The sequence below is a fragment of the Burkholderia sp. IDO3 genome, assembly GCF_003366075.1.
GTDB lineage: Bacteria > Pseudomonadota > Gammaproteobacteria > Burkholderiales > Burkholderiaceae > Burkholderia > Burkholderia anthina.
The window spans coordinates 2,632,524-2,689,372 of the sequence record NZ_CP028962.1; the positions used below are offsets into that span (position 1 = coordinate 2,632,524).

Here is a 56,849-nt window from a genome sequence, read left to right on the forward strand (position 1 = left end):
GAAGCCCCGGATCACGATTTTCCTGTTCAAGACCTGTTGCGCCGCTTGATGGCGGACACGCGCTCGTCCAGCGAAATCGCGCGGCTCTCCGGCGTCAGCCAGCCGACCGTGTCGCGTTTGCGGTTGTCGAACGGGCATCGGCTGCGGCGCAGCGCGCCATTCAACAAGCTATGCAGTTTCTATGGCGTCGATACCGGGCCGACGCGCCGCCGCTACAACGACCTGCTGCGCGACGCGATCGTCGACGCGTGGGACGGCTCGGACGAGCACGGCCGCGCGCTGCTGGTCGTGATTCAGGGATTGAAGGATCTGCAGGCGAAGGCGGACGACGGGTGACGGTGCAGCGGGAACGAAGCGCCGCCCGCGCCGTCCGGCAACGCGCGCACCTGTGACTGCACGAAATGACCGTGCCGATACCCGTCGCCGGGACTATGATGGTTCGGTCAGCAGCCTCGGGGCGAACCGTGGATCGAGACGAAGACTTCATCGTGCGCACCATGTCGGCCGACGACGTCGCCATGTCGGTCGAATGGGCGGCAGCCGAAGGGTGGAATCCCGGCCGGCATGACCCGCCCTGTTTCAGGGAAGCGGATCCGGCCGGCTTCTTCGTCGGCGTGTGGCGCGGCGAGCCGGTCGCATGCATCGCCACCGTCGCGTACGACGAACACTTCGGCTTCCTCGGTCTTTACATCGTCAAACCCGGGTATCGCGGCCAAGGCTTTGGCATGCGCATCTGGCAACACGGCATGCGCTACCTGGGCGATCGCAACATCGGGCTCGACGGCGTCGTGGCCCAGCAGGCGAACTACCGGAAGTCAGGCTTCCGGCTCGCGTACCGCAACATTCGCTATCAGGGGCACGTAAGCGGCATCGGATGTGCGCAGGTGGCGGCAGCGGCCGACGTGCCGTTCGAGCAGTTGCTTGCGTACGATCGCCAGTGTTTCCCCGCCGCGCGCGAGCGCTTCGTCTCCGCGTGGATCGCCCAGCCCGACGCCGTCGCGCTCGCGGCGGTCGATGCAGGCCGCGTCGCCGGATACGGTGTCGTGCGCCGCTGCAACGCGGGCTGCAAGATCGGCCCGCTCTTCGCCGACGATGCAGACGTCGCGACGGGGCTGTTTCGTGCGCTGGCGGCACGCATGCCCGGTGAGGTCGTCGTGCTCGACGTGCCGGAAACGAACCCCGCGGCCGTCGCGCTGGCGGAACGGCACGGCATGACGAGCGTGTTCGAAACCGCGCGGATGTACACGCAACACGCACCCGCGATTGCGATCGAGCGCGTGTTCGGCGTGACGTCGTTCGAGTTGGGATGACGGCGCGGACGGGCCGGCCCGACCGATCGTCCGCAAACGACATCGGCGAACACGCGCGACCGAGCCGCAACATCTCGGTCACGCGGCGGCAACCGTCACGGCGCGCACTCCGCCTACTGCTCCAACCCCACCCCCAGCGGCCGCTGATCGCTGCGCCCGTGATCGTCGACCACCCGCACCGTATAGCTGCCGACCGTGCGCGGCTGCCCGGCATCCACTTCCTGACGCCGTCCGCGTATTTCGTCAGCACGCTGCCGTCGACACTCGCTACGGCCGACGTAATCGCGATCGCCGCGGCCGCATTCCTGATGTCGTGCGTCGCGACGCTGTACCCGAGTCGGTGCGCCGCACGCGTGCGGCCGGCCGAAACGCTGCGCGACGAATAAGCGCAATCGGCACAGGCAGCGCAAGCAGCGCGCCGTTACGCGGTCTCGTGGAAACCGATGCTGTTGCTACCATCAGGCGTGTAATCGGCAAGCACGTCGAAATTGAGGCCGACGAGTTCCACACGCATGCCGTACGTCTTATGGCCGGATTTGTCGACGACGATCGCCGCGCCCGACGACAATTGACGCACGGTATTCAGCAGCGAGAGCGTGCCGCTCGCGGTGCCGGCCGACGCTTCGACCTTCAGCGGCGTGCCATCCTGCGCGACGACGCGTTGGCCGGAGAACAGCGGTTGATTGCGTGCGACGGACGTGTTGAGCATGCTCATGAACTGATAGCGCGCATCGGCGCCGCGGCTGACCGCCGCGCGATCGTCGTCCGTGAACGTCTCGCCGCGCACGGCCGCGCCCTGCGCGGCGAGATCGACCGCCTGCTTGTGAAAATCGCGTGTCGCGCGCACGAGGCCCGCGTTCGCATTCAGCGTCGACTCGACCCACGCGCGATCGCTGTCCTTCATGGTCTTCGACACGACCTTGATCTGGCCGTTGTCGGTCATGAAGTCGAATTGCGCGTCCGCCAGATCCGGGCGCTTCGCGATGATTTCCTGCATGCTCGTCGCAAGCGAGTCGGCCACGCCACGCAGCTTCATCGTCAGATCGCCGACCATCGAGAACTGCTTCATCAACGCCGCCTGCATCGCCACGGGATCCAGCTCCCGGACCGTCAGCGGCGCGTCCTGCGGTGCCCCGGACGCCGCCGCGTCCGTTTCCCGGCGCCCGTCGAGCGCCGCCTGCGCCATCTGCGCGAGCGACAGGCTGCCTGCCGCCGTGACCGACATCGTCATTGCCCTCTCTCCTTTCAGATTATTTTTATTTGTTTACGGATCGATTCCGGGAAAGTTGAGCGTGCATGTTGGCGTCTAATGGAAACATTGTTTGATCGAGACTAAAAAAGTTTGACACGAACATTTCACTGAGATAACTTTTGCGCAAGCTTCCGGAAAGCAATCCGGCCAGCCATGCCGACTCGCGTCGCGCTTTCCTGCCGTTGCAGCACCGCCGTTCGCAACATCCCCGCCTCATCGCATCGTGCCGTTCCGTTTCATCCGAAACCTGAAGGTCGCCCGGGCATGCTCGTATTTGATTCGTACTCCTTTTCTCTGATCGCACCACCGACGCGGTAACGAGTGCCGCCCGACAGCAACGCGATTGCCGTGACACGCGGGCATCTCGCCCGCCGCCTTTGATGGTGCAGTTCCGCTTCACCCGATGCAGCACCCGGCCGGGCCGCAGGGGGCATATCGCGGCCGGCCGGTTCCGGACAATCACAAGAAACGAGGTCGACATTGAACTTTCATCGAATCGGCGCGCGCCGCGCATGGCTACCCGCGCTCGTTGCAGCCGCAACGCTCGCCGCATGCGGCGGTGACGACGGCGGCAGCGTCGCGGGCGTATCCGCGCTCGCACAAGGCCAGCAGGACGACGCGGCCGCTGCGGCAGCCAGTGCCCCATCGCTCGCGTCTCGTATTTCCCCTTCCGGCGTCCCGTATGCGAACCCGGCCAGCGGCGGACGTTATCGGCCCGTGATCGACAACGGTCAGGTACAACCGTCGCTGTCGGGCGGCACGATCGAGGAAAACGCGTGGGTCGACACGCCGGTCGACTCCGACGGCGACGGCAAACGCGATCGCATTCACGTGCGCATCGTGCGTCCGGCCGAAACCGCCAACGGCGCGCGCACGCCCGTGATCGTGCTCGCAAGCCCCTACTACGCGGGGCTCGCCGACAGTCCGGACCATGACGTCGACGTCGAACTCGACGGCACGCCGCATGCCGCGGCAGCCGCCGAGGGCGCTGCGTCCGCGCACATCATGGCCGCCGCGCCGCAGGTACGCATTCAGCAGCAGCTCGAAGCGGCCGCCGCCGGCCGTTCCTGGATCGAAACCTACTTCGTGCCGCGCGGCTTCACGATCGTCTATGCGGATTCGCTCGGCACCGCCGGATCCGACGGTTGCCCGACCATCCTCACGCGCGACGAATCGGTCGCGATGGCGTCGGTGATCCGCTGGCTCGGCCGCGATGCGACGGCGAAGGACGCAAACGGCAAGAACGTCGTCGCGAGCTGGTCGACGGGCCACGTCGGCATGTACGGCGTGTCGTACGACGGCACGCTGCCGAAGATGGTCGCGAGCCTGCGCACGCGCGGGCTCGATGCGATCGTGCCGGTCGCCGGGCTGTCGAACATGTACGGCTATTACCGCTCGGGCGGCCTCGTTCGCGCGCCGGAGGGCTATCAGGGCGAGGACGTCGACGTCTACATCAAGGCGCTGCTCACGAACGCGCATCCGGAGCGCTGCACGCACCTGATCGACGAGGCATTGCAAAAGGAAGATCGCACGACGGGCGACTATTCGCCGTTCTGGGCCGCACGCGACATCCCGACCGCGCGCGCGGTCGCGCCGGCACTCGTTGCGCAGGGGCTGACCGACGACAACGTGCGCGTCGACCAGTCGACGTCATGGCATCTCGCGATGCGGCGCCAGGGCGTGCCGACGCAGCTGTGGCTGCATCGCCTGAAGCACACCGACCCGACCCGCGTGCCGGCGATGGCCGATGCGTGGACCGCCGAGGTGAACCGCTGGTTCACGCGCTATCTGGTCGGCTATGACAACGGCGTCGAACGCGATCCGCGCGCGGTGATCGAGCAGGCGGACGGCACGTTGCTGAAGGAAGCGGACTGGGCCGCGCGGCACGCGACGCCGGTCGCCTACTTCGCGGGCGGCGACGGCGCGGGAACCGGCACGCTGCTGCGGATGCCGAGCGGCGGCCCGCTCGCGCGCTTCACCGACGATGCACGGATCCCCGCGCTCACGCTGGCCAACACGGCGACCGGCGAGCATCGCAGCCGCTTCGAAACCGCCCCGCTCACGGCCACGACACGCCTCTCGGGCAGCGCGACCGCGCGCGTGCGCCTGACCTTCACCGGCGCCGCGAACGTGACCGCGCTGCTGGTCGATCGCGCGCCGGACGGCACGGCGACGATCGTCACGCGCGCCTGGACCGATCCGCGCAACCGCGTGTCCGACTGGCTGTCGCAGCCGGTGCTGCCGGGCATGCCGTACGACCTGAAGCTGACGTTCATGCCACGCGACTACACGCTCGAAGCCGGCCACCGGCTGGGCCTCGTCGTGCTGTCGAGCGACAACGAGGCGACGCTGCGGCCGACGCCGGGCACGGGGCTCGCACTCGATCCGGCCGGCACGTCAGTCACGGTGCCGCTGGTGTCGTCCTGATCGAAACCGCGCACGCGGTGCACGTTTCCGGATGATGCGCGTGCGGTCGAAAACGACCGCACGCGCACGTACACGACACCGCGCCGCGCCGCGCACCACCGTGCATCAACCGGCGTGTGTCGCCTGCAGCGGTATCGCGTCATCCGCCGCAGCCGCCGGCCGCTCCGTCGCGTATTCGCGCAGATACGTCGTGCGCCTGTGCCGCCCGCTGGCGACACCCCAGCGATAGAACGCGAGCGCAACGATCACCACCGCGACCGGATCCCATCCGTCGGCGATGAACCCGTACCCGCCGAACTCGCGCCCGCCGCATCGCGACAGCAACGCCATGACCGGCAGGTACGCCGCCAGCCACCACGCGCCGGGCGCAGTGCCGCGCGGAAGCCGGCCCAACCGTTCTTCGACTGGTAATACGGGGAATCGGCAGCGCGACGCCGATCAGCAGGATGATCTGCCCCGTCAACGGCCAGCACGCCCGGTACAGCACCAGCGACGCGCAGACGAACGCGAACGGCGCGACGACCGGCATGCACGCGACGCGCAGCGGTCGCGGCAGATCGGCCGCATGCGTGCGCAGCGCCATCACGCTCACCGGCCCGGTCAGGAACGAGATGACCGTCGCGACCGAAATCACGGCGGCCAGCGTGCCCCAGCCGCGAAAGAAGAACATGAACACGAACGCGATGCCGGAAAGAGGAATGCCGTCGCCGGACTCATGCGCCCGGCGACGAACGGGCGACGGGCGACGGGCGACGGTCAGCGGGCCGCGCTGGCGCGCCACGCGGACTGCCGCGCCAGCACCGACTCGGCCGTTTCGCCGACGAGCTCGCGGTAGGTCGCCGGCGCGGTCGCGCCTTCGGTATTGATCAGCAGCACGCGGGACGTGCCGTCGATCCCGACCCGCCGGGCGAGATCGGGATGTTGCAGCAGCACCGCGAGACCGGCCAGCCCGGCCACGCCCGATTCGCCGGCGACGATCGGCTGGTCGCCTTCGCTGCCCGATGCGAGCACCCGCATCGCCTGTACCGCATCGTCATCCGAAATGGTCATGAAATCGTCGATGACGGGTTCGAGGATCTTCCACGCGAGCGGAGACGTTTCGCCGCATGCGAGCCCGGCCATCACGGAATCGACCGAGCCCGTCGCGCGCGCGGGCCGGCCGGCCAGCGCGCTCTGGTACAGGCAGTCGGCCTGTTGCGGCTCCACGACGACGAAGCGCGGGCGATGCGCGCCGTGGAATTCCCACAGATAACTGGCAAGGCCGGCCGCCATCCCGCCCACGCCGCCCTGCAGGAAGACGTGCGTGAACGCGCACCGGTCGGGCCGGCTATCGCGCTGCTCGACCACTTCGGCCGCGATCGTGCCGTAGCCTTGCATCACGTCGCGCGGAATGTCCTCGTAACCGTCGTACGACGTATCCGACACGACATGCCAGCCGTTGGCGGCCGCGCGCCGCGCGGCCTCCTCGACCGACTCGTCGTAGTTGCCGGCGATCCGGACGATCTCCGCGCCATACGCCGCGATCGCCTGCTCGCGTTCGACGCTGACGTTGGCATGCAGCACGATCACGCAGCGGCAGCCGAGCGTCTGCGCGGCAGCGGCCAGCCCCTTCCCGTGGTTGCCGTCGGTCGCGCTGATCACGGTGAAATGCGCGAGCAGATCGCGATAGCGGCCCTGGAACAGCGCAGCCGGATCGAGATCGTGGCCGGGCCACATCCGCAGGATCAGCCGCACCAGCGCAATCGGGGCGCCGAGCGCCTTGAAACTTCCGAGCACGGAACGTTTCGACTCGTCCTTGACGTAAAGATCTGCAATGCCAATTTTCCTGGCTACGCCGGGAAGATCGAGCAGCGGCGTAGCCTGCGGCTCGATCTTGTCCCAGCAGGACAGCCACTTGCGGCTTTCCTCGGCGGCATCGATGCTCAGGATGCGTTTCAGTTCGACAGGATAGGACGTGCGCGTCGCGCGCGGATTGGCAGTCAGCATGACCAGGGTGCTCCAGGGCAGAGATAAGCGGGAAAACGGAATCGATCGAACGGACGCTCAGTCCGCGGCGAGACGCCTGAGCACGACGTCCAGCAGGACCTTCGCGCCGTCGACGAGCTGGTCGTCGTCGGTATGTTCGCGCGGGTTGTGGCTGATCCCGCCGCGGCTCGGCACGAAGATCATCGCGGCCGGCGCGATGCGCGCGATCATCTGCGCGTCGTGGCCGGCGCCCGACGTCATGCGGCGGTTCGAGAAGCCCATCCGCGTGGCCGACGCCTCGATTTCGGCAGCCAGGCCCGCATCGAATACAACCGGCTCGAAACGGACGAGGCGCTCGGTCGTGATCCGCACGCCCTCTTGCCCGGCCACCTTGTCGAGAAATGCGGCGAGGCGCTTCTCCGCGTCCTGCAGGCGCAGTTCGTCCGGATCGCGCAGATCGACCGTGAACACGGCCTTGCGCGGAATCACGTTGATCACGTTCGGCTCGATGCGCAGCATGCCGATCGTCGCCAGCGTCGTGCCGCTCGTCACGGTCAGCTCGCGCAGGAAAGTCGCGATCGCGGCGGCGGCCCAGCCGGCGTCGTGCCGCAGATGCGTCGGCGTCGTGCCGGCATGGTTCGCATTGCCCTGCACGGTGACCTGTTGCCACGAAATGCCCTGCAGGTTCTCGACCACGCCGATGCGGATGCGCTCGGCCTCGAGAATCGGCCCCTGTTCGATGTGCAGTTCGAGATATTCATGCGGCACGATCGCGCCGGGTTCGAGTGCGCCGGCATAGCCGATCCGGGCAAGTTCGTCACCCAGGCGCGTGCCGTCGATGCCGACCGTATCCAGTGCCGCGTCGACCGACATGCCGCCGGCATGGACCAGCGAGCCCATCATGTCCGGCTGGTATCGGATGCCCTCTTCGTTGGTGAATGCCCCGACCGTGATCGAGCGGCGCGGCTTGATCCCTGCATCGCGAAAGGCCCGCGCGACGGCGAGGCCCGCGAGCACGCCGTAGCACCCGTCGAGCGCGCCGGCGTTTTTCACGGTGTCGATATGCGAGCCCATCATCAGCGGGCGTTCGCTGCCGTCGTCGGCTGCCGAGCGCAGCGTGCCGAAAATATTGCCGATGCGGTCGACCTGGATGTCGAGATCCAGCTCGCGCATCCATTCGACGACGAGATCGCGCCCGGCCCGCTCGTCATCCGTCAGCGCGATCCGCGTGCGGCCACCCGCGTCGGCGTCGACGCCGATGTCGCCAAGTCGTCGCAGTTGGTCGAGAAGAAGCGCGCCATCCAGCGCGAGCGCCGGCTGCTGTCCTGCGGGGGGTTTCATCGATCGTCTCCATGCGCGGCACGCGCCCGGCCGATTGCCGGGCTTGATGGAGTGAAATGTTATTTCAGGCCGATCGATATTTCGGCTCTCAATTGACCGCTTCGATGCAATTTTTTCTCATCTTCGCGGGCCGGCCGCGACACATGCGTATCAGATCGCGTTCGTCGCCGGCCCACCCCGCGACGACGCGCACGGCCTCTGCTTACACTGGCGTCAGCACCGGCTCCCCGGCGAAGTGCCGCGCGGCGTTGTCGAGAAACTGCCGCACCGAGCGATCGAGCGCCTCCGGCGACCAGCCGCCCATGTGCGGGGTCAGCACGATGTTGTCGAGCTCGATCAGCGCGCGCGGCGGCTCCGGTTCGCCTTCGTACACGTCGAGCCCGGCGCCCGCGATGCGCCGCTCGCGCAGCGCATCCGCCAAAGCAGCGGTATCGACAACGCTGCCGCGCGACACGTTGACGAGAAACCCGCCGGGCCCCAGCGCATCGAGCACCGCGCGGTCGATCAGATGGCGCGTGCCCGCGCCGCCGGGCGTCGCCACGATCAGGAAATCGGCCCACTGCGCGAGCGCGTCGAGCCGGTCGAAGAAGCGGTAAGGCACGGGCTTTGCGGAGCGGTTGTGATAGCCGATCTCGATGTCGAAGCCGGCCGCGCGACGCGCGCATTTCTCGCCGATCTTGCCGAGGCCGACGATCCCGAGCTTCTTGCCCGACACGTTCGGCGGCATCTGCAGCGCATCGCGCCACACGCCGTCGCGCGTCGCCGCATCGAGCCGCACCACCCCGCGCACGGCGGCGAGCAGCAACGCAAACGCGTGGTCGGCGACGCAATCGTCGTTGGTGCCCGCGCCCGTGACCACGGTGATGCCGCGCGCCTTCGCGTGCGCGACGTCGATGTGCTCGTAGCCCGCGCCGAGCGCGCTGACGAACGTGAGTTGCGGCAGGCGATCGATGTCGGCGGCGGCCAGACCCGTGCTGCCGTTGGTCAGCACCGCGCGAACGGTGCCGCCGTGTGCGGCGATCGCGCGCTCGCGTTCGTCGGCGGTCGGCGCGTAGTGCACGTCGTATGACGCGGCGATCAGGCGATGCGCGTCGCCGCGCAATGCGATGAGGACCAGCAACTCGGGTTTCATGTCGGGAAATGTCCGCAGGCGGGAATGCGTGCCAGTGTAACAACGGCGCGTGACGCACGCGGGTTACCCCCACACCCACTGTGGACGCGCCGCCTCACGCGGTTTGCCAAAGCCGACTCAGTCAAGTAACTTTCGGCGTACGTCCCCGTTCTGGAGATTGGCCCCGATGAAGCTCGCCCTGCCCGCCCGGATCCTGGGCCTCGCGTTCGCCGCCGCTGTCGTGGCACCCGGCGCGCACGCCGACACGCCCGTCGTGGTGTCGTCGAAGATCGACACCGAAGGCAACCTGCTCGGCAACGTCATCGCACAGGTGCTGAAGGCCCACGGCATCCCCATTACCGAAAAGATCGCGCTCGGCACGACGCCGATCATGCGCAAGGCGCTCACGAGCGGCGAGATCGACATCTACCCCGAATACACCGGCAACGCCGCGTTCTTCTTCAACAAGGCCGACGATCCCGTGTGGAAGAACGCGGCCCAGGGCTACGACACCGCGAAGAAGCTCGACTACGCGGCGAACCATCTCGTGTGGCTCGCACCGGCGCCCGCGAACAACACGTGGGGCGTCGCCGTGCTCGCGCCGGTTGCGCAGTCGCAGCATCTGAAGACCTTCTCCGACTTCGGCAAGTGGGTGGCGGGCGGCGGCAAGGTGAAGCTCGCGGCATCGGCCGAATTCGTGAACAGCGCGTCCGCGCTGCCGTCGTTCGAGAAGGCCTACGGCTTCAAGCTGAAGCCCGACCAGCTCGTCGTGCTGTCGGGCGGCGACACGGCCGCGACGATCAAGGCCGCCGCGAACCAGACCGACGGCGTGAACGCGGCGATGGTGTACGGCACCGACGGCGGCATCGCATCGAGCGGCCTCGTCGTGCTCGACGACGACAAGCACGTGCAGCCCGTCTATGCGCCGACGCCGGTGATTCGCGAAGCCGTGCTGAAGGCGCATCCGCAAATCGCCGACTATCTGAAGCCGGTGTTCGCCAGCCTCGACCTGAAGACGCTGCAGACGTTGAACGCGCGCATCCAGATCAACGGCGAGCCCGCGGCCGGCGTGGCCAAGAGCTACCTGAAGTCGAAGGGCTTCATTCGATGACGGATCGCGCGGCGGTGTCCGCGCGGCGCGTGACGCTCGACAAGGTCGGCATCCTGATCGGCGTGCTGACGATCGTCGCGGTGTTCGGCCTGCCGTTCATGGTGCTGCGCCCGAACCGCATCGCGGCCGGCACCGGGCTGTCGGTGTTCGCCGCGCTGCCCGCGGTGCACGGCGCCGCGCTCGCCGCGCTGTGGATCGCCGGCGCGCTGTGGGCGATGACGGCGAGCCGCCCCGCATGGCGGCTCGCGGCCGGCTGCGCATGGCTCGCGACGCTTGCGTATGCCGTCGGCGCGGCGGCGGCGCACGTCGTCGCGCCCGACGACATGCTCGCGCGCGTGTCGCCCGCCGCTGGCGTGTGGCTGCTGCTGTTCGCATGGGCCGTGCTCGTCGCGGATGCGCTCGCGCGGCTCGCGTTCGGCCCGTGGCGCCGGCTTGCCGCGCTCGTCGTCGCGATCGCGGCGATTTCGGTGCCGCTGGCGAGCGGCGGGTGGGACGGCCTTTCCGTGATGCGCGAATACGCGGTGCGCAGCGACGACTTCTGGCGCGAAGCGATCCGCCACGTGTCGCTCGCGGGCGGCTCGGTCGCGGCCGCGCTCGTCGCGGGCCTGCCGCTCGGCATCGCCTGCGCGCGCGTCGCGCCGGTGCGCACCGTCGTGATGCCGGTGCTCAATATCGTGCAGACGATCCCGAGCATCGCGATGTACGGGCTGATGATGGCGCCGCTCGGCCTGCTCGCCGCGCGGGTGCCGCTCGCGGCCGCGCTCGGCATCCGCGGCATCGGCGTCGCGCCGGCCGCGCTCGCACTGTTCCTCTATTCGCTGCTGCCGATCGCGTCGAGCGTCGTGGTCGGGCTCGCGCAGGTGCCGGAGCACGTGAGCGAAGCGGCGCGCGCGATGGGCATGACGCGCGTGCAGCGGCTGCTGCGCGTCGACCTCGTGCTCGCGCTGCCGGTGATCCTGAGCGGCGTGCGCATCGTGCTCGTGCAGAACATCGGCCTGACCGCGGTCGCCGCGCTGATCGGCGGCGGCGGGTTCGGCACCTTCATCTTCCAGGGGATCGGGCAATCGGCCGCCGATCTCGTGCTGCTCGGCGCGATCCCGACGATCGCGCTCGCGCTGGCGGCCGCCGTCGTGTTCGAAGCCGCGACCACGCTCGCGAAGGGACGTACCGCATGATCGAAATCGAACGCATCGGCAAACGCTTCGGCGACGTCGCCGCCGTCGACGACGTGTCGCTGACGATGCAGCAAGGCACGATCACCGCGCTCGTCGGCGCATCGGGCAGCGGCAAGTCGACGTTGCTGCGGATGATCAACCGGCTGATCGCGCCGACGAGCGGCACGATCAGCATCGACGGCGTGGACACCGCCAGCGTGCCGCCCGAGCAACTGCGGCGGCGCATCGGCTACGTGATCCAGGGGCACGGCCTGTTTCCGCACTGGAGCGTCGCGCGCAACATCGCGACCGTGCCGCGCCTGCTCGGCTGGCCGGCCGCGCGCATCGACGCGCGCGTGCGCGAACTGCTCGAACTGTTTCACCTCGCGCCGTCCGAATTCGCGGACAAGCTCCCGCACGAGCTGTCGGGCGGCCAGCAGCAGCGCGTCGGCGTCGCGCGCGCGCTCGCGGCGGAGCCCGCGATGCTGCTGATGGACGAGCCGTTCGGCGCGCTCGATCCGATCATCCGCAACAAGGCGCAGGACGATCTGTACGCGCTGCAGCGCCGCCTCGGCATCACGGTCGTGATCGTCACGCACGATATCGAGGAAGCGCTGAAGCTCGGCGACACGATCGCGGTGATGGACCGCGGCCGGCTGCTGCAGGTCGCGTCGCCCGCCGAGATTCTCGGCAAGCCGGCGGCGGGCGTCGTCGAACAGCTCGTCGCCGGCGTCGACCGGCCGCTGCGCCTGCTCGCGCTGACGCCGATCGACGCGGTGGCCGAACCCGGCCTCGCGGACGGCGAGCCGATCGCCGCGACCCGCACGCTGCGCGATGCGGTGTCCGAGCTGCTGTGGCGCGGGACGGATGCACTGCCCGTCGACGACGGCCACGGGCGCGGCACGCGCCGCATCACGCTCGACGCGATCCGCGCGCATGCGAGGAAGCCCGCATGACGGCGCACGCTGCACGACCGTCGCTGCCCCGGCGGCTGCCCGCCTATGTGGCGCGCGCCGCCGCGGTTGCGCTGCTGCTCGTGCTGCTGTTGCGCCCCGCATGGCTGCAGGGCGTATTCGCGCCGTTCGCGGACAACGGCGCGCCGGTCATCTACGATCGCGCGAGCCTGCTCGACCTCACGCTCGCGCATCTCGGCACCGTCGCACTGTCGAGCCTGATCGGCACGCTGGTCGCGGTCGCGGCCGGCATCGCCGTCACGCGGCCGTCCGGCGCGGATTTTCTGCCGGTCGCGCGCAGCGTCGTCGACATCGGCCAGACCTTTCCGCCGGTCGCCGTGCTCGCACTCGCGGTGCCGGCCGTCGGCTTCGGACTGAAGCCCGTGCTGATCGCGCTCGTTCTGTACGGGCTCCTGCCGATTTTCGAGAGCACGATCGCGGGGCTCGAGGACGTGCCGCGCGACGTCGTCGACGCCGCGCGCGGGATGGGGATGAGCGGCTGGCAGCAACTGGTGTCGGTCGAGCTGCCGCTCGCGTTCCCGGTGATCGTGAACGGCATCCGGCTCGCGGTCGTGATCAATCTGGGCACCGCGACGATCGGCTCGACGGTCGCCGCACGCGGGCTCGGCGACGTGATCATCGCGGGGCTGCAGACGTCGAACACCGCGTTCGTGCTGCAGGGCGGCGTGATCGTCGGGCTGCTCGCGGTGCTGGTCAGCGATGCGATCGGTGCGCTTGCGCGAATGGCGAGCGCGCGGCACACGTAAAAAAGATCGACCGGCGGCGTGCGCGCCGTGCAGCCGCGGACGCTCGGGCGCGGAAATGAGGATCGGGGCGGAAATTCGATCATGCGGGTTCGTCCGGACTCCGATGCGTGTTTGCGCAACGACTGCGCGCAACGCCCCGCCCGGCATGGCGCGGTGCGTCACAAGCCTACATCGCGCTTTCATTCGAAGCCGCGCTCGAACGCGCGCCGTGATTGGCCGATATACTATGCGCCTCCCATTTCCCTGCCCTTCACCATGCGACGACGGTTTTTCTGGCTGATCGTGCTTTCGCTCGGCATTGCGCAGCAGGCCTCCGCGCAGCAGGCGGCCGTGTTGCCTGCGCCCGCCCCGGGAGCGATCGCATCGGCGCCGATCGATGCATCCGCACCGGTCGCGAACGATCAGCCGAACGAAGCAAACCGTCGCATCACGTCCTACCTGACGAAGAAATTCGGCGTCGCAAAAGAGCGGGCTGCGAAGCTCGCCGATATCGTGAGCGTCACTGCGACGAAATACTCGCTGCCTCCGGCACTCGTTTACGCCATCATCTCGATCGAATCGCGCTTCCAGGAGAAGGCGCGCGGCCAGCATGGCGCGACCGGGCTGATGCAGGTCGTGCCGGCCGCGCACCGCGGCCTGCTGCGCAACGTGAAGGATCTGACCGAGCCGAACGCCAACGTCGAGGCCGGTTCCGCGATCCTGTCAGGCTACGTGCGGGCGGCCGGCGGCAACGTGCAGGCCGGGTTGAAGAGCTACGGCGGATCGAATGCGTATGCGGCGAAGGTGCTGCAGCGCGTCGACACGTTCCGGTTCGTGCTCGACGCCGAAGACGGCACGCAACATGCAGGCGACGGCAGAGCGCATCTGGTGCCGGTCAGCGATCCGTCGACCGCGACGCCCGCCACGGCCCGCAACGTGAAGTAAGCGCCGCTTTCCTGTTCACTCGCCCGTGCGCCACCCTGTCCGCCTGCTCGTCATCGCCGCGCTGACGGCTCATGCCGTCGCGGCATTCGCCGCCGTCGACTGCGAACAACAGGGGCCGACGATGGAAGCCGTGCGCCGCTGCGTGCTCGACGCGCGCGAGCAGCAAGTCGACCGGGCGTACAGGTCGCTCCAGCGCAAGCTCCAGCGACGCAACCCCGATGCGGCCAGCCAGCTCGCGAAATCGCAGGCGAGCTGGACCCGCTTCGCCGACGACACCTGCGATTACGTGAAAGCCGCGAATCCGCAGCGGATGATGCCGGACGATGCGTGGATGAACTGCCGGGTCGATTTCAGCGACGCGCGCGTGCGCATCCTGAAGAAGTGGGAAGCGCAACTGGACGCGTCGCCCTGAGCAGCGGGACGAAGAGCCTTCCCTTCATTCGCGCGTGAAATGCGCGCGCAGAAACCCGATGAAGTCCGCATCTTCGCAGACCTCAGCCGCGTTTCCGTCATCGCATGGACGCGCAGCGACGAATACGGCGGGTCGATCGATAATCGCGCACGGGTCGCGATCGGTGCGGACGTAGCGTCCGGTGCGGCCGATCTCGAAGCGTGCGGCCAGATGGCGCTCGCCGATCCGGATTCCGTGACGCGCGTGAAGACGGGCGCGCCGCTGAACGATGCGCAGCGCGACACGTTCTTCGGCGACGATGCGCGCACGTATATCGACTCCCCGGCGTTGAGCGGCGCGGCCGCGGGCTGACGGCATGCCTCAGGGCCCTCGCCGTGACCTGCCGGATCGGTGCCGCGGCGAGGGTCGGCGAAGCGCGAGATCAGAGCAGCGCGACGTCGACCTTGGGTACCATGGGCGCAATGCGAAGGATTCGCTCGGCCTGAGCACGGACGTATTCCGAAATACGATGCACCCACGCACGCTCGTCGCCTGCATAAACATCCGACTCCGCCAGCCCGGGTGCCAGTTTCGCAGCCAGCGCCGCCATCCGCGTCATTTCACGCGCAACGAGCGCCGGCCGGATCTGCGCACGATGCGCGAAGTCCGCGAGCGCGAAAGCGGTGAGTTCCTCGATGCGAAACACATCCCCATAGGCCATCGCCATGTCCTGCACGTAAGCGTCGCCGTATACGTTCACGCACACCAGATCGTAAAGCGGCGCCGGATCGAGCCCGCCGCTGCTGACGAAAAACGAAATGTTCTTGCCGTGTGCATCGCTGTTGCCGATCAGCAATTGCAACAGCGCCCAGCGCAACATCATTGAACGTGCGGCGGCGGGCGTCTCGAGCGACGGTGTCAGCGAAAACAGTTTCTCGAAGCTCACGCCTTCGCGGATATTGCGGACATCCTCGTTGTTGCCGAGATTGCGTTCGTATTTGAGCGTCGCCGGCAAGTCGAGGGCCTGGCATCCATCAATGACATGCAATCGCCGCACCGCGCTCACGCGCTGCGGATCGCCCGGTTCGGTCGTCACGAGCCGGTCGAATCGTTCGATCAGCAGAATCGGTTCGGGAATGCGCCGGATCTCGACATGCGCGACCGGCATTCCCATGTGGCGCGCCAGCGTCATGCAGAAATGCTCGTTGGCCACCATGAACGGCGCATTCGGGCTGCGCGATTCCGGCTTCAGAATATGCGAGCTGCTGAGCGCCCCGTCGACAAGCGCATACCGCTCCCCTTCGACGAGCACCTGCAGCTTGTCCTGATGGCCGGCGATCGACAGGCGTACCTGATCGTCCCAGACGGAAAACGGAATCGCATCGCGCTTGCGGATACGGTCGGTCAACTCTTCCGCCGAGATCGGTCGCCGTACGGGTTCGAGGGTGTCAGGCGCTCGCACGGACGAGCCGTCGGCCGGGACGAAGCTCAACGCGCCGACGGGCTCCTTGCCGAGCATCCGGATCAGGCCGAAGACGTTGTCCTTCGATATCTGATACATCGATGCGGCCACGTCGAGTGCGCGGCCCTCGGGAAGCAGGTTGCCCACGAAGCGCTGGATTGCCCCCTCCGGCGGCGTACCGACGTCAAGCGGAATGCTCGGCGACAACGCAAACGCATCGCCGCGCGCCAGCCACGCCGGATCGTACGAGAAACCGTAGTCGTTGCGGCGGGCATCGTAAGTCAACTGCCCGACCGGCGAGCCGTCGGCCGAAATGCACAGGCGATGAATCATCACGCGCCCCCGGACGAGCCGGCGCGTATCGTCGCCTGATCGTGCAATACGCTGCGCGCCGTCTGTACATCGCGTTTCGGCACGACAAGCAGATTGAGGCCGAAGCCGTCCAGTACCTTGAACAGCTTATCGAGACTCACCGCGCGGCCGTTTTCGAGCCGTGACAGCACATCCTTCGACACGCCGAGCATATCGGCCGCATCGTCGATCCGCATCCGGGCCTGCGCGCGCCGGTTGCGCACGAGCGCGCCGAGTGCGGCCAGGTCGGATGCGAGCGGATCGGGCGTGGCGATGGGTTGCGGTAAGGTGCGGGCCATAATTCCGGAATTTCGGGAACAAAGCGCCGGCGCCAGTGGGCGACCGGCATAGTTGCGAGAATATCGGAATTATAGTGGCTCGCAGGCCCGGCCGTCGATAATTCTGCTATTTCAGGAACAAATACCCGAACAGGCAGCATCAACCTATTGATCGCATATTTCAGGAACTATAAACGAACACGGCGGCGCATCCGCGCCGCCGTGTTCGCCCGGTCGCCGGATCACCTGCATCGATCCGGCCCCCTCTGCCTACAACTGCCCCGCCGCCCCCGTCCACCGCAGGTAATCCCCGCGCGTCCAGTCGAGCGACACGCCGACGCGCTTCGTGCCCGGCCGGATCTTCGGCTTGTACACCGACAGCGTCAGCGACTCCAGCGCCGGCCATTCGCGAAACGACAGCACCGCGATGTCGGCGACCAGCGTTTCGAGCAGCCGCGTATGCGGCTTGTGCGACAGGAACGACGCGAGACGCGCGCAGTAGCCGTCGTAGTCGATCCACTCGCCCTGCTCGCTCGGCTCGCAGCGATACCCGAGCCGCGCATCGATCACGATCGGCTGAGGCGCCTCGTGCTCGTGAGCATGGATGCCGATCCGCGCGGGCACCTTCAATTCGTCGACGAACACGCTCCAGCCGCGCCCGCGCAGGCGCGGCGATTCGATCGCCACGAACGGTTCGTCGAACGGCTTCATGATGCGAGCGGCGCCGCGGCGTCGAGCATGATGCGCACGAAATAGTCGGCGAAGCTGCGACGCAGGACGATCTCGAACGACTCGTCGCCGGTCGGGATCAGCGTGATAGGCGACTTGAAGTAGTGCGACTGCGCGCACTGGCCCGGCTTGAGCACGCGCGGATGCAGATCGAGCGGGCAGCCGCGCGCAATCACGTCGCGCACGCGTTCGCCGCTGATTTCCACCACCGTGTAGCCGCTGCCGACGTCGACGGCCGCCGCATACAGACCCTGCACGGCCTCCGCGAGCTGGCCTTCGAGCACACCGGCCTGCACCGGCCCGTTCGAGCGCACGAGCCACTCGTCCGGACCGAGCCACAGCACGTCGTACTCCGCGCCGCGCGCCACCGTGTTCGGCGCGACGGGCGGCCGGCAGCCGACCACGCGCTCGAACGCGCTGACGAAGGCCGGATCGCTCGGCTCGCCGCGCACGTTCACGAGATCGAGGAACGGCCGCTCGCGCAGCGTGAACTTCTTCGATACGCGCGCCTGGTGCTGCTTCAGCACATCGGCCGCGCCGACGAACGGCGATTCAAGCGTCACGCCCGCGCCCGCCACCGGCGTCTGGTTTCTCGTTTCATTCCACATGCTGGCGCACCCCTTCCGTATCGTAGAAAACCGGGCTCGAGATCTTCGCGGTGATGCGGCGGCCGTTGGCCAGCGGAATCACGACGCTCTCGCCCATCTTGTTCAGACCGCCCTTCACCACGGCCAGCGCAATCGAGCGCTTCAGGATCGGGCTGTAATAGCTCGACGTCACGTGGCCGAGCATCGGCGTCGGATCGGTCGCCGACACCTGCGTGTCCTTCGCGATGATCTGCGCGCCTTCCGGCAGCACGAACTGTTCGTCGTCGGTCAACAGGCCGACGAACTGCTTGCGGCCTTCCTTCGACGTATCCGAGCGCGACAGCGAGCGCTTGCCGAGGAAGTCCTTCGACTTCGCGACGACGCCGCCCATCCCGAGGTCGAACGGCGTGATCGAACCGTCGGTGTCCTGACCGACGATGATGTAGCCCTTCTCCGCGCGCAGCACGTGCATCGTCTCGGTGCCGTACGGCGTGATGTCGAACTCGGCACCGGCCGCCATCAGCGCTTCCCACACCGCGCGGCCCGCGTTCGCCGGCACGTTCACTTCATAGGCCAGTTCGCCCGAGAAGCTGATCCGCATCACGCGCGCCTTCGCGCCCGCGACGGTGCCGTTGCGGTAGCTCATGAACGGGAACGCTTCGTTGCCGAAGTCGATGTCCTGGCACACCTTCTGCACGACCTTGCGGCTCTTCGGGCCGACCACCGCGAACGTCGCCCAGTGATCGGTGACGGACGCGAGCCGCACCTTCATGTCGGGCCATTCGGTCTGCAGCCAGCGCTCGAGCCACGTCAGCACGCGCGCCGCGCCGCCGGTGGTGGTCGTCATCATGAAATGCTGGTCGGCGAGGCGCACCGTCACGCCGTCGTCGAACACCATCCCGTTTTCGTCGAGCATCAGCCCGTAGCGGCACTTGCCCACTTCGAGCTTGTTCCACGGGTTCGTGTACATCCAGTTCAGCAGCTTCACCGCGTCCGGACCCTGGATGTCGATCTTGCCGAGCGTCGACGCGTCGAGAATGCCGACGCTGTTGCGCACCGCGAGGCATTCGCGCTTCACGGCCGCATGGAGATCCTCGCCGTTCTTCGGGAAATACCAGGGGCGCTTCCAGTTGCCGACGTCTTCGAACATCGCACCGTGCTCGACGTGCCATTCATGCACGGCCGTCTTGCGGATCGGGTCGAGGAAGTCGCCCGTTTCGCGGCCGGCGAACGTACCGAACGACACCGGCGTGTAGTTCGGGCGGAACGTCGTCGTGCCCGTTTCCGGAATCGTCTTGCCGAGCGCCTGCGCGAGGATCGCCATCCCGTTGATGTTGCCGAGCTTGCCCTGATCGGTGCCGAAGCCCATCGCCGTGTAGCGCTTCACGTGCTCGACCGACTCGAAACCTTCGCGAGCGGCCAGCAGGATGTCGGCGGCGGCCACGTCGTTCTGGAAGTCGACGAACTGCTTCGGCCCGCGCGGCGCGGCCTCGCGGCTGCCGACCAGCCACAACGGCTGCAGCGCGCCTTCGACGGTTTCAGCGACCTGCGGCGCGACGGGGCGCTGTGCGGCCGTGTAGCCCGCGGCCTTCGCCGCTTCGGCGCCCGCGTCGAGCGCGAGCCGCAGCGCACGGGCAAGACCGAACTCGCCCGCGGCCGCGCCGACGCTCGCCTCGGCCTGCACGGGCTTGCCCGGCAGGAAGCACGCCTTCTCGTCGTTCCAGCACGCCTTGCCGCCCGACTGCGCGAACAGGTGCAGCACCGGGCTGAAGCCGCCCGACATCGCGACGAGATCGCACGGCAGCGACTGCATCTTGCCGCCCGTCTTGCCGTTCGAGTAGGACGCGACGTCGACCGACGATACGCGCCACTTGCCCGAAGCGGCCGTGACGACCGCGCCGCTCATCACCGTCACGCCCTGCCGCTTTGCCGCCGCCGGCAGCGCACCGTTCGACGATGCGCGCGAATCGACGACCGTCACCTTCGCACCGCATGCCTTCAGGTCGAGCGCCGTCTGGTACGCGCGATCATTGTTCGTGAACACGACCGCGTTGCGGCCCGGCAGCACGCCGAAGCGATGGATGTAGGTGGACACCGCGCCCGCGAGCATCACGCCGGGCAGGTCGTTGTTGCCGAACACGATCGGACGCTCGTGCGCGCCGGTCGCGAGGATCACGCGCTTCGCGCGGATCTTCCACAGCAGTTCGCGCGTCCCCTTGCGCATCGACACCGGCTGGTGATCGGTCAGGCGTTGCGTGACCGTCACGAGGTTGTGGTCCTGGTAGCCGAACGCGGTGCTGCGCGACAGGATCGTCACGTCGGGCAGCTTGCGCAGTTCGGCTTCGATCTTCTCGACCCACTGCTGCGCCGGCTTCGCGTCGATTTCCGCGCGGCACGACAGCAGGCTGCCGCCGAGTTCGCGCTGGTCGTCGACGAGGATCACGCGCGCGCCCGCCGTGGCGGCCGCATGCGCGGCGGCGAGGCCCGACGGGCCGCCGCCGACCACGAGCACGTCGCAGTGCGCGTAACACTTGTCGTAGCGATCGGCGTCGAGCACTTCGGGCGCCTTGCCGAGGCCGGCGGCCTCGCGGATCTTCTCTTCGTACTTCGGCCACATGTTGCGCGGCCACATGAAGGTCTTGTAGTAGAAGCCCGCCGGCATGAAGCGCGACAGCTTCTGGTTGATCGCGTACTTGTCGTTCTCGAGCGACGGTTCGGCGTTCACGCTCGTCGCAACGAGGCCCTGGTACAGCTCGATCTCGGTCGCGCGCGCGTTCGGCACCGTATACGGGCCGGTTTCGAGCTGCACGACGGCATTCGGTTCCGCGACGTCCGCCGTCACGATCCCGCGCGGACGGTGGTACTTGAAGCTGCGCGCGACGAAGTGCACGCCGTTCGCGAGCAGCGCGGACGCGAGCGTGTCGCCCTGGAAGCCCTGATACGTGCGGCCGTTGAACGTGAACGTCAGCGGAATCGCGCGATTGATGCGGCCACCGGTGCCGAGGCGGTCTTTCTGGCTCATTTGCTCGTGCCCTCTTCGTGTGCGTTGCCGGCAGCGGCGCCGATGGCAGCCCCGCCGAACTTTTCGTAGCCCTTGATATCGTAGGTGACCGTGTCGCGCGTCACCTTGAACCAGCGGCGGCAACCCTGCGTGTGCAGCCATTGCTCCTTGTGCAGCCCGCGCTTGTTCTCGCGCATGAACACGTACTCGCCCCATTCGCGGTCGGTCATGGTCTCGTTCGCCACCGGGCGCACGATGTCGGCTTCACCGCCGCACGTGAACTCGGATTCGGCGCGCGGCCCGCACCACGGACATTCGATCAGCAACATGTTTCTTTCTCCTTCAGTGCGGGGGTTAGTGCGCGACCGCGGCAGCGCCGTGTTCGTCGATCAGGTGGCCGGTGTAGAAGCGGTCGAGTGCAAACGGGGCGTTCAGCGGATGCGGTTCGTCGCGGGCGATCGTGTGCGCGAACACCCAGCCCGAGCCCGGCGTCGCCTTGAAGCCGCCGGTACCCCAGCCGCAGTTGAAATACAGGCCCTTCACGTCGGTCTTGGTGATGATCGGGCAGGCGTCCGGCGACACGTCGACGATGCCGCCCCACTGGCGGTTCATCCGCACGCGCGAGAACACCGGGAACATCTCGACGATCGCCTGCAGCGTGCTTTCGATGATGTGGAAGCTGCCGCGCTGACCGAAGCCCGTGTACTGGTCGATACCCGCGCCGATCACGAGGTCGCCCTTGTCGGACTGGCTGATGTACGCGTGCACCGCGTTCGACATGATCACGGAGTTGACCACCGGCTTGATCGGCTCGGACACCAGCGCCTGCAGCGGGTGGCTTTCGATCGGCAGGCGCACGCCGGCCATGTCGGCGAGCGTCGTCGTGTTGCCGGCCGCGACCACCGCGACCTTCTTCGCCTTGATGAAGCCCTTCACCGTATCGACGCCGACCACCGCGCCGCCTTCGCGGCGAATGCCCGTCACCTGGCAGTTCTGGATGATGTCGACGCCGGCGCGATCGGCGCCGCGCGCGAAGCCCCAGGCCACCGCGTCGTGACGCGCGACGCCCGCACGGCGCTGGATCGATGCGCCGAGCACCGGGTAGCGGCTGTTCAGGTTGATGGTCGGCTCGATTTCCTTGATCTGCGCGGGCGTCAGGAATTCGGCGTCGACGCCGTTCAGCCGGTTCGCATTCACGCGACGCTCGGTGTCACGCACGTCCTGCAGCGTGTGCGCGAGGTTCATCACGCCGCGCTGGCTGAACATCACGTTGTAGTTGAGATCCTGCGACAGCCCTTCCCACAGCTTCATCGCCTTCTCGTACAGCGCGGCCGATTCGTCCCACAGGTAGTTCGAGCGCACGATCGTCGTGTTGCGCGCGGTGTTGCCGCCGCCGATCCAGCCCTTCTCGAGGATCGCGACGTTCGTGATCCCGTGCTCCTTCGCGAGGTAATACGCGGTCGCGAGGCCGTGGCCGCCGCCGCCGACGATCACGACGTCGTATTCCTTCTTCGGTTCCGGGCTCTTCCACTGCTTTTCCCAGTTCTCGTGATACGAGAGGCCGTTGCGGAACAGGCTGAATATCGAGTAGCGGCTCATGTTAGTGATCCTTCGTTAGCATTCGATGACGTTCACGGCAAGACCGCCGCGCGACGTTTCCTTGTATTTCGTCTTCATGTCGGCCCCCGTCTCGCGCATCGTCTTGATCACCGAATCGAGCGATACGTAGTGCTGGCCGTTACCCTTGAGCGCCATGCGCGACGCGTTCAGCGCCTTGATCGCGCCCATCGCGTTGCGCTCGATGCACGGGATCTGCACGAGCCCGCCGACCGGGTCGCAGGTCATGCCGAGGTTGTGCTCCATGCCGATCTCGGCGGCGTTCTCGACCTGGTCGGGCGTGCCGCCCATCACCGCGGCGAGCGCGGCGGCGGCCATCGAGCACGCGACGCCCACTTCGCCCTGGCAACCGACTTCCGCACCGGAGATCGACGCGGTTTCCTTGTAGATGATCCCGATCGCCGCGGCCGTCAGCAGGAATTCGACGATCCCGGCCTCGCCCGAGCCCGGCACGAATTTCACGTAGTAGTGCAGCACGGCGGGAATCACGCCGGCCGCGCCGTTGGTGGGCGCGGTGACGACGCGGCCGCCCGCGGCGTTCTCTTCGTTGACGGCCATCGCATACAGGTTGACCCAGTCGAGCATCGACAGCGGATCGCGCAGCGACTCCTCCGAACGCGCGCGCAGGCGGCCGTTCAGTTCGGCCGCGCGGCGCTTCACGCGCATCGGGCCCGGCAGTTCGCCTTCGACCTTGCAGCCGCGCTCCACGCACGCGGCCATCGTGCGCCAGATCGCGAGCAGCCCGGCGCGCACCTCGTCGGCCGGACGCAGCGCGCTTTCGTTGCGCAGCATCAGTTCGGCGATCGACAGGCCGTGTTCGCGGCACTGGCGCATCAGGTCGTCGCCGGTGCGGAACGGATACGGCACGTCGGCCGCCGCGCGCACGCCGTTCACGCGATCGCCGTCGCGGTTCACGACGAAGCCGCCGCCGACCGAGTAATACTCTTTCTCGACGAGCAGCTGGCCGTGCTCGTCGAACGCCTGGAAGCGCATCCCGTTCGGATGCACGATGCTCGTGCCGCTCATCAGCTTGCGATAGAAGCCGATGTTTTCCTTCTCGTCGAAGCGGATCGTCTGCTTGCCGAGCAGCGACAGCGACTTCTCCGCGCGGATCCCCGCGAGCCGCGGCTCGATCAGGTCCGGATCGATCGTGTCGGGCAGATGGCCCTCGAGGCCGAGCAATACGGCCTTGTCGGTGCCGTGACCCTTGCCCGTTGCACCGAGCGAGCCGTATAGTTCGACCCGCACGCGGCGCACGAAGCCGAGCAGGTTCGCATCTTCGACATGCGACGCGAAGCGGCAGGCGGCGATCATCGGGCCGACCGTGTGCGAACTGGACGGGCCGATGCCGATCTTGAACAGGTCGAACGCGCTGACGTTCATCTGACTTCCTCTGGGTGGGCGTACGTGAAATGTCGTTGGCATCAGTACATCAAAGCGTAAAATTGGCCGATAGAACAAAAACGGCATCGGCGTGGGATACCGCCGCCAAGCCCCGAAAAGGACGGTCCGAAAGTACGTTTTGACGATGGTTCGCGACGCAAAAGCACAAGTCGGCCGGCGCATGCGCACGCCGGCAGCCGTGCCCCCAAACTGAGTGAAACGAGTGAGACCCGCCTGCCCGGCGTGACGAGATTTACCGCGATGACACCCGACGTACCCGCTTCCCCCCTCGCCGAACCCGCGCCGCAGCGCATTCGCTTCGGCATCCTGCTGCTGCCGAATTTCACGCTGACCGCGTTCTCGGGTTTCGTCGACATGCTGCGGCTGTCGGCCGACGACGGCGACTACAGCAAGCCCGTGCGCTGCGCCTGGAGCGTGATCGGCGAAACGCTCGCGCCGGTGCGCGCGAGCTGCGGGATCCAGATCACGCCGTGGGAAACCTTCGATGCGGCCGAGCCGTTCGACTACGTGGTCGTGGTGGGCGGCCTCCTGCATTCGGGGCCGCAAGCCGGCCCCGAAACGCTCCAGTTCATCCGCCACGCGGCAGCGGGCGGCGCGACGGTCGTCGGGATCTGCACGGGCGTGTTTACGCTGATGCGCGCGAACGTGCTCGACGGCTACCGCACCTGCGTGAGCTGGTTCCACTACTGGGATTTCATCGAGCGCTTCCCGAGCGCCGATCCCGACCTGCTGATCGCCGACCGGCTGTTCGTGATCGACCGGCGCCGGATCACGTGTTCGGGCGGCCGCGCGTCGATCGACGTCGCCGCCGCGATCCTGCTGCGCCATTTCGACCATGCGACGGTGCAGAAGGCGCTGCGCATCCTGCTCGTCGGCGAGATGCAGAAAGGCAATGCGCCGCAACCGCATCCGCCCGGCCTCGAGCCGGCCACGCACCCGAAGGTCAAGCGCGCGATTCTTCTGATGGAACAGCATGTCGGGCGCGCGCTGCCGCTCGAGGAGCTCGCAGCCAAGCTCGACATGTCGACGCGCCAGCTCGAGCGCCTGTTCAAGGCCGAGACGGGCAAGAGCCCGCAGGCGTTCGCGAAACAGGTGCGGCTGCGCACGGCCGCGTGGCTGCTGACGAGTTCCGACCGCACCGTCGCCGATATCGCGTCGAGCTGCGGGTTCGCCGACGCGTCGCACCTCGGGCGTGAATTCCGCAAGCAGTTCGGCGTGCCGCCGGCGACCTATCGCGAGCGCGGCGGGGACGTCGCGGAAGTCGCTGCGCCGGCCGCGGTCGACCCCGTCGAAGATCTCGCCGACTGACGCGCGACACCCCCGCCATACCCTTTTCCGCTCCCGATCGCGCGCCGAACCCCGCGCGATCGCCCTCCTTTCCCGTCAATTGAAACCGGTTCCATTCAATTTGACCGACGTTGCAGCACGTTAACCGAGGGTTATCCCGGATGCTGATGCACATTCAAATTTGTATGATGACCACATCACCTTACAAACCAGAGCGTCATGTTCGAGAAAATTCCCGCCCGTGCGATGAGCGACCATGTCGCGCAGCAGTTGCTCAAGCAGATCGAAGTCGGCAGCTTCTCGGCCAGCGGCAAGCTGCCGACGGAAGCCGTGCTCGCGCAGGAATTCGGCGTGAGCCGCACCGTGATCCGCGAGGCGATCTCCCGGCTGAAGAACGAAGGCGTGGTCGAACCGCGCCAGGGCAGCGGCGTGTACGTGAACCAGCACGGCGCGATCCGGCCGCTGCGGATCGACTATGCGGAAGCGGTCGAAGCCAGCTCGCTGCCGCACCTGCTCGCGGTGCGCCGCGCGATCGAGGCTGAAGTCGCGGCCGAAGCCGCGCTGCACCACACCGACGACGACATGGCCGACATCGACGACGCGCTGCGCAAGATCGACGATGCGGTGGCCGAAGGCCGCGACGGCGTCGCGGAAGACGTCGCGTTCCACCGCACGATCGCGGCCGTCACCGGCAACCCGTATTTCCTGAAGACGCTGCAGTTCCTGAACCAGTACCTCGAAGCCGGCGTGAAGGTGACGCGTCGCAACGAAGCGACGCGCGACGACTTCTCGCGCCAGGTGCGCGAGGAACACGCGGCGATCGCCGATGCGATCCGCGCGCGCGACCCGATGGCGGCACGCAACGCGGCGCGCACCCACATGTACAACGCCGCCCGCCGTCTCGCGGAAGCCGGCATCTGCTGAACCCGGCGGCGCGCGTGCGCCGCCGTCGTCCCGAACCTCTCCCGAATCGATCAAGGTTGACCATGTCACGAAATGTTGGAGTCATCGGCCTCGGCGCGATGGGCCTCGGCGTCGCGCGCTCGCTGCTGCGCGCGGGCTTTCGCGTGCACGCATGCGACGTGCGCGACACCGTGCTGCAGGCGTTCGCGGCCGAAGGCGGCGTGGCCTGCACGAGCCCGGCCGAACTCGGCGCGCAGTGCGACGTCGTCGTCACGCTCGTCGTCAATGCCGCACAAACCGAAACGGTGCTGTTCGGCGAGCACGGCGCGGTTGCGGCGATGAAGCCGGGCGGCGTCGTGATCGCGAGCGCGACCGTCGCGCCCGAATTCGCCGTCGCACTCGGCGCGCGCATCGAGGCCGCGGGCCTGCAGATGCTCGATGCGCCGGTGTCCGGCGGCGCCGCGCGCGCGGCGTCGGGCGAAATGACGATGATGACGTCGGGCCCCGCCGCCGCGTATGCGGGCTGCGACGACGTGCTCGCCGCGATCGCCGGCAAGGTCTATCGCCTCGGCGACACGCACGGCATCGGCTCGAAGGTGAAGATCATCAACCAGCTGCTGGCCGGCGTGCATATCGCCGCGGCCGCCGAGGCGATGGCGCTGGGCCTGCGCGAAGGCGTGGACGCGGACGCGCTGTACGACGTGATCACGCACAGCGCCGGCAATTCGTGGATGTTCGAGAACCGCGTGCCGCACATCCTGAACGGCGACTACACGCCGCTGTCGGCCGTCGACATCTTCGTGAAGGATCTCGGCCTCGTGCTCGATACTGCGCGCCGCAGCAAGTTTCCGCTGCCGCTGTCGGCCACCGCGCACCAGATGTTCATGAGCGCATCGAGCGCCGGCCACGGCGGCGAGGACGATTCCGCCGTGATCAAGACTTTCCCCGGCATCACGCTGCCGCCTGCCCGCTGATTCGAACGACGCTCCTGCCATGACCGCTTCCGCTTCCCGTCCCCTGCTCGGCTGCATCGCCGACGATTTCACCGGCGCGACCGATCTCGCGAACATGCTCGTCAAGAGCGGCATGCGCACGGTGCAGACGATCGGCGTGCCCGCCGACGGCGCCGCAGCCGACACGGCCATCGACGCCGACGCGATCGTCGTCGCGCTGAAGTCGCGCACGATTCCCGCCGCCGACGCCGTCGCGCAATCACTCGCCGCGTACGCATGGCTGCGCGCGCAGGGCTGCCGGCAATTCTTCTTCAAGTACTGCTCGACGTTCGACTCGACCGACGCGGGCAACATCGGGCCGGTGGCCGACGCGCTGCTCGACGCAACCGGCGGCGACTTCACGATCGCGTGCCCGGCGTTCCCCGAGAACGGCCGCACGATCTTCCGCGGCCACCTGTTCGTCGGCGACGTGCTGCTGAACGAATCGGGCATGGAAAACCACCCGCTCACGCCGATGCGGGACGCGAACCTCGTGCGCGTGCTGCAGCGGCAGACGACGTCGCCGGTCGGCCTGATCCGCTACGACACGATCGCGCAGGGCGCGGCTGCCGTGCGTGCGCGCATCGACGCGCTGCGTGCGGACGGTGTGCGTTTCGCGATCGCGGATGCGCTGTCGGACCACGATCTCCACGTGCTCGGCGAAGCATGCGCGAGCCTGCCGCTCGTCACCGGCGGCTCGGGCGTCGCGCTCGGCCTGCCGGAGAATTTCCGCCGCGCGGGGCGGCTGCCCCAGCGCGACAACGCGGCGTCGCTGCCGCGCATCGACGGGTTGTCGGCGGTGCTCGCCGGCAGCGCATCGAAGGCGACCAACGCACAGGTCGCCGCGTGGCGCGACAGCCGGCCGAGCTTCCGGATCGATCCGCTCGCGGCCTCGCGCGGCGAACCCGTCGTCGACGACGCACTGGCCTTCGCGCGCGCGCACCTGCCTCAGCCCGTGCTGATCTATGCAACGGCGACGCCCGACGAAGTGAAGGCCGTCCAGCAGGCGCTCGGCGTCGAGGCAGCCGGCCATCTCGTCGAAAGCACGCTCGCGGAGATCGCCCGCGGCCTGCGCGCGCTCGGCGTGCGCAAGTTCGTCGTCGCCGGCGGCGAGACGTCCGGCGCGGTCGTGCAGGCGCTCGACGTGAAGTCGCTGCAGATCGGCGCGCAGATCGATCCGGGCGTGCCGGCCACCGCCACCATCGACGCGCGGCCGCTCGGCCTCGCGCTGAAATCCGGCAACTTCGGCACGGTGGACTTTTTCGACAAGGCGCTGCGCGCGCTGGACGGAGCCGCATGATGAGCGTCGAAGCGAAACTGCGCGAAGAAATCTGCGTCGTCGGCGCGAGCCTGTATGCGCGCGGCCACGCGGTCGGCAGCGCGGGCAACATCAGCGCGCGGCTTGCCGACGGCTGGCTGATCACGCCGACCGATGCCTGCCTCGGCCGGCTCGACCCGAACGACATCGCGAAGGTCGGCGTCGACGGCCAGCCCGTATCGGGCGGCAAGCCGTCGAAGACGCTCGCGCTGCACCGCGGCATCTACGCGCGCAACGCGCAGGCGAACGGCATCGTCCACACGCATTCGACGCACCTCGTCGCGCTGACGCTCGCGGGCGTGTGGCGCGACACCGACGTGCTGCCGCCAATCACGCCGTACTACGTGATGAAGGTCGGCCACATTCCGCTGATCCGCTATCGCCGCCCGGGCGATCCGGCCGTCGCGGCCGAAGTCGCCGCGCTCGCCGACCAGGTGCGCGGCGTGCTGCTCGACCGTCTCGGGCCGGTGATGTGGGGGCCGTCGGTGTCGCACGCGTCGTATGCGCTCGAGGAGTTCGAGGAAACCGCGCGGCTGTGGCTGATGACGCACCCGAAGCCCGAGCCGCTGTCCGACGCGGCGCTCGACGAACTGCGCGACACCTTCGGCGCACGCTGGTAACACGTCGCGCGCGCATCCGCACCGATTCCCATGCCCGCCGTGTGCGCGGGTCCTTCCGTCAGCACACACGATCCGGCAGCGCACGCGCCGCCGGCACACAATATCCCTGGAGACGACGATGACTGCATTCGACGCGGCCGCAGGCCGCTCGCCCGCCGCACCTGCCCAATCGGCCGAACTCGACCGCACCTACAAGAAAGTGTTCTGGCGCATCGTGCCGTTCCTGATGCTCTGCTACGTGGTCGCGTATCTCGACCGCGTGAACGTCGGCTTCGCGAAGCTGCAGATGTCGCAGGATCTCGCGTTCAGCGAAACCGTGTTCGGCCTCGGCGCCGGCATTTTCTTCCTCGGCTATTTTCTGTTCGAACTGCCAAGCAACATGCTGATGCACCGCATCGGCGCGCGCATCTGGATCGCACGGATCATGATCACGTGGGGGCTGCTGTCGGCGGTGTTCGCGTTCGTGAAGACGCCGACGCAGTTCTACGTGCTGCGCTTCCTGCTCGGTCTCGCGGAAGCCGGTTTCTATCCGGGCGTGATCCTGTACCTCACGTACTGGTTCCCGTCGCATCGCCGCGCGAAGATCATCGCGGTGTTCATGTCGGCGATCCCGGTGTCGGGCATCTTCGGCAACCCGCTGTCGGGCTGGATCATGGAGCGCTTTCACGGCGGCTCGGGCTTTCACGGCTGGCAATGGATGTTCATGATCGAAGCCGTGCCGGCCGTGCTCGTCGGCATCGCGACGATCCTCTATCTCGACAACAACATCCGCAGCGCGAAGTGGCTCGACGAGCGCGAGAAGCAGTTGCTCGAATCGGAAATCGCCGCGCAGCCGCAGGAACAGCAGAAGCACGGCCATTCGCTGAAGGCCGTGTTCGCCGACCCGCGCATGTGGTGGATGTCGCTGATCTACTTCGCGTTCGTCACCGGCCAGTACGGCCTGACGTTCTGGATGCCGACGCTCGTCAAATCCACCGGGATCACCGATACGCTCCAGATCGGCCTGTTGTCCGCGATTCCGTTCCTCGTCGCGATCTTCGTGATGAACCTGTTCGGCCACAGCGCGGACAAGCGCCGCGAACGCCGCTGGCACCTGATCGTGCCGGCGCTGATGGGCGCGGTCGGATTTGCGGTCGCCGCGTCGTACTCGCACAATACGGCGGTGTCGATCGTGTTCCTGTCGCTCGCGGCAGGCGGCGTGCTGACCTGCGCACCGCTGTTCTGGTCGCTGCCGACCGCGTTCCTCGCCGGCTCCGCCGCCGCCGCCGGAATCGCGATCATCAACTCGGTCGGCAACCTCGCCGGCTTCGCGAGCCCGTACGTGATCGGCTACCTGAAGGACGTCACGCACAGCACGTCGTCCGGCATGTACGTGCTCGCGGCGATGCTCGTGATCGGCGCGATCGCCGTGTGGCTCACGCCCGCGAAACTCGTGAACCGCTGATCTGCCGAATCGGCCGCCATTCGACGCGGGGCGCGACGCCCCGCCCCACTCATTCACAGGACCCGCTGCCATGCCCCGCTTCGCCGCCAACCTCTCGATGATGTACACCGAGCACGCGTTCCTCGAACGCTTCGCCGCTGCCGCCCACGACGGTTTCAAGGCCGTCGAGTACCTGTTCCCGTACGACTTCGCCGCCGAGGACATCCGCGCGCGCCTCGACGCGCACAACCTCGAACAGGCGCTGTTCAACGCGCCGCCCGGCGACTGGGCCGCCGGCGAGCGCGGGATCGCGTCGCTGCCGGGCCGCGAGGACGAATTCCGCCGCGGCATCGACCAGGCGCTCGACTATGCGCGCGTGCTCGGCAACAAGAAGCTGCACGTGATGGCCGGCATGGTCGCGCCGGGCGCGGACCGCGCACGCCATCGCGATACCTACCTGTCGAACCTGCGGCATGCGACGCAGGCGGCTGCCGCGCACGGCATCACGATCCTGATCGAGCCGATCAACCAGCGCGACATGCCCGGTTATTTCCTGAGCCGGCAGGACGACGCGCACGAGATCTGCGCGGAAGTCGGCGCACCGAACCTGAAGGTGCAGTTCGACTGCTATCACTGCCAGATCGTCGAGGGCGACCTCGCGATGAAGCTCAAGCGCGATTTCACGGGCATCGGCCACATCCAGATCGCCGGCGTGCCCGAGCGCCACGAGCCGGACATCGGCGAACTCAACTACCCGTATCTGTTCGCGCTGATCGACGCGCTCGGCTACGACGGCTGGATCGGCTGCGAATATCGCCCGAAGGCCGGCACGTCCGAGGGCCTCGGCTGGCTCAAGCCTTACCTGTAATTCAAAGTATTCGAAGAGGGCAATCCACATGAAAGTACTGATCACCGGCGGCGCCGGCTTTCTCGGCCAGCGTCTCGCACGCAAGCTGCTCGAGCGCGGCGAACTGACCGGCCCCGGCGGCCGTATCGAGAAGATCGACGAGCTGGTGCTGCTCGACGTCGTCAAGGGCAGCGATTTCGGCGACGCGCGCGTAACGTCGATCGTCGGCGACATCGCCGATCGCGCGGTGCTCGAAAGCGCGATCGACACGCGAACGCAGGCGATCTTCCATCTCGCGGCAATCGTCAGCGGGCAGGCCGAAGCCGATTTCGACCTCGGCATGCGGATCAACCTCGACGCGTCGCGCGCGCTGCTCGAAGTGTGCCGCGCGCGCGGCCACCAGCCGCGCGTCGTGTTCACGAGCTCGGTCGCCGTCTACGGCGGCGTGCTGCCCGACGTCGTGCAGGACGACACCGCGCTGAACCCGCAATCGTCGTACGGCGCGGAAAAGGCGATCGCCGAGCTGCTGCTGTGCGACTACGCCCGTCGCGGCTTCGTCGACGGACGCGTGCTGCGCCTGCCGACCATCAGCGTGCGGCCGGGCCGCCCGAACGCGGCCGCGTCGTCGTTCGCGAGCGGCATCATCCGCGAGCCGCTCAATGGCGAGGAAAGCGTGTGCCCGGTGCCGGGGTCGACGCGGCTGTGGCTGCTGTCGCCGCGCGGCGCGATCGAGGCGCTCGTCGCGGGCTGCGAGATCGACAGCGCGAAGCTCGGCAACAAGCGCGTGATCAACCTGCCCGGCCTGTCGGTGTCGGTCGACGACATGATCGCGGCGCTGCGCGAAGTGGCCGGCGACGACGTCGTGAAGCTGATTCGCCATGCGCCGGACGAGCGTGTCGAGAAGATCGTCGGCAGTTGGCCGGGCCGCTGGGACACGACGCACGCCGAAGCGCTCGGGTTGAAGGGCGATACGTCGTTCGCGGACGTGATCCGCAGTCATATCGCCGACGAACGGCGTTGACGGTTGCGCCTGCCGCGCCCGGCCCGCAACGGGCCGCGTCGGCAGGCAGCCGGACCGAGCCGGGCCGCGTCGCGTCGCTCAGCGCCGCCCGGCGGATTCGCCGATCCGTATCGCCGCGGGTTTCGCGCCGCCCGGCGGGCGGGCCGCGCCGACCGCGTGCTGCCACGCGAGCAACCCCGGCAGATAGAACAGCAGATCGCGCACCCGCCGCGCGCCGGCCAGCGCCAGACAGGTCGGCGCGTCGAACCCGAGCAGCCCGCCGATCAGCACGAAACCGCCCTCCTGCACGCCGAGCCCGCCCGGCATCAGGAACGCGATGCTGCTCAGCAGCTGGATCAGCGCCTCGATCGCGAGCGCCTGCGCGAACATCGCATCGGTGCCGAGAAAACGCAGCGCGAGCCAGATTTCCAGCGCATAACCGGCAAACTGCAGCGTCTGCCAGATGCCCAGATAGCGGACGACGATCCCCGTCTTTCTCCAGATCATCCGGATCGACTGATCGGTACGCGCCGATTCGCCGACCAGCGCATAGACCTTTCCGCTCGTGATGCGGTTGAGCGCGCGCATCGCCCGCTCGAACGGCCGCGCATGCTGCACCAGCGCGAACAGCAGCAGCACCGGCACCAGCGCCGCCATCCCGATCGCGAGCTGCGCGGCCACGCGCGCGGCATCGGACGACACGCGCTCGAGCACGTAGCCGATCGCGACCAGCGCGAACACCAGCTGGCTGATCAGCGTGAGCTGCATGTCGGCGACGAGGCTGGCGACGGCGGTTGCAGGCCGCACGCCGGCCTGCCGCAGCAGGCTGAACGACACGATTTCGCCGCCGATCCGCGCGACCGGCAGCAAGCCGTTGATCGATTCGCGGATCCAGACGATTTTCAGCATCGTCGCGAACGACGGCCGGCGCCGGCCGCGAATCAGCATCCGCCAGTCCCACGCATTCGCCAGCATCGGCAGGATGTGGACGAGCGCGGCGACCAGCAGCCCGGCGCCGGCCGTCTCCAGGCGGTGCAGGACATCGAGCGGATGCTCGCGCCAGATCAGCCATACCGCGATCGCCAGCCCCGCCAGCGCAGCCAGGCGGCCCGCATGCCGCAGCCGTGCGTCGCCACGCACGGACGGCGGGCGTGCGCCGTCGTCGCCGGAATGCGTGTCGCGCGTCATGATTTCCCCGCCGGCGACAGCAAGCCCTCGCGGTCGACGCGAAACCGTGTGCCGCGCCAGATGACGTGCGACGAGAAGAAGCTCGACACGAACACCGCGAACTGCAGCAGATCGACGAACGGCAACCACGCCGCGCCGCTCAGGCCCGCGCCGGTCGCACGCCCCGTTTTCACCATCAGCAGCGCGCGGGCGGCAAGCGCGGCCGCCGTCAGCCCGCACGCGGCCGGCGCGCCGCCGGACAGCAGCAGCGCCAGCAGCGCGAGCGGCACCGGATGCATCAGCACCGAACCGGCATGACCGATCCGGTCCGCGGCGCGGATGGTGCAACTCCAGCGCAATTCGTGCGCGTACAGCATGGCAAACGTGTCCTCGACGCACGCGTGCCCGACCACGAACGGCGGAACCACGACCCGCGCGCCGGCCTGCCGGACCGCTTCGCCGAGCGCGTGATCCTCCGCCAGGTGATGGGCGAAGCGCGCGAGGCCGCCGATGCGTTCGAGCATCGTGCGCGTGATCGCAATCGTCTGGCCGAAGCACGGCCGCGCGCGACCGATGAAAAGCCCGGTGATCACGCCCGGCAGAAAATGGTAGTTCGTCATCGCGACCGCGACGCGAGGCCAGAAGCCCGGCGACGCGACGCCGCGATACACGCTCGTCACGATCCCGACCTCCGGCGCCTGCAACGCGCCGACGACGGCGCGCAAATAATCGCGCTCGACCAGCACGTCGCTGTCGGCGAGACAGAGCACCGCGTGCTCCGCGCGTTCGAGCATGTTGACGAGATTGGCGATCTTCCGGTTCGGCCCGTACAGCCGCGCGTCGGCGACGACCGTGATGTTCGCGTCCGGATAACGCGCGCGCAGCGTCGCGACGGCGTCGAGCGCGGCGTCGTCCGCATCGTGCACGCCGAACAGGTGCTGAACCGGACCCGGGTAGTCCTGGACGAAGAAGCTTTCAAGATGCTCGACGAGCTGCCACTCGTCGCCGTGCAGCGGCTTCGCGATGGTGACGCCCGGAAAATCGCGCGGCATCGCCGCCGCGCGGGAAAAGAACCGGCCGACCAGCACGCTGGCCACGATCGTGTATGCCGTGCCCAGCACCGCGCCGAGCCCGCAAACGACCGACATCGCCCAGGCCAGCGCGTGCGCCACATGCAGCAAGACCATGCTTCGTCCCCATGGTTTCCCGTACGACCGCGACGCCGGGGCCGGCACCGCGCGCACGGGCTCATCCACACACGCGGTCGAAACGGTTGCCGTTGAGCCGGATGTAGAGGATGACCCACGCACGGTACGCGCAATCCGATGACACGACTACCGTGCAACGATCGATCCCGCTCACGCACACGTCGCCGCACGCGAGCGCGGCCGTAAACGCCGCGTCGGCTACCTTACGGGCCGACAGGATTGCCGTCGCGATCGCAACGACGGCCCATGCGCGAAATGTCATCGTGGTGAAAAATGCTTCGGGTACGCGCAGCGCGAGCAACGACACCAGCACGAAGCACTGGATGACCATGCCGGCCAGCGCGGCGATCAGCAGATGGGCGCGCCATCGCTCGATCGTCGAGGGTGTCATCACGAACGAACCTCCCGTGCGGTCGACCGGCGTCGATCCGGTTCGATCGACGGGCCGCGGATTCGGGGCCCCGCGTGCGGCCCGTGCCGAACATGCCGAGCCGTTCGGGACCAGAAGAAGCGGGGGATAACCGGGGAAACGGTGTGGCCGATGGTAGCGGGAATGCCGGCGGCAAACCTTAAGCGTTCTTCAGAATCGGGCGGCATTCGACGCGGCGCGATTACGTTCCGTTGCACGAACGCGCGGCCACGCTCGTACAATCGCACACGCGTGCATACGGATCGACCATGCGACTCCTCCTTGTTGAAGACGACGACCTGATCGGCAGCGGCCTCGAGATCAGCCTCGGCCAGGCCGGCTATCACGTCGACTGGCTGCGCGACGGCCACGCCGCCGCCGCGGCACTCGCGACGACGCGCTTCGCGCTCGTCGTGCTCGATCTCGGGCTGCCCGGGAAATCCGGATCGGAACTGCTGCGCGCGTTGCGCGATGCGGGCGATACGACGCCGGTGCTCGTCCTGACCGCGCGCGGCACCGTGGCCGACCGCGTCCGCGGCCTCGACGACGGCGCCGACGACTATCTCGCGAAACCGTTCGAGCTGACCGAAGTGCTCGCCCGTTGCCGTGCGCTCGTGCGCCGCTCGCAGGGCCGTGCCGGCGACGAGATCGTCTGGCGCGACATCACGATCGATCTGGCCGCCCATACGGTCACCCGCGATGCGTCGCGCATCGCGCTGACGTCGCGCGAATGGAGCATCCTGGTGCAACTCGTCAGTCACGCGGGCACGCCCCAGTCGCGCGCGCGTCTCGAGGACGGCCTGTACGGCTGGCAGGAAGGCATCGAAAGCAATGCGATCGAAGTCCATATCTCGAACCTGCGCAAGAAGCTCGGCGCGGAGCTGATCCGCACCGTGCGCGGTATCGGCTACGTCGTCGACAAGCCATGATCTCGCGCTCGATACGGCGCCGCGTCTCGCTGATGGCGCTCGGCTGCGTGACCGCGGTGTGGCTCGTCGCCGTGTTCAGCAGCTTCCGGCACGCGACGCGCGAAATCGGCGAATGGGAAGACGCGCGTCTCGTCGAATACGCGTCGCTGCTGGTCAACCTGTCGCCGGCCGATCTCGATCGCCTCGCCCGCGTCCCGCCCGACGCGCGCGTCGAACTCGATCGCGGCGCAGCGAGACGCGATGCCGACACCGATGGCGACCGCCTGCCGCGCGACGTGCTGTTCGAAGTGCGCGATGCGCAGGGCAAGGTCGTGGCATCGAGCTTGCCGGCGGGCGCCGCCGGGTCGGCGGACGCACTCAATGCACACGATGCGCACGACGCGCCGGTGACGATCGTCGTCCACGACGCACCGTGGCGCGCGTACGCGCTGCGCGACGACGCGTCGGGGCGGCGGGTGCACGTGATCGAGCCGACCAATACGCGCAGCGACCTGGCGACCGGGATCGCGCGCGGCATCGTGCTGCCGCTGGTCGTCGCGCTGCCGGTGCTCGCACTCCTGCTGTGGTACCTGATCGGGCGCAGCCTCGCGCCGCTGAAAACGCTGTCGACGCTGATCGGCGCGCGCGATGCGCGATCGCTGGAACCGCTCGGCGTCGTCACCGTGCCGGACGAAGTGCGCACGCTGGTCGACGCGATCGACCGCTTGCTGGCCCGCCTGCGGCAATCGATCGTGCGCGAGCGCGCGTTCACGTCGGATGCGGCGCACGAACTCAAGACGCCGCTGGCCGCGATCAAGGTGCAGGCCCAGGTGGCGCTCGCGACCGACGATCCGGCGCGCAAGCAGCTCGCGATGCAGCGCGTCGTGCAAGGCGTCGACCGCAGCGCGCGGCTTGCCGAGCAGTTGCTGCTGCTCGCGCGGCTCGACGAATACGAACGCATTCCGGCGCGCGCCGTGAACCTCCGCGAACTCGTCGACGCCGCCATCGACCGCCATGCCGCGAAAGCGGCGGACCATGCCGTCGACATCGCGGCAACCGGCGCATCGGTGCGCGCGGTGCCGGCCGATCCGATCCTGGTCGGCATCCTGCTCGACAACCTGATCGACAACGCGATCAAGTACGGACATCGGGGCGGACACATCGTGCTGGGCGTGCACGACGACGGCGCCGTGCAGCGCATCGTCGTGCGCGACGACGGTCCGGGCGTCGCCCCCGGCGAACATGAACGGCTCGGCGACCGCTTCTATCGCGGCAGCGGCGCGCAGGCGCCGGGCAGCGGGCTCGGGTTGTCGATCGTCACGCGTATCGCCCAGTACTTCGGCGGCACCGTGCGATTCGAAACGGGCATCGACGGCCAGGGCCTCGGCATCGTGATCGCGCTGCCGTCCGCTGACGAAACCGGATCGGGGCCGGCCGGCGAGCGCGCCGACCGTTCGCACGCGGCGCCTCGCGCTTAACGTTTCGTTAAGGATTCCCCCGTAGAATCCGCCCCATCGACATTCCCCGCCATCCGTCAGGAGCTTTCATGTCCGGACCTGCCCGATACGACGCCGTTGCGCGCCTTCTCCACTGGCTGATCGTGACGTTGATCGTCGCGCAGTATGCGATCGGCTGGACGATGCCCGACGTGCATCGCGACACGCAACCGGTCGGCCTGATCGCCGCACACCTGATCGTCGGCGCCGCGCTCCTCGCGGCGATGGCATGCCGGGTGCTCTGGCGCGTGACGCACCGGCCGCCCCCCGACGACCTGTCGCCCGTGATGCGCACGCTGTCCGGTGCGACGCACTTCGCCCTCTACGCGTTGCTGGTTGCGGTGCCGCTGCTCGGCTGGATCAACGCATCGTCGCGCGCATGGAGCGTGACGCTGCTCGGGATCGTGCCGTTGCCGGCGCTGTCGGCGGCCGGCTCCGGATTCGGTCATGCGATGGGCGACGTGCACGGCATCCTCGCATGGGTGCTGTTCGGCGGCATCTGCCTGCACGTGGCGGCCGCACTCGCGCATCGTTTCGTGCTGCGCGACGGCGTGATGCAGCGCATGATGCCGTGGTGATCCCCGCGCCGCGGGCATGAAGCGGGGCGAGCCCGCCTTCGTGCGGGCGCCTAGTTTCCGGCCTGCGGCGACGTACCCGCGGTGACGGCGCGCGCGCCGGACGCCGCCAGCCTCGCCTGGGCCTGGGCCTGGGCCTGCGCCACGACCCGCGCCTGTGCAGCCTGAATGTCCGCGGGATATTCGCCGTCGTCTCCCTTCGACGGCTCGTACCCGGCCGCTTCCAGACGAATCAGTTCCTCTCGAACCTGCGCGCGCGTCAGCGGCGCAGACGACTGCGCGAACGCAGCCTGACCGGCCATTGCACCGATCATCATCAGTAGTGCGACATATGTTTTCATCACGAACTCCATTCATGTTCCGTACCGATCAACCGCAGTGACAGTCGAGCCCGGCGACGCGGGCGAATGCGTCAGCTTCCGAAATAAGGCCTGCAGAAGCTCTCCGGGCCGACGCACGCGGCCGAACCCGGACGCGATGGCGTCGCCGCCGGCCTGCCCGCACCGGAAGTCGCTGCCGGCTCGCGTCCGAGCGCGACCTCGGCCTGCTGCTGCGGCATCCGTTCGGCCTGCCGCCGGAACAGCGGGCTCACGTCCGGATACGACGTATCGGTCACGAGACTCAGCCCGTGTCGTTCGGCGTCGATCAGTTCCTGCCTCACCTGCGCGCGCGTCAGCGCCTGCGCCGACGCATGCGTCGCGACGCCTGCGAAAGCCATTGCCGCCACCGTGGCGGCCTTCATCCAGTACCCGTTCATGGTCCACTCCTCCGAGGTCAACGAGACGATGTGTTGCATCCCGTATGACGCCGCCGCGCGAGGGTTTATTCCCGGGCGCGCCGCGGCGGCGTGCGCGATACTCCCCCGTTTTCCGGACCATCGGTATCGCGCGGTCATCCTGCTGTCATTCGTTCGTCAGCCGGCGTAACCTGACGTAACGCAGCCGCCACCACGCGTGGGGCAGACTGACGACATCCTGTGGATCGCCCTTCGATCATGTCCGTCGCTTACGACTATGCAGCCGGCTGGCTTCGCACGCTCTACGACCGTCATATCGACGGCGGCGCGGTGCTCGACACGGCCGTGTTCCCCGATGCCGAGCGCTTCGTCCGTGCATGGCCCGACATCCGGGCGGAGGCGCTCGCCGTCGCACGCGACATGCCGCGCATCCCGCGCTTTCACGAGATCATGCGCGAGCAGTACGACATCTCGGCCAACGATGCGCGCGACTGGCGGATGTTCATCATGCAGGCGTACGGCCAGCCGTTCCCGCGCAACCTGTCGCGCTGCCCGACCATCGCATCGATCGTCGCGGCGTCGCCGGACGTGCTGTCCGCATCGCTGTCGTTCCTCGCGCCGGGCAAGCACATCCCGCCGCATCGCGGGCCGTTCCGCGGCATCCTGCGCGGCTATCTGGTGCTGTCGATGCCGAAGCGCGCGGACGGCTCGCCCGCTGCGGTGCTGAAGGTCGACGGCAGCGAATACCGGCTCGACGAAGGGCGCTTCCTGCTGTGGGACGACACGTTCATGCACGAGGTATGGAACGACAGCGACGAGGTGCGGATCGTGCTGCTGCTCGATATCCGCCGGCGCGGCATGCCGCGGCGGCTGACGTGGCTGTCGAATGCGGTGATCGGCGTCGTGCGGCTCGGCATCCGGATGCGGGGGCGGTCGATACCGGTTTAGCGCATGCCGTCGGCGCGGCCGAACCGGCCGTCACGCAAATCGACGGGCCGCAACGCGCGCGTCACTCGTCCGCCGCGATCCGCGCGACCGCCGCGCGCGTGTGCGCGATTTCCGCTTCGAGCCAATCGAGAAATCGCTTCACTTGCGGCTCGCGTTCACGCCCCGGCCGGCACAGTGCGACGAAACGCGCGCCGGCAAGCCGCACCGACGGATCGATCGCCGCAAGCGCGCCGCGCTCGACATGCTCGGCCACCAGCACGGAGCTGAGCAGCCCGACACCCTGCCCGTGCAGCACGGCCTGCAGCGCGTAATGCTCGTCGTCGAAATGGCGAAACAGCGCGCGCTCGAGCCACGCTTCGCGCCCGGCCGCGCGACACCACGACGGCCAGTCGATCGACACGGGCAGCGGCGTATCCCATGTGGTCTCGATCAGGTCGATTCGCTCGTCCGTGCGCTCGACGTCGAAGTCGCGCGCCGCATAGGCGCCGAAATACTCGTCGATCAGCGCGATCTCGTGCAGCGCCGCGAACGTGCGCGACGTCGCGCGAATCGCGAGATCGATCCGCGCGTCGCGTTCGAGATCGACGAGCGCATTGCCGGTTTCGACCTTGATGTGCAGTTGCGAATCGACGCGACGGAACCGGCCGAGGCGCGGGATCAGCCACATCGCGGCGAACGCGGGCGTGGTGGTCAGCACCAGCGTGCGCTCGCCGGCCGCCGCGGGCCGCACCGCGTCGAGCCCGCGGCTCAATCCGAGCAACGCGTCGTGACACGCGCGAAACAGACGCTCGCCCTCTTCCGTGAGCCGCACGCCGCTCGCGCCGCGCGCGAACAGCAGCACGCCGAGCCGGCTTTCGAGCGACTTGATCTGATGCGACACGGCGGCCGGCGTCACGGACAGTTCGTCGGCGGCCGCCTTGAACGTGCCGAGCCGCGCCGACGACTCGAATACACGCAATGCAGTCAGGGGGATTCTGGAGAACACGGGGCCTCGCGGGCCGGGTCGGGCCGGTTGAATTCGATTCAATCCGCGTGAGATTAGGTGAATTGATGCGAGTACGCAACGCGGGTAGCCTTGCGGGACGTCGCGGTACGATGCCGCGGCCGCAACCTTCAATCCGGAGCCACAACGTGCAAGGCCTACCGCGCAGGATCACGCAGGCGGTGCTCTACGAAGCGATCGCCATTTCCTGCATCTCGCCCGTGATCGCGATGCTGTTCAAGCAGGACCTCGTCTACTCGGGCGCGCTGTCGGCGACGATGTCGGCGATCGCGATGCTGTGGAACATGATCTTCAACGCGCTATTCGAGCGCTGGGAAGCGTCGCGCCGGCAGCCCGCGCGCACGCTCGGGCGGCGGCTCCTGCATGCGACCGGCTTCGAGGGCGGGCTGATCTTCATGCTCGTGCCGGTCGTGTCGCGGTGGCTCGACATCTCGTGGTTCGACGCGTTCGTCGTCGACATCGGGCTGTTCGCATTCTTCTTCTGCTACGCGTTCGTGTTCCAGTGGGCGTTCGATCGCGTGTTCGACGTGCCGGCGGCGACCAAGGGGTCGTGACGCGCGCGACGCGATCCGCGCGAGAACCTGCATTCGCGCGCGCCGCGGCACAGCCCGGCCGGTCGGAATCCGGCACGCAAACGCCGCGAGGGCCGGGGCAGGCAATCATCCCGCCCCGGCCCTCGCAATCCGCTTCAACACGTCAATGCGTCGCGGCCGGCGACACGCGCCGCAACCCGGCCGCTCAATGCACGCCGAGATACGCCTTCACGGCCGGCAGACCCGGCTTGCCGTCGAACGTCGTCACGCCGGCCAGCCACTTGTCGAGCGATTGCGGGTTCGCCTTCAGCCACTCGGCGGCCGCCTTGTTCGGGTCTTCCTTGTTCATGATCGGCACCATCACGTGGTTCTCGATCGACGTCGTGAACTGCAGGTTCGACACGAACTTCGCGACGTTCGGGCAGCGCTGCGCGTAGTCGGGCGGAGTCGCCGTCAGCACCTTCGCTTCGCCGTAGTTCGGGCCGAACACGCTGTCGCCGCCGGTCAGATAGTCGATCTTCATCTGCACGTTCATCGGATGCGGCTCCCAGCCGAGGAACACGATCCACTGCTTGTCGCGGATCGCGCGGTTCACCTCGACCAGCATCCCGGCTTCGCTCGACTCGACCAGCTTGAACTTGCCGAGACCGAACTGGTTGCCGTCGATCATCTTCTTGATCAGCGCATTGCCGTCGTTGCCCGGCTCGATCCCGTAGATCTTGCCGTTCAGCTTGTCCGCGTACTTCTGGATGTCGGCGAACGACTTCAGGCCGCCCTGGTACACGTAGTCGGGCACGGCCAGCGTGTATTTCGCGCCGGTCAGGTTGGGCGTCGCGAGCACCTTGATCGTGCCGGCCTTCGTGAACGGCTGGATGATCGGGTCCATCGTCGGCGACCAGTAGCCGAGGAACACGTCGATCTGCTTGCTCTTGATGCCGGCGAACGTGATCGGCACCGATGCGATCGTCTTGGTCGGCGCGTAGCCGAGACCCTGCAGCATCGTCGCCGCGAGACCGGTGGTGGCCGCGATGTCGGTCCAGCCCACGTCCGCGAAGCGCACGTTCTTGCACACGGGCGGGTCGGCCGCATAAACGGCCGACATCGGCGCGGCGATCCCGATCCCGCATACCGCTGCGATCAATAGGCGCTTCATTTGTCTTCTCCTCTAAGTGACGTCGTTTGCTTGGATGCGGGATCGTTGATTGAAGCCGCGCGCCGCGATCCCGGCGGCGTCGCGGACCGAACAGGGTTCGCGCGAAAGTCTCAGCGCCCCGGCAGCCGGCGCTCGTAGCTCGGCGCGTGGCCGAACTGCGCGCGGTATGCCTTGCTGAAGTGACACGGCGAATGGAATCCGCAGGTCGTCGTCACGCGGGCGATCGACGCGTCGGTCGTGCGCAACAGGTCGCGCGCGCGTTTCAGGCGCAGCGTCAGGTAATAGTGGGTCGGCGACACGTTCAGGTACACCTTGAACATCCGCTGCAAGTGCCGCTGCGACAGGCGCACGAGCCGCGCGAGCTCCTCGAGCGACAGCGGCTCCTCGATGTTCGCTTCCATCAGCCGCACGACCTCGATCAGCTCCGCGCGCGAGAAGCCCACGCGCGCATCCACCGGAATCGGCTGCGTGTCGGTCGAGCTGCGGATGCGTTCGAGAATGAACTGCTCGGACACCTGCGCGGCGAGCTGCTGGCCGAAGCGCATGCCGACGAGGTTCAGCATCAGGTCGAGCGGCGCGGTGCCGCCGGTGCAGGTCAGCCGGTCGCGGTCCACCACGAACAGCTCGTCCGCAAACCTGACGTCCGGAAACTCGGCGTGCAGCGACGACAGGTTCTCCCAGTGCACGGTGCAGCGATAGCCGTCGAGCAGCCCGCCCGACATCAGCGCATACGCGCCCGTGCAGATGCCGCCGAGCGGCAGCCCGCGTTCGGCGAGCGCCGCGAGCGTGTCGCGCGCGCCGTCGTCGACCACGTCGCGGATGCGAATGCCGCCGCACACGATCATCACGTCGGGCAGGCTCGCGTAGTCGAGCGCCTGGGTCGGCCGCACCGCGATGCCGTTGCTGGCATGCACGGGCGCGCCGTCGAGCGAGTAGATCGACCACCGGTAATGGTCGGCCCGTCCGACGTAGTTCGCCATCCGAAGCACTTCGACGGCGCTCGAAAACGCGATCATCGAAAAATTCGGCAGCGTCAGGAAGCCGAAATGGGCGAGGGACGAAACCGGTGAAACGCAGGCGGCGGGCGCAACGGCAGCGGCGGACGTCACATCGGGCTCCTGGCGAACGGGTTGAGCAGGTTGCAGGCGGTCAGCCCCGCGGCGCATGCCGCGGAGGCCGGTATCGAATCAGGGAAGGCGGCCGGAAGGCTTGCCGGCCGCCGGCGGGTCACGCTTGCACGGGCGTTGCCTTGCCGCGGAACAGGTGCTTCAGGCCCGAGAACAGCGGTGCTTTCACGGTGCCCGGCGCACGGCCGAAGCTTTCGGTAATGCGGTCGAGAATGATCGCGAGCAGCACGACCGACAGACCGCTTTCGAAGCCGAGGCCGATGTCGAGACGCTGGATACTGGCGAGCACGTCGTTGCCGAGGCCGCCCGCACCGACCATCGACGCGATGATCACCATCGACAGCGCCATCATGATCGTCTGGTTCACGCCCTGCATGATCGACGGCAGCGCGTTCGGGAACTGCACCTTGTACAGCAGTTGCCACGGCGTGCAGCCGAACGCCTGGCCGGCTTCGACGATCTCGCGGTTCACGTGACGAATCCCGAGGCTCGTCAGACGCACGGCCGGCGGCATCGCGAAAATCACCGTCGACAGGATCCCCGGCACGCGGCCCAGACCGAACAGCATCGCGGCCGGAATCAGGTAGACGAATGCGGGCATCGTCTGCATCAGGTCGAGGATCGGACGCACGATCGCGGCGACCCACTTGCTCTTCGCGGCCCAGATGCCGAGCGGAATGCCGAGCACGAGGCTGATGATCGTCGACGACAGCGTGAGGCCGAGCGTGATGACGGTCTGATCCCAGAAGCCCGTCGCGAAGATCAGCAGCAGCGACAGCGTCGTGAACAACGCGAAGCGCCAGCCCACGCGCCACAGGCCGACACCGATGAAGATCGCCATCATCAGCCACATCGGGATCGCCTGCAGGCTGTGTTCGACGAAGGCGGCAAGACCCTCGATCGCGCGGCCGATCGCATCGAACGTCGCCGCATCGTGGTCGAGCAGGTAGTGAACGGACTGGTCGACCCAGGTACCGAGCGGAATCATTTCAGACATGGGAGCCTCGCGAACGCGTGATGGCCTTCAGGATGAGCGCGCGGTCGACCGAGCCGCAGTAGCAGCCGTCGTCGTCGACGACCGGCAATGCATTCGGGCTCGCGACCACGCGCGCGACGACGTGTTCGAGCGACGCATCGTGCCGGATGCTTTCGATCGGACGCACGGACGGCGTGTCCTGGCCGATCGCATCGCGCGTGACGAAGCCTCGCAGCTTGCGTGCCGCGTCGAGCACGAACGCGTATTCGGCGCTGCCGTTCAGCGTCGCCGCGACATTCGCGGCATCGCACTTCGACACGATCGGCACGGCACCCGTCTGCATCAGGTCGCCGGCCGTGAGATAGCGGCTGGTGTCGACGCCGTCGAAGAACGCGCGCACGTAGTCGTCGGCCGGGTTCGTGATGATGTCCTGCGGCGTGCCGACCTGCACGAGCCGGCCGCCCTCCATGATCGCGATGCGGTTGCCGATGCGCAGCGCCTCTTCCAGATCGTGCGACACGAACATGATCGTGCGGCGCTGTTCCTTCTGCAGTTGCAGCAGCACGTCCTGCATTTCGCGGCGCTTGAGCGGGTCGAGCGCGGAAAACGCCTCGTCCATGATCATCAGCGACGGGTTCACGGCCAGCGCGCGCGCAAGGCCGACACGCTGCTGCATGCCGCCCGACAGTTCGGACGGCAGCTTGTGCGAGAACGGGGCGAGACCGACCTGCTCGAGCACTTCCATCGCACGGCGCTCGCGTTCCTTCTTGCCGACGCCAGCGACCTCGAGGCCGAACGCGGCATTCGACACCACGGTGCGATGCGGCATCAGCGCGAACGACTGGAACACCATGCTCATGTCCTTGCGGCGCAGCGCGGTCAGCGCCGAGCGGCGTGCCGACGCGACGTCGAGCCCGTCGATCATCACCTTGCCGGCGCTGGGATCGACCAGCCGGTTCACGAGGCGGATCAGGGTGGACTTGCCGGAGCCCGACAGGCCCATCAGCACGAATATTTCGCCTTCCTGCACGTCGAACGATACGTTGTGCACGCCGACGACCTGACCGGTACGCTTGAGCACTTCGTCTTTCGTCGAGCCGGCGGCGAGCATGTCGAGCGCCTGCTGCGGGTTACTTCCAAACACCTTGCACAGACCTTCGACCACGACCTTGGGGGCATCCATCGAAACCTTCTCCTCGTGTAGCGGGGACTCACGCGTGTCATAGCGTGCCTACATAGTTGCCAGAAAAAACCCCGACCTGCCGACGAATTACGACAAACGCTTGCGCAAATACGACACGGCCGGCAGCCCCGCCAGGCGGGCCGCGGCGTGCGGCGGCACCCGATTGCGGCGATGCAATACGCACAGGGCCAGCAACGACGGGCATCGCACGCGAGACTTGTGCGCAGCAGCGCGACGCCCGACCGATGACGTTTTGCGTCAAAGCGCGTCGGCCGCAGGTCGCTTTGCGACAATTTCACGTCCGATCGGACCGTATCGCGGTCGCACGCGGACAAAAAGCATGACCGTACGTAAAACCGCGCGTCGCAACGGCCGGACAGCCACGTTTGGCGGCCTGTCCGCAACCCAGAAAATCCCGCATGGCCGCTGTGATACATTGCCGGCAACCACGCTGATCGCGACGTCGCGGCGCCTTGCGCGCACCGCACCGCGCCAGCGTGCGCGCATGCCGGTTCGCCTGCCGGCCATGCCGAAACAGCTTCGATCGGCGCGCATCGTGATCGAAGCACGATAACGAAATGAAAGAGGGAGCAAGGCGATGAATTGGGCCTTTGCCGCAATCGGCTTCATCGTGGGCGGTATCGCCGCATTGTTCGGGGATTTCTCCGCCGCCAACGGCGCGCTGCTCGGTGCGGCGGTCGGGTTCTGTCTCGGCCACGCGCTGCTGCAACGCAAGCGCAAGAACGGCAATACCACCGGCGACGCATTCGCCGTCACGACGGCAGCGACGCCACCGCAGCCGCCCGCGACGCTCGCCGATCGCGTCGCGCGTCTCGAGGCGACGGTCGACGCGCTCACGCGCGAGCTCGATGTGCTGCGCGGCCAGCTTGCCGGCGCGAGGGCCGGCGCAGCAGCAGCCGGCAGCCCCGCGCAAGCGCCGTCGTCTCCGTCCGTCATCGTCACGCCATCCGCCGCCGCGCTTCCGCCACGACCGTCGATGCAGCCCGCCGCCGCGAGCGCGGGTTCGCCGTCGTCGACGTCCATGCCGGCTCCCGCGCCTGCCGCCGCCACGCCGCGCACGCGCGACGCCGACGCTGCCACCCGCGCACCGGTGAATGCGCCCGCAACGATCGAGCGCGCTGCCCCGGCTACCCCGCCCGTCCCGCCGAAACCGCACGAACCCGGCATCGCCGAACGCGCGTTCCGCGCCGCGCGCGACTGGCTGCTCGGCGGCAACACGGTCGTGCGCGTCGGGATCATCGTGTTGTTCTTCGGCGTCGCGTTCCTGCTCAAGTACGCGGCCGACAACGACATGCTGCCGATCGAATTCCGCCTGGCCGGCACCGCGCTCGCCGCGGCCGCGCTGCTCGCGATCGGCTGGCGCGTGCGCGCGCGCCGCGCCGCGTACGGCCTCGTACTGCAGGGTGGCGGCATCGGCATCCTGTATCTGACGATCTTCGCCGCAACCAAGCTCTACCCGCTGCTGCCCGTCGGCGCGGCGTTCCCGTTGATGGTCGCGGTATGCGCGCTGAGCGCGTTCCTCGCGGTGAAACAGAATGCGTTGCCGCTCGCGTTCATGGGCAGCGCGGGCGGCTTTCTGGCGCCGGTGCTGCTGTCGACCGGCCATGGCAGCCACGTCGCGCTGTTCAGCTACTACGCGCTGCTGAACGCGGGCATCTTCGCGATCGCGTGGTTCAAGGCATGGCGCCCGCTGAACCTGCTCGGCTTCGTGTTCACGTTCACGATCGGCTCCGCGTGGGGCGTGACGGCCTACCGCCCCGCGTTGTTCGCGAGTACCGAGCCGTTCCTGATCCTGTTCTTCCTGATGTATGTCGGCATCGCGCTGCTCTATGCGGTCAAACGCGAGCTCGCGCTGCGCCACTATGTGGACGGCACGCTCGTGTTCGGCACGCCGATCGTCGCGACCGCGCTGCAGGCATCGCTCGTGAAGGGCATGCCGTTCGGGCTCGCGTGGAGCGCCGTCGCGCTGTCGGCGTTCTACGTTGCCGTCGCCGCATGGCTCGCGCGGCGCCGCGATCGCCTCGCGCTGCTGTTCGAGGCGATGCTCGCGCTCGCGGTGATCTTCGCGACGCTGGCGGTGCCGCTCGCGTTCTCGGGCCCGACGACGAGCGCCGCATGGGCAATCGAAGGCGCGGCCATCGTGTGGGTCGGCGTGCGCGAGAAGCGCCTCGCGCCGTTCGGCTTCGGGCTGCTGATGCAGGTGGCCGCGGCCGGCGCGTTCTTCACGAGCGTGCTCGGGCCGGTCGACGCAAACGCATTGCCGGTGCTCAACAGCCCCTATATCGCGATGCTGCTGATCGCGCTCGCCGGGTTGTTCACGGGCTGGTGGCTGCACGGGCGCGACGAGGCGCGAGCGTGGCACGCATGGATGCCGGAGGTCGGCGCGGCCGCCGCGGCCTGGGGGCTGCTGTGGTGGGTGAGCGGCGGGCTGCACGAGATCCTCGTCTATGCGAGCCGTCACGTCGATCTGCATGCGGACCGCTTCGTCGTCGACACCACCGCGCTGTTCGCGGCCGGCACCGCGTGGCTCGCCCACATCGCGCGCCGCAAGCTCGCGTGGCCGATCGCCGAATGGCCGGCGCTCGCGCTGACGCCGGTGCTGGCGCTGCTCGCGCTGCGCGCGTTCGACGCACACGAAGCGCCGCTGTCGGGCATGGGCGCGTTCGCGTGGCCGATCGCCGTCGTCGCGTGCTATGCACTGCTGTGGCGCCAGTCGCGCGACACCGCAGCCGCCGGCGCGTCGGGCGCGACACCGGCCGGCGCGACGGCCATCCCCGCCGGCGTGATCGCGCCGCTGCACACGCTGACGTTCTGGACGCTGTGCGGGCTGTTCTCGCTCGAAGGCTTCTGGCGGCTGCGAGCGTTCGTCCCCGAAGGCGCGTGGAGCTGGAGCGCATGGGCATACGGCTTCGGCGCGCTGCTCCTGCTGGTGTCCGGCCCCGGCACGCGCCTGCGCTGGCCGATTGCCGCATTCCCGCGCGCCTATCAGGTATGGGGCGCCGCACCGCTCGCCGCGCTGCTGTGGCTGTGGAGCATCGCCAGCGTGACGAGCGACGGCGACGCGTCGCCGCTGTTCTGGCTGCCGCTGCTCAATCCGCTCGACGTCGCGCAACTGCTGATCTTCGTCGGGTTCGCGACGTGGCTGCGCCGGCTGAAGACGCTCGGCGTCACGTGGCATCCGCTCGCGATCGACCTTGCCGCGCTCGCGACCGTGTTCCTGTGGTTCAACGCGCTGCTGCTGCGCACGCTGCATCAGCGGTTCCACTTCGGCTACGACATCGACACCGTGCTGTCGTCGTTCGGCATCCAGCAGGTGTTCATGGTCGGCTGGAGCCTGTTCGCGTTCGCCGGCATGTGGCTCGTGCGCCGCGACGGCATCGCGCGCGTGTGCGCGCTCGCGGCGCTGCCGCTGATCGTCGTGATGTGGGTCTGGACCTTCTACGCGAACTTCACGCAGGACGGCGGCAGCTGGGCGCGCATCCCGCTGCTCAATCCGCTCGATCTCGTGCTCGTGGTCGTCTATGCACTCGCCGCGTCGTGGTTCGTGCGTGCGCGCAAGCTCGGCTGGTCGTTCGACCACTATCGCGTCGGGCTGCTCGGCGCGGCCGGCGCGACGGCGTTCCTGTGGCTGAACGCGATCCTGCTGCGCACGCTGCATCACTGGACCGGCGTGCCGTACGCGTTCGATGCGATGGCGGAATCGACGCTCGTGCAGGCGTCGGTGTCCGTGTACTGGACGGTCTGCGCGCTCGCGACGATGATCTGGGCGACGCGTCGCGGGCTGCGTGCGCTGTGGTTCGTCGGCGCCGCGCTGCTCGCGCTCACGGTGATCAAGCTGTTCCTGTTCGACCTGTCGCACGTCACCGGCATCGAGCGCATCGTGTCGTTCATCGGCATCGGCGTGCTGCTGTTGCTGATCGGTTATTTCTCGCCGCTGCCGCCGAAGGCCGCGGCCCAACGCATCGACAATCAATCATGAAACGACTCGCAGCCCTGCTCGGCCTGAGCCTGCTGACGTCGTTCGCGGCGGCCGGCGGCACGCCGGGCGCCGAACGCGTCGCGCATCGCTTCTCGCTCGATCTCGACGGCAGCGCCGCGTATTACCAGCTCACCGTGCCGCAGGCCGTCTATGCGGGCAGCCGGCGCGACGATCTCGGCGACGTGCGCATCTTCAACAGCGCGGGCGAGCCCGTGCCGTATTCGCTCGATGCGCCCGTCGCGGCCGCGGCGGCGGCGCGCACGCCGGTGCACTGGTTCCCGCTGCCGCCGGCCCGTACCGACGACAGCCGCGCGCCGCTCGGCGTGTCCGTCGGCCCGGATGGCTCGCTGCGTGCGGCCGCCGCCGCGCCGGCGCGCGCCAGGCATGCGTCGGATCTCGTCGACCTGTCGCATGCGGATGGCGAAATCGACGCGCTGTTCGTGCATGTGAACGACGACAGCTACCAGGGGCGCGTCGCCGTCGCCGCGAGCGACGACCTGCGCAGCTGGCGCTCGCTCGGCAGCACGCAACTGCTGAAAGTGGGGCGCGGCGGCGACCTGCTGGTGCAGGAACGCATCGCGCTCGAAGGCGCGGGGCCGCGCTACCTGCGGCTCGACTGGCTCGACGGCGCACCCGCGATCGGGTCGATCGACGTCGAGACGCATCCGCGCGATGCACGCTCGACGGACGCATCGGCCGTGCCGCGCCAATGGCGCGACGCCACGCACGTGCGCGCCGGCAGCACGCCTGGCGAATACCTGTTCGAGACCGACGGCGCCTATCCGGTCGACCGCGTGCGGATCGATCTGCCGCAACCGAATACCGTTGCGCGCGCAACGTTGCAGAGCCGCCCCGACGCGCAGGCGCCGTGGCGCGACGTGGCCGACGCCGTGCTGTTCCGGTTGCAGGGCAAGGGCGGCGAACAACGCAATCCGCCGCTCGAATTCCCGTCGGATACGGACCGCGCATGGCGGATCGTCGTCGACATGCGCAACGGCGGACTCGGCGGCGGCCAGCCGGCCGTCTCGGTCGGCTGGCATCCGGCCGCGCTGACCTTCGTCGCGCGCGGCACGCCGCCGTTCACGCTCGGCGTCGGCAACGCGGCGCTGCTGTCGTCGGCCGTGAGCCGCGACGCGCTGCTGGTCGGCATGGCGCCGGAAGTCCGGCCCGCACGCGTGGGCGCGGCATTGCCGGTATCGGAAGCCCCGCCGGAATCAGCCGTCGCCGATACGGACGCGACACGCCGTTACGTGCTGTGGGGCGCGCTGGTCGTCGCGGTCGGCGTGCTGGGAACGATTGCGTGGCGCCTCGCACGGGGCGCCGGCAACGCCGACGGCGGCGCACGCAATCGCGACGAGTGACTCCGCATCACAAGGCCTGCGTGGCGAAACGATCCCGAGCCATCCGCGCCTGTCGGGTCGCGACGCCGCCATGCCGACGCGATCGCCATGGCGACGACCGGCAACTGGCCGCGCCTGCCACACCCATCGCCACGGAACGCACGCTGCGGCGCAGCCGCGTATCGGGTCTCGACGCGGCGACGGCGCGGGCCATCCACGCATGCGCAATGGCGATACGCTGCCTGACAAACCGCGAAGCCGGCGACATGCGTCGCGCGCGCTGCGCAACCGGCCGTTTGCACAGGATCGCGCTGTCGTAGCGCTTGCCGGCGAAGCGCATCACGTCGACCACCTCGAAACCCTGCGCGCCGTAGAACGCCACCAGGTGCGACGCGGGATACGGCGTATCCAGCGCGAGCAGCGTATAGCCGCGCAACGCGGCCCACTGCCCCGCGAACGACAGCAGCAACGCACCGATCCCGCGGCTCTGACATTCGGGGTCGACCGCCAGTTGCCGCACGCTCGCGACGCCTGCGCGCCGATACAGCGAGCACGGCGAAGCCGGATCGGTCGCATACAGCGTGGCGGTGCCGATCACGCGTCCGCCGCGGACCGCGACGAAACACTCGCCGGCCTCGGCGCGGCGACGCGTGACGTCCTCGCCCTGGTCGACGCACGTGCAGTTCAGCCCCATCGCGCCGAGCCGCGCGAACGCACGGTGCAGCAGCGCGGTGAGCTGCGCGTAGCTGTCGAACGCCGGATCGAAGCGCCGCACGACGACCCGGTCGGTGCGCATCGCAAGCGGCGCGTCGGGCGAACGTTCGGCGATCGTGTTCCGGGAAATCGACATCGCAGTGCCCCGTGGTTCGAATGACCGAAGTCTAGGAGCGTGCCGGCCGGCGCCGCAAGAAAAAATGTCGTAAAAATGGAGCTTCACGAATGCGCACGACGCGACGGCAACGTGCGGGTTCGATGCGCGTGCAACTGACCGCATGCGCGCGAAGACGTCGATCGTTGTTCGGGCAGGCAGCGCACGGCTCGCACCTCGTCGACGACATCGTCACGCGCACTCGCCCGGCCGTTGACACGCTGCGCGACGCGATCCAGACTCGCTGCTCCTTCATCGCACCGCGAGCGCCCATGGTCACCTGCTTCCTTCGCTACGTCATCGATCCGTACAAACTCGAACAGTTCGAAACCTACGGCAAGATGTGGATTCCGCTCGTCGAGCAATTCGGCGGCACGCATCACGGCTACTTCCTGCCGTCCGAAGGCGCGAACCATATCGCGCTCGCGATGTTCTCGTTTCCGAGCCTTGCCGAATACGAGCGTTACCGCGAACGCTCGAAGGACGATCCGGCCTGCCAGGCCGCCTTCCGCTACGCGGAGGAAACGCGCTGCATCGTCAGCTACGAACGCAGCTTCTTCCGCCCGGTGTTCGGCTGACGCGTCAATCGGAGCGCCGCCACGCGGCACGCGCCGCGCTCCGGCGGCAGACGAAAAAAAGCCCCGCCTGCATCCGCTTGGCGGGGCCAACCCATGTCAGTAGAGACATCATGGAGGAGACGAGTCCATCATATCGAGCACGGCACGGCGTCCCAACCAAGCATTTCTGCTATCCATCTGCGGCGCCGCGCGCACGCGCGACCCTCGCGCACGGCATATCGATAGAACGAAAAGTCGTTTTCAGAGTGGCGACAGGGTCGTTACCATCTGGTTTTAAGCCTGTGCTTAGCCGGGCAAGCCATCCGAGGAGCGCCCCTTGACTGCATTCGATCAACACCGCCGCCCGTTCGTCGTCGGCATCGGCGGAACCACCCGAGCTGCGTCGTCGACCGAGCGCGCACTGTCGTTCGCGCTGCGCGGCGCGCAAGCCGCCGGCGCGCGCACGCGCCTGTTCGACGGCCCGTTCCTGCATACGCTGCCGCACTACGCCCCCGAACACAAAACGCTCACCGACGCGCAGCGCGAGCTGATCGACACCGTACGCGAAGCCGACGCGATCATCATCGCCACGCCCGGCTATCACGGCGGCGTGTCCGGCCTCGTGAAGAACGCACTCGACACGCTCGAGGAACTGCGCGCCGACGACCGCCCGTATCTCGACGGCCGCGCGGTCGGCCTGATCGTCACCGCGTACGGCTGGCAGGCAGCCGGCACCGTGCTCACGTCGCTGCGCTCGATCGTCCATGCGCTGCGCGGCTGGCCGACGCCGTTCGGCGCCACCGTGAACACACTCGAAACCCGCTTCGACAGCGCCGACAGCTGCTCGGACCCGAAGGTCGTCGCACAGCTCGAGACGGTCGGCGCGCAGGCCGCCGAATTCGCGCTCGCGTTCGCGTCGCATCGTGCGGCCGCGCATGCCGCGTCGGTCGACGCGCTCGCGCCCGTGCTGAAGATCGCCAACCAGTAATCGCCGCCTTCCCGCCGCCCGCCCCCGGCCGATCACGTTCGCCGGCGGCGGGCGGTGCGCATCTCGACGCCCGGCGCGAGCCGCGTCCACGCTTCCTGTTCCACCGAGCCCGCCCGCTGCGCCGATAACGATTCGGCCCGCCACGTAATTTGCATTGGCCGAAAGATTCGTTCACGCGGGCTGCCGGTTTTCGTACGCTGAAAGCCCGAACCCTCTGCGCGCATGCCATGAATCGCACGATCCGTTACAAAGGCTACGAAGTGGCCCCCGCCGCTGCCCGGCTGCCGAATGGCCTGTTCGCCGCGAACCTGACGATCGAAAAGGCCACCGGCGGCCCGTCGCCGCGCGCCGTCTCGTTCGACGCAATCGACTTCTTCTTCGAAGAGGAACACGCGCTCGCGTATGCGTCCCGCTGGGGCCGCCTCTGGGTCGACACGCAGGCCTGAGCGCACGGCCGCAGCGCAGCGGCGCTCGAAAATACGCATTTACGGAAGCTATGCAAGAATCTTTCACTCCGTAATCGCATAACAACAGCCATGTCCGACACGCTGCAGGAAGCGCATGCAGCGGCAGATCACGCCATGCGCAACTGGACCTTCGAGAGGCAGGGTCCGGTCAGGATCGGTTCCGATGCGCACAGGCAGATGTTCTGCCGCATGCTGCTCGACACACACAACCCGTACAAACCGGCAGTCATCGACTGGCCCGCACTCCCACCCGACGCACTCAAGCGACTCACGTCGCTGCCCATCTGGGACATCGCCGTGCAGACCGAAGGGCGCGCATCGATTCGCGTCGCCACCTTCGCCGCGACCGTCGACGATCCGCTGCTGCGCCGCGCGCTGGAGATGGACGGCGGCGAGGAAGCGCGCCACAAGGTCGTACTGTCGAAGCTGGTGCACGCCTACGGCATCGAGCTCGCGCCCGAGCCGGCCTATCCGGCGCCGACGGATCCCGAATGGTCGTGGATGATGACCGGCTTCAGCGAGTGCATCGACAGCTTCTTCGCATTCGGCCTGTTCCGCTCCGCCCAACGCTCCGGCTATTTCCCGTCCGAACTCGTCGAAACCTTCGAACCCGTGATCCAGGAGGAAGGCCGGCACATCCTGTTCTTCGTGAACTGGTACGCGTGGTACTGGCGCAATTTGCCGTGGTGGCGCCGGCCCTGGTTCTTCGCGCGCGTGGCGGCCGTGTGGGCGTTCCTGATCCGGGAGCGCATCGGCATCGCGCGCGGCATCGATGCCGATGGCGTTGCGCGCGACGCGAACTTCCCGGCGACGAGCACCGCCGATATCGGCGAGACGCTGAATCCGCGCGAGCTGATCGCGCTATGCCTTAGCGAGAACGACCGGCGGATGGCCGGGTACGACAAGCGGCTGCTGCGCCCGATGTTCGTCCCGCGCATGGCGCGCCTCGCGCTGCGCTTTCTGCGGAAATAACGCCACGGCGCGTCGGATTCCGGTTTCCGATCAGGAATCCGACGTGCAGCGTCGCCGGTGCAACCCGGCCGCTGCCCATGCGGCGATCGCCTTCCACGAGCCCGCGGGCGCGACACGCGCGACGATTCGGCCACGCCACGGCCCGAATCCGGCGCCGCGTGCGCGACGACGAGCGAGGCTCGGCGTGTGTCCGTCAGACTGATGTTGCGCATTCGATACATCCGAGCCCGGCGTTGCCGTCGTTCGGCGCGCATGCCCAATCTCCGGGCGGCAGGGCAAATTGTCACGCCAGGAATTTGACATTTGGCCCCGTCCGCCGCTTCTCCGACCCTGCCATGGGTATCTATCGGCAGCGCCGGGCGCAACCCGTCGCCACCAGATCGTAAGCGGATGGGAAGCTCGCTCGCCGAGTCGGCCGGGCGCGTTATTCAAGTCCCCGCCGACAATCCTCCGAGACACATCAATTGGAACAAATTTCCGATCGGAATACCGAGAGCAGAACAGCCGCGCTGTAGCAATTTTTTACAACTTCGCTTGAGCGGCCGGCCACCGAACGCCCGTCACACGGGCGGCGGCAGCTCCAGCGATGAGCAAATGTGCACAATCGCACATCACTTGCCTCACGTATTTTTCGATTGAATCGAGACTAATTTAATACAAATAAAAATGCCGATTCCCCATGAATTAATAAGTTAACAAAACGTCAATTTTTCTCGATCCGGATTGTTACCGAAACATTACAAATCAGAAAGGCGGCCCTGGTTCGCAAACGTTTGCCATTTCATTTTCCTTACTTTTCGAGGCATCCCGTGTGTAATGTAGCGCACACATCGCACATAAACCATTGAATCATATGAGTTTTTACACAGCATCAGGGTGCGCGCGAAGCCCTACACTCTGCATTCTCGTTATTTTCCAAATCGTTACGTGCCAATACATCAAAACGCGACACATTGACCTTCCTTTAACTTTCAAAACCCTCCATTTATCACTATTTGTCAATCTCAAGAAAATATCTCAAATAAACTCCGCCCATCATTTTTGAGATTCGCGCGAGCGCACGGCAGATTCATCTGACGAAATAGACCGGTGTGTTGCGTTGCGTATTTGGAGGTAGCACGACATGAACCGCACATACCGCTCTATCTGGAACGAAGCCCTCGGCACCTGGGTTGCAGCATCGGAAATTTCTACCGCACGCGGCAAGCCGAATAAGTCTGCCGTGGCGAAAGCCGTTGCAACCGCTGTTCTGGCAGGGGGGATTGCCGTCGGCAACGTCGCGCACGCGCAATATTCTGCTGGCGGCACCTTTGGCAGCGTGGCGGCGACCGGGTCACAGTCGATCGCAATCGGTGGCAATAACGGCAGCACCACGACGGCGAGCGGCTCGACGTCCATCGCAATCGGCGCGAATGCAACCGCCTCCGGCGACTACTCGCAAGCCTTCGGCCAGAATTCGAAGTCGACGGGCAACAGCTCCATCGGTATCGGCTCGGGATCGCAGGCGACGGCAAACGGCGCCGCCGCGGTCGGCAACGATGCGAAGGCACAGGGCTCGAGCTCGGTCGCCATCGGCGGCGGCGACGGTTCCGGCCTGGGGGGTGCTACGGCCGGCGCGTCCAATTCGGTTGCGATCGGACGCTACTCGGTGGTGAATTCGACCGCAACGGGTGCTACCGCGATCGGCCTCAACGCCACCGCGCAATACGC

The 56,849-nt window shown here is 67.7% G+C and carries 51 protein-coding genes and 4 pseudogenes (2 of these 55 cut by a window edge); 31 read left to right on the top strand and 24 right to left on the bottom strand.

From position 1 onward, the window contains the following. The 3 genes and pseudogenes from DCN14_RS12100 to DCN14_RS12115 form a co-directional block, all read left to right on the top strand. Positions 1-336, top strand: partial view of a helix-turn-helix transcriptional regulator gene (locus DCN14_RS12100; protein ID WP_096501913.1) — the 3' portion only. Its footprint begins 3 nt before the window's first position; the window shows 336 of its 339 coding nt (coding positions 4-339); its start codon lies beyond the left edge, outside the window; its stop codon occupies positions 334-336. A gap of 128 nt (positions 337-464) precedes the next feature. Further along, positions 465-1,310 carry a GNAT family N-acetyltransferase gene (locus DCN14_RS12105; protein ID WP_096501915.1) on the top strand — a complete coding sequence of 282 codons (846 nt, stop codon included), beginning with the start codon at positions 465-467 and terminating at the stop codon, positions 1,308-1,310. Between the two features lie 200 nt (positions 1,311-1,510). Continuing rightward, positions 1,511-1,696: pseudogene (locus tag DCN14_RS12115) on the top strand (lipoprotein-releasing system transmembrane subunit LolC); the annotation flags it as partial. 35 nt (positions 1,697-1,731) lie between these two features. Here DCN14_RS12115 and DCN14_RS12120 read toward each other — a convergent pair. Then, a complete protein-coding gene (locus DCN14_RS12120; protein ID WP_096501917.1) occupies positions 1,732-2,541 on the bottom strand; it encodes a hypothetical protein in 810 nt (269 codons plus the stop codon). A 501-nt stretch (positions 2,542-3,042) separates the two neighbouring features. Here DCN14_RS12120 and DCN14_RS12125 point away from each other — a divergent pair. Next, positions 3,043-4,989, top strand: a complete 1,947-nt coding sequence (locus DCN14_RS12125; RefSeq protein WP_096501919.1) for a Xaa-Pro dipeptidyl-peptidase — start codon at positions 3,043-3,045, stop codon at positions 4,987-4,989. Positions 4,990-5,094: 105 nt separating this feature from the next. Here the strand turns inward: DCN14_RS12125 and DCN14_RS12130 are convergent. The 4 genes and pseudogenes from DCN14_RS12130 to DCN14_RS12145 all read right to left on the bottom strand — a co-directional run. Next, positions 5,095-5,674: pseudogene (locus DCN14_RS12130) on the bottom strand (APC family permease); the annotation flags it as partial. A gap of 71 nt (positions 5,675-5,745) precedes the next feature. After that, positions 5,746-6,975, bottom strand: coding sequence for a diaminopropionate ammonia-lyase (locus DCN14_RS12135; protein ID WP_096501921.1), 1,230 nt, complete (start codon positions 6,973-6,975; stop codon positions 5,746-5,748). A gap of 57 nt (positions 6,976-7,032) precedes the next feature. Continuing rightward, positions 7,033-8,295 (bottom strand): Zn-dependent hydrolase, encoded by a 1,263-nt coding sequence (locus DCN14_RS12140; RefSeq protein ID WP_096501923.1) that lies wholly within the window; start codon positions 8,293-8,295, stop codon positions 7,033-7,035. A 202-nt stretch (positions 8,296-8,497) separates the two neighbouring features. Next, a complete protein-coding gene (locus tag DCN14_RS12145; RefSeq protein WP_096501925.1) occupies positions 8,498-9,427 on the bottom strand; it encodes a 2-hydroxyacid dehydrogenase in 930 nt (309 codons plus the stop codon). A 166-nt stretch (positions 9,428-9,593) separates the two neighbouring features. On the opposite strand from DCN14_RS12145, the gene DCN14_RS12150 reads away from it, so the two are divergent. From DCN14_RS12150 to DCN14_RS12180, 7 genes and pseudogenes are all read left to right on the top strand, one after another. Beyond that, positions 9,594-10,517, top strand: coding sequence for an ABC transporter substrate-binding protein (locus DCN14_RS12150; RefSeq protein ID WP_096501927.1), 924 nt, complete (start codon positions 9,594-9,596; stop codon positions 10,515-10,517). Beyond that, positions 10,514-11,692 carry an ABC transporter permease gene (locus DCN14_RS12155; RefSeq protein WP_096501929.1) on the top strand — a complete coding sequence of 393 codons (1,179 nt, stop codon included), beginning with the start codon at positions 10,514-10,516 and terminating at the stop codon, positions 11,690-11,692. Before DCN14_RS12150 ends, DCN14_RS12155 begins: the two co-directional genes overlap by 4 nt. After that, a complete protein-coding gene (locus DCN14_RS12160; RefSeq protein WP_096501931.1) occupies positions 11,689-12,627 on the top strand; it encodes an ABC transporter ATP-binding protein in 939 nt (312 codons plus the stop codon). Before DCN14_RS12155 ends, DCN14_RS12160 begins: the two co-directional genes overlap by 4 nt. Further along, positions 12,624-13,391 carry an ABC transporter permease gene (locus DCN14_RS12165; protein WP_096501933.1) on the top strand — a complete coding sequence of 256 codons (768 nt, stop codon included), beginning with the start codon at positions 12,624-12,626 and terminating at the stop codon, positions 13,389-13,391. The genes DCN14_RS12160 and DCN14_RS12165 overlap by 4 nt, the downstream gene beginning before the upstream one ends. Positions 13,392-13,646: 255 nt before the next feature. Further along, positions 13,647-14,315 (top strand): lytic transglycosylase domain-containing protein, encoded by a 669-nt coding sequence (locus DCN14_RS12170; protein ID WP_096501935.1) that lies wholly within the window; start codon positions 13,647-13,649, stop codon positions 14,313-14,315. A gap of 25 nt (positions 14,316-14,340) precedes the next feature. Then, positions 14,341-14,727, top strand: coding sequence for a lysozyme inhibitor LprI family protein (locus DCN14_RS12175; RefSeq protein WP_096501937.1), 387 nt, complete (start codon positions 14,341-14,343; stop codon positions 14,725-14,727). Between the two features lie 159 nt (positions 14,728-14,886). Beyond that, positions 14,887-15,078: pseudogene (locus tag DCN14_RS12180) on the top strand (alkene reductase); the annotation flags it as partial. 70 nt (positions 15,079-15,148) lie between these two features. Here the strand turns inward: DCN14_RS12180 and DCN14_RS12185 are convergent. The 8 genes from DCN14_RS12185 to DCN14_RS12220 form a co-directional block, all read right to left on the bottom strand. Next, the gene (locus tag DCN14_RS12185) at positions 15,149-16,501 is read right to left on the bottom strand and encodes a HipA domain-containing protein (RefSeq protein WP_096501939.1); all 1,353 of its coding nucleotides are present in this window, start codon (positions 16,499-16,501) and stop codon (positions 15,149-15,151) included. After that, a complete protein-coding gene (locus tag DCN14_RS12190) occupies positions 16,501-16,818 on the bottom strand; it encodes a helix-turn-helix transcriptional regulator (RefSeq protein ID WP_096501941.1) in 318 nt (105 codons plus the stop codon). The genes DCN14_RS12185 and DCN14_RS12190 overlap by 1 nt, the downstream gene beginning before the upstream one ends. Positions 16,819-17,067: 249 nt before the next feature. Next, entirely contained in the window at positions 17,068-17,508 is a 441-nt protein-coding gene (locus DCN14_RS12195) for a dihydroneopterin aldolase (protein WP_096501943.1), read from the bottom strand. Next, a complete protein-coding gene (locus DCN14_RS12200) occupies positions 17,505-18,134 on the bottom strand; it encodes a sarcosine oxidase subunit gamma (RefSeq protein WP_096501945.1) in 630 nt (209 codons plus the stop codon). Before DCN14_RS12200 ends, DCN14_RS12195 begins: the two co-directional genes overlap by 4 nt. After that, positions 18,124-21,135, bottom strand: coding sequence for a sarcosine oxidase subunit alpha family protein (locus DCN14_RS12205; protein WP_096501947.1), 3,012 nt, complete (start codon positions 21,133-21,135; stop codon positions 18,124-18,126). The genes DCN14_RS12200 and DCN14_RS12205 overlap by 11 nt, the downstream gene beginning before the upstream one ends. Beyond that, on the bottom strand, positions 21,132-21,443 hold the full coding sequence (locus DCN14_RS12210; RefSeq protein WP_096501949.1) for a sarcosine oxidase subunit delta: 312 nt from the start codon (positions 21,441-21,443) through the stop codon (positions 21,132-21,134). The genes DCN14_RS12205 and DCN14_RS12210 overlap by 4 nt, the downstream gene beginning before the upstream one ends. Positions 21,444-21,468: 25 nt before the next feature. Next, a complete protein-coding gene (locus tag DCN14_RS12215; RefSeq protein ID WP_006480591.1) occupies positions 21,469-22,713 on the bottom strand; it encodes a sarcosine oxidase subunit beta family protein in 1,245 nt (414 codons plus the stop codon). Positions 22,714-22,728: 15 nt separating this feature from the next. Next, positions 22,729-24,114, bottom strand: coding sequence for an L-serine ammonia-lyase (locus DCN14_RS12220; protein ID WP_096501951.1), 1,386 nt, complete (start codon positions 24,112-24,114; stop codon positions 22,729-22,731). A gap of 261 nt (positions 24,115-24,375) precedes the next feature. Between DCN14_RS12220 and DCN14_RS12225 the strand changes: the two genes are divergently transcribed. The 8 genes from DCN14_RS12225 (at position 24,376) to denD (ending at position 32,546) form a co-directional block, all read left to right on the top strand. Continuing rightward, positions 24,376-25,443 (top strand): GlxA family transcriptional regulator, encoded by a 1,068-nt coding sequence (locus tag DCN14_RS12225; protein WP_096501953.1) that lies wholly within the window; start codon positions 24,376-24,378, stop codon positions 25,441-25,443. A gap of 198 nt (positions 25,444-25,641) precedes the next feature. Then, a complete protein-coding gene (locus tag DCN14_RS12230; RefSeq protein WP_096501955.1) occupies positions 25,642-26,346 on the top strand; it encodes an FCD domain-containing protein in 705 nt (234 codons plus the stop codon). 14 nt (positions 26,347-26,360) lie between these two features. Further along, positions 26,361-27,299, top strand: coding sequence for an L-threonate dehydrogenase (gene ltnD / locus DCN14_RS12235; protein WP_301179084.1), 939 nt, complete (start codon positions 26,361-26,363; stop codon positions 27,297-27,299). A 19-nt stretch (positions 27,300-27,318) separates the two neighbouring features. After that, positions 27,319-28,617: a 3-oxo-tetronate kinase gene (gene otnK / locus DCN14_RS12240; RefSeq protein WP_096501959.1), complete on the top strand. Its 1,299-nt coding sequence runs from the start codon at positions 27,319-27,321 to the stop codon at positions 28,615-28,617. After that, positions 28,614-29,255, top strand: coding sequence for an aldolase (locus DCN14_RS12245; RefSeq protein ID WP_096501961.1), 642 nt, complete (start codon positions 28,614-28,616; stop codon positions 29,253-29,255). Before otnK ends, DCN14_RS12245 begins: the two co-directional genes overlap by 4 nt. A gap of 118 nt (positions 29,256-29,373) precedes the next feature. Next, positions 29,374-30,699, top strand: coding sequence for an MFS transporter (locus DCN14_RS12250; protein WP_096501963.1), 1,326 nt, complete (start codon positions 29,374-29,376; stop codon positions 30,697-30,699). A gap of 70 nt (positions 30,700-30,769) precedes the next feature. Beyond that, positions 30,770-31,546, top strand: coding sequence for a 2-oxo-tetronate isomerase (gene otnI / locus DCN14_RS12255; protein WP_096501965.1), 777 nt, complete (start codon positions 30,770-30,772; stop codon positions 31,544-31,546). Positions 31,547-31,574: 28 nt separating this feature from the next. Beyond that, on the top strand, positions 31,575-32,546 hold the full coding sequence (denD, locus tag DCN14_RS12260) for a D-erythronate dehydrogenase (protein WP_096501967.1): 972 nt from the start codon (positions 31,575-31,577) through the stop codon (positions 32,544-32,546). A 78-nt stretch (positions 32,547-32,624) separates the two neighbouring features. Here the strand turns inward: denD and DCN14_RS12265 are convergent, their stop codons facing one another. From DCN14_RS12265 to DCN14_RS12275, 3 genes are all read right to left on the bottom strand, one after another. Then, a complete protein-coding gene (locus DCN14_RS12265; RefSeq protein ID WP_096501969.1) occupies positions 32,625-33,713 on the bottom strand; it encodes a lysylphosphatidylglycerol synthase domain-containing protein in 1,089 nt (362 codons plus the stop codon). Then, the gene (gene hpnI, locus DCN14_RS12270; protein ID WP_096501971.1) at positions 33,710-34,879 is read right to left on the bottom strand and encodes a bacteriohopanetetrol glucosamine biosynthesis glycosyltransferase HpnI; all 1,170 of its coding nucleotides are present in this window, start codon (positions 34,877-34,879) and stop codon (positions 33,710-33,712) included. Before hpnI ends, DCN14_RS12265 begins: the two co-directional genes overlap by 4 nt. A 61-nt stretch (positions 34,880-34,940) precedes the next feature. Next, a complete protein-coding gene (locus DCN14_RS12275) occupies positions 34,941-35,294 on the bottom strand; it encodes a hypothetical protein (RefSeq protein ID WP_143331646.1) in 354 nt (117 codons plus the stop codon). Between the two features lie 284 nt (positions 35,295-35,578). Here DCN14_RS12275 and DCN14_RS12280 point away from each other — a divergent pair, with 284 nt between their 5' ends. From DCN14_RS12280 to DCN14_RS12290, 3 genes are all read left to right on the top strand, one after another. Continuing rightward, positions 35,579-36,238 (top strand): response regulator, encoded by a 660-nt coding sequence (locus DCN14_RS12280; RefSeq protein ID WP_096501975.1) that lies wholly within the window; start codon positions 35,579-35,581, stop codon positions 36,236-36,238. Next, positions 36,235-37,695, top strand: a complete 1,461-nt coding sequence (locus DCN14_RS12285) for an ATP-binding protein (RefSeq protein ID WP_096501977.1) — start codon at positions 36,235-36,237, stop codon at positions 37,693-37,695. Before DCN14_RS12280 ends, DCN14_RS12285 begins: the two co-directional genes overlap by 4 nt. 68 nt (positions 37,696-37,763) lie before the next feature. After that, positions 37,764-38,291, top strand: a complete 528-nt coding sequence (locus DCN14_RS12290; RefSeq protein WP_096501979.1) for a cytochrome b — start codon at positions 37,764-37,766, stop codon at positions 38,289-38,291. Between the two features lie 50 nt (positions 38,292-38,341). On the opposite strand, the gene DCN14_RS12295 is transcribed toward DCN14_RS12290, so the two are convergent. Then, complete coding sequence (locus DCN14_RS12295) at positions 38,342-38,629, bottom strand: DUF4148 domain-containing protein (RefSeq protein WP_096502049.1); 288 nt, start codon at positions 38,627-38,629, stop codon at positions 38,342-38,344. Between the two features lie 71 nt (positions 38,630-38,700). Further along, the gene (locus DCN14_RS12300) at positions 38,701-39,045 is read right to left on the bottom strand and encodes a DUF4148 domain-containing protein (protein ID WP_096501981.1); all 345 of its coding nucleotides are present in this window, start codon (positions 39,043-39,045) and stop codon (positions 38,701-38,703) included. Between the two features lie 237 nt (positions 39,046-39,282). On the opposite strand from DCN14_RS12300, the gene DCN14_RS12305 reads away from it, so the two are divergent. Then, positions 39,283-39,972, top strand: coding sequence for an aspartyl/asparaginyl beta-hydroxylase domain-containing protein (locus DCN14_RS12305; RefSeq protein ID WP_096501983.1), 690 nt, complete (start codon positions 39,283-39,285; stop codon positions 39,970-39,972). A gap of 61 nt (positions 39,973-40,033) precedes the next feature. On the opposite strand, the gene DCN14_RS12310 is transcribed toward DCN14_RS12305, so the two are convergent. Continuing rightward, positions 40,034-40,957 carry a LysR substrate-binding domain-containing protein gene (locus DCN14_RS12310; RefSeq protein WP_096501985.1) on the bottom strand — a complete coding sequence of 308 codons (924 nt, stop codon included), beginning with the start codon at positions 40,955-40,957 and terminating at the stop codon, positions 40,034-40,036. Positions 40,958-41,103: 146 nt separating this feature from the next. Here DCN14_RS12310 and DCN14_RS12315 point away from each other — a divergent pair, with 146 nt between their 5' ends. Further along, entirely contained in the window at positions 41,104-41,529 is a 426-nt protein-coding gene (locus DCN14_RS12315; protein ID WP_096501987.1) for a PACE efflux transporter, read from the top strand. A 184-nt stretch (positions 41,530-41,713) separates the two neighbouring features. On the opposite strand, the gene DCN14_RS12320 is transcribed toward DCN14_RS12315, so the two are convergent. From DCN14_RS12320 to DCN14_RS12335, 4 genes and pseudogenes are all read right to left on the bottom strand, one after another. Then, on the bottom strand, positions 41,714-42,661 hold the full coding sequence (locus tag DCN14_RS12320) for a choline ABC transporter substrate-binding protein (RefSeq protein ID WP_096501989.1): 948 nt from the start codon (positions 42,659-42,661) through the stop codon (positions 41,714-41,716). A 110-nt stretch (positions 42,662-42,771) separates the two neighbouring features. Continuing rightward, positions 42,772-43,770, bottom strand: a complete 999-nt coding sequence (locus DCN14_RS12325; RefSeq protein WP_096501991.1) for a GlxA family transcriptional regulator — start codon at positions 43,768-43,770, stop codon at positions 42,772-42,774. Between the two features lie 118 nt (positions 43,771-43,888). Next, positions 43,889-44,785 carry a choline ABC transporter permease subunit gene (gene choW, locus DCN14_RS12330; protein ID WP_096501993.1) on the bottom strand — a complete coding sequence of 299 codons (897 nt, stop codon included), beginning with the start codon at positions 44,783-44,785 and terminating at the stop codon, positions 43,889-43,891. Then, positions 44,778-46,235, bottom strand: a pseudogene (locus DCN14_RS12335) (glycine betaine/L-proline ABC transporter ATP-binding protein); the annotation flags it as partial. The pseudogene DCN14_RS12335 and the gene choW, both read right to left, overlap by 8 nt. Before the next feature lie 310 nt (positions 46,236-46,545). Here DCN14_RS12335 and DCN14_RS12345 point away from each other — a divergent pair. After that, the gene (locus DCN14_RS12345) at positions 46,546-49,947 is read left to right on the top strand and encodes a DUF2339 domain-containing protein (RefSeq protein ID WP_096501997.1); all 3,402 of its coding nucleotides are present in this window, start codon (positions 46,546-46,548) and stop codon (positions 49,945-49,947) included. Beyond that, entirely contained in the window at positions 49,944-51,308 is a 1,365-nt protein-coding gene (locus DCN14_RS12350; RefSeq protein ID WP_096501999.1) for a DUF3999 domain-containing protein, read from the top strand. Before DCN14_RS12345 ends, DCN14_RS12350 begins: the two co-directional genes overlap by 4 nt. 7 nt (positions 51,309-51,315) lie before the next feature. Here DCN14_RS12350 and DCN14_RS12355 read toward each other — a convergent pair whose 3' ends face one another. Further along, entirely contained in the window at positions 51,316-52,137 is an 822-nt protein-coding gene (locus DCN14_RS12355) for a GNAT family N-acetyltransferase (protein WP_096502001.1), read from the bottom strand. 290 nt (positions 52,138-52,427) lie between these two features. Between DCN14_RS12355 and DCN14_RS12360 the strand changes: the two genes are divergently transcribed. The 5 genes from DCN14_RS12360 to DCN14_RS12380 all read left to right on the top strand — a co-directional run. Continuing rightward, on the top strand, positions 52,428-52,733 hold the full coding sequence (locus DCN14_RS12360; protein WP_096502051.1) for an NIPSNAP family protein: 306 nt from the start codon (positions 52,428-52,430) through the stop codon (positions 52,731-52,733). Between the two features lie 316 nt (positions 52,734-53,049). Then, on the top strand, positions 53,050-53,700 hold the full coding sequence (locus DCN14_RS12365; protein WP_096502003.1) for an NAD(P)H-dependent oxidoreductase: 651 nt from the start codon (positions 53,050-53,052) through the stop codon (positions 53,698-53,700). Between the two features lie 227 nt (positions 53,701-53,927). Continuing rightward, positions 53,928-54,146: a transcriptional regulator gene (locus tag DCN14_RS12370; protein ID WP_096502005.1), complete on the top strand. Its 219-nt coding sequence runs from the start codon at positions 53,928-53,930 to the stop codon at positions 54,144-54,146. A 90-nt stretch (positions 54,147-54,236) separates the two neighbouring features. Next, a complete protein-coding gene (locus tag DCN14_RS12375; protein ID WP_096502007.1) occupies positions 54,237-55,139 on the top strand; it encodes an aminomethyltransferase in 903 nt (300 codons plus the stop codon). Positions 55,140-56,262: 1,123 nt separating this feature from the next. Then, positions 56,263-56,849 carry the 5' end (the start) of an ESPR-type extended signal peptide-containing protein gene (locus DCN14_RS12380; protein ID WP_115531409.1) on the top strand. The gene runs 10,990 nt beyond the window's last position, so 587 of the gene's 11,577 nt are visible here — the first part of the coding sequence; its start codon is at positions 56,263-56,265; the stop codon falls past the right edge of the window.

Excerpts from the sequence above, each read along its gene's own strand:
- DCN14_RS12355 (WP_096502001.1), bottom strand. The coding sequence starts at position 52,137 with ATGTCGATTTCCCGGAACACGATCGCCGAACGTTCGCCCGACGCGCCG.
- DCN14_RS12190 (WP_096501941.1), bottom strand. The coding sequence starts at position 16,818 with ATGGCCCGCACCTTACCGCAACCCATCGCCACGCCCGATCCGCTCGCA.
- DCN14_RS12280 (WP_096501975.1), top strand. The coding sequence starts at position 35,579 with ATGCGACTCCTCCTTGTTGAAGACGACGACCTGATCGGCAGCGGCCTC.
- DCN14_RS12245 (WP_096501961.1), top strand. The coding sequence starts at position 28,614 with ATGATGAGCGTCGAAGCGAAACTGCGCGAAGAAATCTGCGTCGTCGGC.
- DCN14_RS12285 (WP_096501977.1), top strand. The coding sequence starts at position 36,235 with ATGATCTCGCGCTCGATACGGCGCCGCGTCTCGCTGATGGCGCTCGGC.
- DCN14_RS12220 (WP_096501951.1), bottom strand. The coding sequence starts at position 24,114 with ATGAACGTCAGCGCGTTCGACCTGTTCAAGATCGGCATCGGCCCGTCC.
- DCN14_RS12295 (WP_096502049.1), bottom strand. The coding sequence starts at position 38,629 with ATGAAAACATATGTCGCACTACTGATGATGATCGGTGCAATGGCCGGT.
- DCN14_RS12155 (WP_096501929.1), top strand. The coding sequence starts at position 10,514 with ATGACGGATCGCGCGGCGGTGTCCGCGCGGCGCGTGACGCTCGACAAG.
- DCN14_RS12370 (WP_096502005.1), top strand. The coding sequence starts at position 53,928 with ATGAATCGCACGATCCGTTACAAAGGCTACGAAGTGGCCCCCGCCGCT.
- denD (WP_096501967.1), top strand. The coding sequence starts at position 31,575 with ATGAAAGTACTGATCACCGGCGGCGCCGGCTTTCTCGGCCAGCGTCTC.
- DCN14_RS12215 (WP_006480591.1), bottom strand. The coding sequence starts at position 22,713 with ATGAGCCGCTACTCGATATTCAGCCTGTTCCGCAACGGCCTCTCGTAT.
- DCN14_RS12230 (WP_096501955.1), top strand. The coding sequence starts at position 25,642 with ATGTTCGAGAAAATTCCCGCCCGTGCGATGAGCGACCATGTCGCGCAG.
- DCN14_RS12145 (WP_096501925.1), bottom strand. The coding sequence starts at position 9,427 with ATGAAACCCGAGTTGCTGGTCCTCATCGCATTGCGCGGCGACGCGCAT.
- DCN14_RS12360 (WP_096502051.1), top strand. The coding sequence starts at position 52,428 with ATGGTCACCTGCTTCCTTCGCTACGTCATCGATCCGTACAAACTCGAA.
- DCN14_RS12345 (WP_096501997.1), top strand. The coding sequence starts at position 46,546 with ATGAATTGGGCCTTTGCCGCAATCGGCTTCATCGTGGGCGGTATCGCC.
- DCN14_RS12305 (WP_096501983.1), top strand. The coding sequence starts at position 39,283 with ATGTCCGTCGCTTACGACTATGCAGCCGGCTGGCTTCGCACGCTCTAC.
- DCN14_RS12160 (WP_096501931.1), top strand. The coding sequence starts at position 11,689 with ATGATCGAAATCGAACGCATCGGCAAACGCTTCGGCGACGTCGCCGCC.
- DCN14_RS12290 (WP_096501979.1), top strand. The coding sequence starts at position 37,764 with ATGTCCGGACCTGCCCGATACGACGCCGTTGCGCGCCTTCTCCACTGG.
- DCN14_RS12250 (WP_096501963.1), top strand. The coding sequence starts at position 29,374 with ATGACTGCATTCGACGCGGCCGCAGGCCGCTCGCCCGCCGCACCTGCC.
- DCN14_RS12120 (WP_096501917.1), bottom strand. The coding sequence starts at position 2,541 with ATGACGATGTCGGTCACGGCGGCAGGCAGCCTGTCGCTCGCGCAGATG.
- DCN14_RS12265 (WP_096501969.1), bottom strand. The coding sequence starts at position 33,713 with ATGACGCGCGACACGCATTCCGGCGACGACGGCGCACGCCCGCCGTCC.
- DCN14_RS12195 (WP_096501943.1), bottom strand. The coding sequence starts at position 17,508 with ATGAAGCCGTTCGACGAACCGTTCGTGGCGATCGAATCGCCGCGCCTG.
- DCN14_RS12350 (WP_096501999.1), top strand. The coding sequence starts at position 49,944 with ATGAAACGACTCGCAGCCCTGCTCGGCCTGAGCCTGCTGACGTCGTTC.
- DCN14_RS12210 (WP_096501949.1), bottom strand. The coding sequence starts at position 21,443 with ATGTTGCTGATCGAATGTCCGTGGTGCGGGCCGCGCGCCGAATCCGAG.
- DCN14_RS12140 (WP_096501923.1), bottom strand. The coding sequence starts at position 8,295 with ATGAAACCCCCCGCAGGACAGCAGCCGGCGCTCGCGCTGGATGGCGCG.
- DCN14_RS12135 (WP_096501921.1), bottom strand. The coding sequence starts at position 6,975 with ATGCTGACTGCCAATCCGCGCGCGACGCGCACGTCCTATCCTGTCGAA.
- DCN14_RS12225 (WP_096501953.1), top strand. The coding sequence starts at position 24,376 with ATGACACCCGACGTACCCGCTTCCCCCCTCGCCGAACCCGCGCCGCAG.
- DCN14_RS12320 (WP_096501989.1), bottom strand. The coding sequence starts at position 42,661 with ATGAAGCGCCTATTGATCGCAGCGGTATGCGGGATCGGGATCGCCGCG.
- DCN14_RS12300 (WP_096501981.1), bottom strand. The coding sequence starts at position 39,045 with ATGAACGGGTACTGGATGAAGGCCGCCACGGTGGCGGCAATGGCTTTC.
- DCN14_RS12170 (WP_096501935.1), top strand. The coding sequence starts at position 13,647 with ATGCGACGACGGTTTTTCTGGCTGATCGTGCTTTCGCTCGGCATTGCG.
- choW (WP_096501993.1), bottom strand. The coding sequence starts at position 44,785 with ATGTCTGAAATGATTCCGCTCGGTACCTGGGTCGACCAGTCCGTTCAC.
- DCN14_RS12150 (WP_096501927.1), top strand. The coding sequence starts at position 9,594 with ATGAAGCTCGCCCTGCCCGCCCGGATCCTGGGCCTCGCGTTCGCCGCC.
- DCN14_RS12375 (WP_096502007.1), top strand. The coding sequence starts at position 54,237 with ATGTCCGACACGCTGCAGGAAGCGCATGCAGCGGCAGATCACGCCATG.
- otnI (WP_096501965.1), top strand. The coding sequence starts at position 30,770 with ATGCCCCGCTTCGCCGCCAACCTCTCGATGATGTACACCGAGCACGCG.
- DCN14_RS12200 (WP_096501945.1), bottom strand. The coding sequence starts at position 18,134 with ATGTGGAATGAAACGAGAAACCAGACGCCGGTGGCGGGCGCGGGCGTG.
- otnK (WP_096501959.1), top strand. The coding sequence starts at position 27,319 with ATGACCGCTTCCGCTTCCCGTCCCCTGCTCGGCTGCATCGCCGACGAT.
- DCN14_RS12205 (WP_096501947.1), bottom strand. The coding sequence starts at position 21,135 with ATGAGCCAGAAAGACCGCCTCGGCACCGGTGGCCGCATCAATCGCGCG.
- DCN14_RS12165 (WP_096501933.1), top strand. The coding sequence starts at position 12,624 with ATGACGGCGCACGCTGCACGACCGTCGCTGCCCCGGCGGCTGCCCGCC.
- hpnI (WP_096501971.1), bottom strand. The coding sequence starts at position 34,879 with ATGGTCTTGCTGCATGTGGCGCACGCGCTGGCCTGGGCGATGTCGGTC.
- DCN14_RS12185 (WP_096501939.1), bottom strand. The coding sequence starts at position 16,501 with ATGATTCATCGCCTGTGCATTTCGGCCGACGGCTCGCCGGTCGGGCAG.